Origin of the sequence: Nocardia sp. NPDC019323 (genome assembly GCF_044389845.1) — a bacterium.
Lineage (GTDB): Bacteria > Actinomycetota > Actinomycetes > Mycobacteriales > Mycobacteriaceae > Nocardia > Nocardia implantans.
On sequence record NZ_JBIRYN010000001.1, the window covers coordinates 827,465 to 883,874 of the forward strand.

A 56,410-nucleotide genomic window follows, 5' to 3' on the forward strand; every position below is an offset into this window, starting at 1 on the left:
CCTGCGACGGGGGCCTCTTTCGCGTTCCCGATGTGGTCCCGGCGACAGCTCGCGACCGCGACACCCGAGTAGGCTCGGCGACCATGAGCACACAGGTTGATGTCGTGCGAGTGTTCACCGACGCCGCCGGGCGGTTCGGCAACGAGCTGGGTATCGCGCGAGCCGCCGACGTGGCCGCGGCCGACCGGCAGGCGCTGGCCGCCAAAGCCGGATACAGCGAGACCGTGGTCGTCGAGGAGCCGGTGGACGGCGCGGCCGCGGTGCGGATCTACACCCCCACGGTGGAACTCCCCTTCGCGGGACACCCCTCGGTGGGCACCGCGTGGTGGTTCGCGTCGCAAGGGGTCCCGGTGCGCACGCTGGATGTGCCCGCGGGCCCGGTGGCCGTGGAGCTCACCGAGGGATTGACCTGGATCACCGCTCGCGGCGAGTGGGCGCCGACGTTCACCTTCCATCAGCTCGAGGACGCCGACGAGCTGGCCGCCCTGCGTCCGGACGAGTTCCCCGGCGGCCCGCACTACCTGTGGGCGTGGACCGACGAGCATCGCGCCGCCCTGCGATCGCGCATGTTCGCGCCGACCATGGGCATCACCGAGGACGAGGCCACCGGAGCGGCGGCCGTGGCGTTGACGGCGTTGCTGCGCAAAGGGCTGGTCATCACCCAGGGCAAAGGCTCGCAATTGTTCACCCGATGGGACTCCGACGGGTGGGTGCATCTGGGCGGCCGGGTCGTCGCCGACCAGCCGGTGGACATCTGACGCTCAGGGCAGGGTGACGCCCACGATCGGATCGCCGCTCGGCGCGTCCGAACCGCCGTCCGGCTCGACGCTCACCGCGAGCACTTCGCCCGATCGGAAACCGGTGACGAACGGTCGCTCGATCGACGGCACGTCGCTGAGCAATCCCGCCGAGCGTGGTTGTCCGTCCGGACCGACCAGCCACACCTGATACACCTGGCCGACCGGCGGCGGAGCGACCTGATCGAAAACGACGACCGCGCGTCCCGATTCGGGCGAGGCGTCCACGACGAGCAGACCGCCCCCGGCGAACGATCCGTTCACCGTCCGCCCGTGCACCTGGTCGGCGGCGGCCGGCTCCGACGGGGTATCGATGAGCTCCGCCGTCACCACGATGCCGCCGATCGCCAGGCACGCCGCGGCCGCGATCGGCACCGCCCAGCGCAACCGCCGCCGCCACGGCGACATCCGCGTGGCCGACCGCTCGGCGTGCTCGTCGGGCAGCGCGTCCAGGATGCGGCGTTCCAGCTCGGGCGGCGGCGCGAGTTCGTCGAGCACGGCCAGCCGCCCCATCACGTCGCGGACCTGCCAGACGGTGTCGGAGAACGCCTGCCGCACCTGCGGGTCGGCAGCCGCCAAGCGGGCATCGATGTGCCTGCGCTCGATGTCGGCGACCGCGTCCAACGCGCAGGGGTAGGCGAGGTCGATGAGATCCGCCTGCGAGCGCGGCGAGGTGTCAACCATCGGTGCCTTCCCCGGACAAACACTTCTCCAATCTTTTCAGCCCGTCGCGGATGCGGGTCTTGATCGTGGGCAGCGGCACCGAGAGATGATCGGCGACCTCTCGGTAGGTCCACCCGCCGTAATAGGCCAGCGTGATCGCTTCGCGCTGGGTAGGCGTCAGCATCTCCAGGCAACCGGCCACCTGTTGCTCCTCGATGCGCTGGGTAACCGATTCGGCGACGACGTCGTGGGCGCGCCCGAGCTGCTCGTGCGCGTAGACCAGGTCCCGGCTGCTGGCCGAACTCTCCGCGCGCACCCGGTCCACCGCCCGGCGGTGGGCGAGCATCATCAGCCAGCCGACCGGACTGGCCAGCGTGGGATCGTAGCGATCGGCCATCGACCACACCTGGAGGTAGACCTCCTGGGTCACCTCCTCGGCGGCGGCGTGACTGCGCAGGACCCGCACCGTGAGCCCGAACACCCGAGGACTGGTCAACTGATAGAACTCGGTGAACGCGCCGCGATCGCCCGCACCGGTGGCGGCGAGCAGCGCCGCGAGTTCACGGCTCGCGCGGGTGGCCTGCGCTCGGTCGTAACCGGTCGGCAGCGGGCGCGCGAGCACCGGGTCATCGGTTCCCTCTCGCGCACGCGCCGGACCGCCGGAGCGATGGGGTGAAGCAGAACCGTGTTCGTTGCTCATGGCCGAATCCCGTGCCTGCATGCACAGGGGTTCGGTATGCGGGGGAAACCGGATTGGTCACGGTCACCGAATGATCACGGCCACGAGCATGTAGGCCGTACCCGCGTCCATCACCACATGCGGCACCGCCGCCCACGGTTTGGCGGGACCGGTGAGGGCGGCGACGCAGCCGCCGGAACGCACCAGCAGCCGCACCGGCCCCGGCGCCCGCGCGGGCGTCCCGCCGGTGCAGGCGGCGAAGGTCACCACCAGCGCGTCGAGCAGGAACAGTACGGCGAGGCCCAGAGCGGGTCCGGTGGCCGGACCGCCCGCATGGCCGGAGGCCGTGTGGCCGGACATCGCGTAGAGCATCGCCGCGGTGGTGACGATGTGGTAGCCCAGCGGCACAAGCCGGTCGATCGGCAGTGGCCGCCCCTGGGCGGCGTGCTCGGCGGCACGGATGGTCAGCAGTCCGGCGAAGACCACGGCCATCGCGGTGAGCACGCCGCGCACCGCGTGCGGGCTCGCGCCCGAGGGAAACACCAGCATGCCGAGCATGACCAGGCACATCACCAAGTGCGCCGCGTCGGATTCGGCGTGCCCGCCCGAAGTGTCCTCCGGTGGACGCGTTTGCGCGACACACCCGGCCGACGGTGTCGCGGCCGCCGCCACCCGCGACAGCACGATCCCGGCGGCGATCACGAACGCCGCCACCACCATCCATCGCAATACGGCATACTCCTGCACGAACTGCGCCACACCCCACCACCTCTCAGCACGGCGACCACGGTCGTCGCCCTTCCATGCTCGCATCCCGGAGCGGTGAGGGTGCCCTTTTCAGACCTCTGGGCGGCAACTCCGACGAGCCGAACGTCGTAAATGCGCCTACTACGACGATGATTTCGAGCGAACCGGGCGGCGAGCCGGACAGCCGCCTGTCCGAATCCGACGAATTCCGGTGCCGGACAGTGGCCTTCCTGCGAGCGCCGTCGGATTCGGCGATCCCCCGGCGTCCTCGGCCGTATGGCCGGAAGTCGGCTCCCCGCGCCGTTCGGTCGGTTCGAGGCCGCCGGAGGAGCAGTCAGGTCGGCCCCGGCGAGTCCGACCGGCGGAAGTGCGAGCGTCGCCGAGCGGGCCGCCATGATGGAGTGATGTCCGACCACGCCGGGCACCGCGCCACCGAGATCGAGCGCGGCGGTCTGCGCATCGTCGTCGATGACCTGACCGGACCCGAGATCGCGGCACTGCTCACCGAGCATCTCGCCGAGATGGCCGCGCACTCGCCCGCGCAGAGCATGCACGCGTTGGACCTGGCGGCGCTGCGCCGTCCCGGGATCACGTTCTGGACCGCGTGGGAGGGTGCGGGCCTCGCGGGATGCGCCGCGGTGTCGCCTCCGCCCTGCTGCGCCATGTGCTCGCCGAGGCCACCGAACGCGGCTACCGCCGCCTCAGCCTGGAAACGGGCGCCGGTGATTTCTTCCGGCCCGCACGCCGGCTCTATGCCGCCCACGGCTTCGTCTGCTGCGCGCCGTTCGGCGCCTACCGCCATGACCCGCACAGCGTCTTCCTGACCCGCGCCTTGTGACGTCGGGTCGGTGCACACCGTTCGCTCACCCGCCCGGTGACCTCAGGCCTCGTCCAACGCGCGGGTGAATCCGTCGACGAGTTCCGCGACCTGCTCGTCGCTCATGACGAAGGCCGGGGAGATCTGCATGGCGCCCTGGCCGGCGGCGCGACCGGAGATGCCGTGCGCGCGCAACGTCTCGACCAGGCGCGGTCCTTCCGCGGGATCGGCGAGCTGGACGGCCGCGACGGCGCCGAATCCGCTGCGCACCTCGGCCACCCTGGGGTGGTCGGCGAGCACCGACAGCTGGTCGCGCAGGCTGGATTCCAGGCGCAGAGCGGCCGCGAGCAGGTCTTCCCGCTCGATGATGTCGAGATTCGCCAATGCGGCGGCCGCAGCGCCCGCGTGGCCGCCGTAGGTGTAGCCGTGCCGCCACCAGACGCCGCCGGCGAAGAACGGCTCCGCGACGCGCGGGGCGGCGAAGACCGCCCCCATCGGGAGGTATCCCGAGGTCAGTCCCTTCGCGGTGGTCATCAGGTCGGGTTCGAGCCCGAGACGGGATGAGGCGAACCACGCTCCGCCGATGCGGCCGAAACCGGTGACCACTTCGTCGGCGACGAACAGGATGTCGTGGTCGCGGCAGATCCGGCGCACCTCGGCGAGGTAGCCCGCCGGCGGCGGATACACGCCGCCCGCGCCGATGACCGGTTCGCAGAAGAACGCGGCGATCCGCTCGGCGCCGACCTCCTCGATCAGGACGAGCAGTGCTTTCGCGTCGTCCCATTCGATGGTTCGCGCCGCGGGCATCAGCTCGCCGTAGCCCTCCGAGTTCCCGGGCAGGCCACCGAGCGCGGTGCCGCCCACGTGCATGCCGTGATAGGCCATCCGCCGCCCGACCACGATGGTCTTGCCCGGCTGCCCGACTTCGTGCCAGTAGCGGCGGGCGAGCTTGGTCGCGGTGTCGACGGAGTCCGAGCCGCCCGAGGTGAAGAAGATCTTGCTCCCTGGCACCGGCGCGAGCCCGGCGAGCCGCTCGGCGAGTTCCTGGGTGGCCGGCTCGGTGATGTCGCCGAAATTGGAGTAGTGCGCGATCGTGCGCAGCTGGGCGGCCACCGCGTCGGCGATCTCGCCGCGCCCGTGGCCCACGTTGGCGAACCACAGGCCCGCGGTCGCGTCCAGGTAGCGGTTGCCCGCCCGATCGAAGACGTACACGCCGTCTCCGCGGGCGACGACGAACGCTCCGTCCCGCTCGACGGCGCCCATGTCGGCGAAGCCATGCCATAGCGCGCTCATGTCTCCACCTTTGCCGGTTCCCCGGCCGGGGTCCATACCTCCAGCGCGAACCGGGCGAAGGCCTGGCGCGCACCCGCGTCGACCAGCGCATTCCCCGATGTGGCACCGGGACGGCGGCGAACCTCCGAGTTCCGTCCGGATACCGGCCGCGCCGCCTGGTGGAAAAATCCGCTGGCGGATTTCGCTAGGCTGGTCGATGCAATGACCAGGACAGCCGCCACCGATCTCCGCGACCTTCGCACCCGCCTGGCGAATCTCTCCCTTCGCGACGAACACCGGTTGCGGCGCAGGCTCGACAAAGCACGCGGCGGCGATCTGAGTGAGGTCGAGGCGGAGATCGCGGCGGCCGAACTGCGCGTCGAAGCGCGCCGCGCCGCGGTGCCGGAGATTCGCTACCCGGAGCAGCTTCCGGTCACCGCCCGCCGCGAGGACATCGCCGCGGCCATCGCCGAGCACCAGGTGGTCATCGTCGCGGGCGAGACCGGCTCCGGCAAGACCACCCAGATCCCGAAGATCTGCCTCGAACTCGGCCGCGGCATCCGCGGCACCATCGGGCACACCCAGCCGCGCAGGCTGGCCGCGCGCACCGTGGCCGAGCGCATCGCCGAGGAATTGGGCACCGAACTCGGCGACGTCGTCGGCTACACCGTGCGGTTCACCGACCACGCCTCCGAGCACACCCTGGTCAAGCTGATGACCGACGGCATCCTGCTCGCCGAGATCCAGCGTGACCGGCTGCTGCGCCGCTACGACACGATCATCATCGACGAGGCGCACGAACGCAGTCTCAACATCGACTTCCTGCTCGGCTACCTGAAGCAGCTGTTGCCGCGCAGGCCCGACCTCAAGGTGATCATCACCTCGGCGACCATTGATCCCGAACTGTTCGCCCGGCACTTCGCCGACGAACACGGCACGCCCGCACCGATCGTGGAAGTGTCGGGGCGCTCGTACCCGGTGGAGATCCGCTACCGGCCGCTCGCGCTGGAGCTGCCGAACACCGCCGAAGACGAGGACGACGAGGACACCCGCGTCGTCGACCGGGACCCGGTGGACGCCATCGGCGACGCGGTGACCGAGTTGTTCGCCGCGGGCGACGGCGACGTGCTGGTGTTCCTGTCCGGCGAACGGGAGATCCGCGACACCGCCGACGCGCTGCGCGATCTGAAGCTGCCCCGCACCGAGATCCTCCCGCTGTACGCCCGGCTGTCCACCGCCGAGCAGCACCGCGTGTTCGCCCCGCACACCGGACGCAGGGTGGTGCTCGCGACGAACGTCGCGGAGACCTCGCTCACCGTGCCCGGCATCCGGTACGTCGTCGATCCCGGCACCGCGCGGATCTCCCGCTATTCCATGCGGACCAAGGTGCAGCGGTTGCCGATCGAACCGGTGTCCCAAGCCTCCGCGCGGCAGCGCTCCGGGCGTTGCGGTCGCGTCGCCGACGGCATCTGCATCCGGCTGTACTCGGAAGAGGACTTCGAATCCAGGCCCGCGTTCACCGATCCGGAGATCCTGCGCACCAACCTGGCCGCGGTCATCCTGCAGATGACCGCGCTCGGCCTCGGTGACATCGAGAACTTCCCGTTCGTCGAGGCGCCCGACCGCCGCGCCATCCGTGACGGCATCGCCCTGCTGGAGGAACTCGGCGCCCTCGCGCGCCGGGACGGCGCGACCAAGGCCGACGGCACGCTGTCGCTGACGCCGATCGGCCGCGATATGGCCCAGCTGCCGGTCGATCCCCGCATGGCCCGGATGCTGGTGGAAGCGCAGCGCACCGGCTGCCTGGCCGACGTGCTGGTGATCGTCGCGGCGCTGTCGATCCAGGACGTCCGGGAGCGCCCCGCCGAGCAGCAGCAGGCAGCCGACGCCAAACACGCGCGCTTCACCGTCGAAGGCTCCGATTTCCTGGCCTACCTGCGCCTGTGGGACTATCTCGGCGGACAACGCAAATCGTTGTCGTCCAACCAGTTCCGGCGCCTGTGCCGGGAGGAGTTCCTGCACTACCTGCGGATCAGGGAGTGGCAGGACCTGCACGGACAACTGCGCACCATCACCAGGGGCCTGGGCTGGTCCACGCGGCCGGAGGGCTCGGAGGACGGTGAGCGGCCCCCAGCCGAAGCGGCCACACCGGCTCGCAAGTCCGGCAACAGAGCCGGCCGGGGGACGCGCGACGGTCGCCCCGGTCCAGGACGCGACCGGTCCACCGCCGCCACGGCTGCCGGTGACAGCGACGGACTGCCCTGGGACGCCACGGCCATCCATCAGGCACTGCTGGCGGGCATGCTGTCGCACATCGGCGTCCGCGAGGCGGAGACCAGGGAATTCCTCGGCGCCCGCAATGCCAAGTTCATGATCTTCCCCGGTTCGTCGCTGGCCAAGAAGCCACCCCGCTGGGTGATGGCCGCCGAACTGGTCGAGACCTCACGGCTGTGGGGACGGATGGCCGCGAAGATCGAGCCGGAGTGGGCCGAGCGGCTGGCGGGCGACCTCGTCAAGCGCACCTACTCCGAACCGCACTGGTCGGCCAAGCGTGGCTCGGCGCGCGCCTACGAACGGGTGACGCTGTACGGGATCCCGCTGGTCACCGGCAGGCCGGTCGACTACGGACGCATCGACCCCGAGCTGTCGCGCGAGTTGTTCATCCGCCATGCCCTGGTGCAGGGCGAGTGGCAGACCCGGCACGAGTTCTTCCATCGCAATCGCGCGCTGCTCGACGACGTCGCCGACCTGGAGCACCGCGCCCGCCGCCGCGACATCCTGGTCGACGACGAGGTGCTGTTCGAGTTCTACGACAAGCGCCTGCCCGCCGACATCGTCTCGGTGCGGCACTTCGACAGCTGGTGGCGCACCGCACGCCGGGAAGACCCGGCGCGGCTCGACTTCTCCACCTCCACCGTGGTCAACGAGGGCGCGGCCACGCTGGACCCGGCGGCCTTCCCCGACTCCTGGCGTCAGGGCGAACTCAGTTTCCCGCTCTCCTACCAGTTCGAGCCGGGCAACGAGGACGACGGCGTGACCGTCCGGATCCCGGTGGAACAGCTCGCCCACGTCCGCGCCGTCGGTTTCGATTGGCTGGTGCCGGGCATGCGCGACGAACTGGCCGCCGCGTTGATCAAGACCTTGCCGAAGACGCTGCGGCGCAGCGTTGTTCCCGCTCCGGATTTCGCGGCCGCCGCCCTCGCGGCGCTCACCCCGCGCGCGGAGCCGCTGCGCGCCGGGCTGGCGCGCGAGTTGTCCCGGCTCGGCTCGGTTTCCATCGCCCCCACCGACTTCGACGTCTCGGCACTGCCCGATCATCTGCGGATGACCTTCGCCGCCATCGGCGACGACGGCGCGACGCTCGCGCGCGGCAAGAGCCTCACCGCGCTGAAAGCACAACTGGCCGAGCAGGTTTCCGCTTCGGTCGCCCGCGCCACCGCGGGTGCGGAACGTCCGCCTGCCACGGTGTGGACTTCCGAATCGCTCGGCACCATCACGCCGACGGTGCGCCGCGAGGTCGCGGGCCAGACCGTCACCGGATACCCGGCGCTCGTCGCCGAAGGGGACGGCGTGGCGGTTCGGGTGCTCAGCTCCCCCGCGGAGCAGGCCGCCGCCATGCGCCTGGGCACCAGATCGCTGTTGCTGCACGCGCTGCCCACCTCGGTCCGCTCCGCCACCGCTGGGCTTTCGCCCGCGGACCGCTTGGCCCTGAGCCAGAATCCGTACGGCTCACTGGAAGCGCTGCTCGAGGACTGCCGCGCCGCCGCCGCCGACGAACTGCTCGCGGCCGCGGGCGGCCCGGTACACAGCCCTGCGGAGTTCGACGCGCTCGTCGCCCGGATCCGGCCCGAGTTCGCCGCCACCGTAGGGCGTTTCGTGCGCCTGGTGGTACCGATTCTCGCCGGGGCGCACCAAGTCTCCGCGGCGCTGGAACGAACGAGCGAGCGCGATATCGCCGATGACGTCCGTCATCAGCTCGACAATCTGGTGTTCCGCGGCTTCGTCTCCGAGACGGGCGCGGCCCGACTGCGTGAGCTGCCCCGCTACCTCCAAGCCGCGGTGGCACGTTTGGAGGCGCTGCCCGGCTCCGCCGTGCGCGATCGGCAGGGCATGGCCGAACTCGATCGGGCGCTGGCCGCCTACGACCGCCTGGTCGCGTCGCTACCGGAGACCCGAAGGCATGCGCCCGCGGTCACCGAGATCTGGTGGATGATCGAGGAATTCCGCGTCAGCCTGTTCGCGCAGAAACTCGGCACGCCGTTCCCGGTGTCGGCCAAGCGGATCGAGAAGGCGATCGCCGCCGTCCGGCGCTGAGTCAGTCGGCGGCCGACAACGCTTCGGCGCGGGCCCTGCGCATCTCCCTGATCTCGCGTTCGAAGTCCTCGGCGGAGGTGAACGACCGGTAGACCGAAGCGAAGCGCAGGTAGGCCACTTCGTCCAGATCACGCAGCGGACCGAGGATCGCGAGACCCACCTCGTGACTGGGCACCTCGGGCGAGCCTTTCGCCCGCACCGCGTCCTCCACCTGCTGGGCGAGCAGGTTCAGCGCGTCGTCGTCGACCTCACGGCCTTGGCAGGCCCGGCGCACACCCCGGATGACCTTCTCGCGGCTGAACGGCTCGGTGACGCCGCTGCGCTTGACCACCGACAGGATGGCCGTCTCCACCGTGGTGAACCGCCGCCCACATTGCGGGCAGGCGCGACGGCGGCGGATGGCCGCGCCTTCGTCGGCCTCGCGCGAGTCCACCACCCGGGAGTCGGGGTGTCGGCAGTACGGGCAATGCATCCGAGAAATCCTTCGTCGATGCGCGTGCTCGCGTCCGGACCGGGCGCCGATCGCGGCGATCGGCCCGGCGAGCCCGTGTACAGAGGTCTATACCCCGGCACCAGGCATCCCTCGTGCGACACGCGGAACACCTGCATAACACTTCGAGGATACCCGTCCGAGTTTCCGGTTTGTCGCACTCACCCGGCTACGGGCGGGGCTCGGTCACCCGGAGATCTGCCAGTGCGCGGTGAGGTCGGCGAGCAGGTCGGGCAACCTGGCGGCCAGGCGACCGCGGGCGAGCTTGCCCCAGAACGCTTCGCCGAGGACGGCGCCCGCCGAGACGGGATCGGACTCCATATCGATGTGGCGGGGCACGAGGTCGCCGGTGATGTAGTTCCATCGGGCGTCGCGGTCGGCCCAGTTGAAGCCGGGCAACGGGACACGCAGCGCGACGCTGCGGCCGCCGATGTCCGCGCCGACCACCGTCGGGGCGAACACGCCTGGCGCGCGAACGCCGGGGACAGCGGGTTTGCCCGCGACGGTGCTGACGTAGGTGAGCACGCGGCCGATCGGGGCACGGCCCGCCGACGTCTCGTCCCACTGGTCGGCCACCACGCGGTTCTGCTCCCGGTCGGTCATCCGGACCAGCGCGTCGACATAGCCGTCCCGAGTGCCGGAGGCGACCGACCGCCATGCGGTGTGGATGTCCTCGTCGAGCACACCGGCCGCGTACATCTCCTCGATGCCGCGCATGCCGTATGCGACGTAGGACTCGTGCATCGGCACCAGATCCGTGAAGATGTGCTTCTGCATGATCATCAGGCGCGTCTGGTACCAGGCGACGTCCGCCGCGGTCAGGCGGGAACCTTCGGTGGCGAGCAGCCGGATGTCCTCCGGCAGCGCACGCGCCAATTCCGGTGGGGTGGCGCGCAGAAGGTCGGCGACCGCGTCACCGAGCTGGTGGACGCCGGGCACGTCGAGGACGACGCCCGCATCGCTCATGTCGAAGAAGCCGGAGGCGAACGATCCGCCCGCGATCCCGGCGAGGCCCGCCCAGTAGAACTCCGGGTGCTGCGTGGCCAGCCGCAGGTAGTTGACGTACACCTGATTGAAGGTGCGTTCGTTCGCGCGCGGGCCACGACCCGGATCCCATGCGGCCAAGTCGATGTCGGCGTTGCGGGTGGCGATCACCAGCCAGTACTGGTGCAGCAGAGTCGCGTACCGGCGCGGCGGCACTGCGTCGGCCCGTGCCTGCCGCAATGCCTCCGCCAGGGCGGATTCGTCCAGCGGCAGCACCGGATTCAGTCCGCCCGGCCCCGCGCCGTCGTCGTTGACGGAGGGGAGGTCCAAATATGCCGCATAGGCGGGCTCGGCCCTGGCGACCGCTGCCGCGGCGAGCCCGACGACCAGGCAAAGGGACAATGCGGCCATGCGGGAGAAGACGCGGCCCGCGGTGAGGAGTGTCATGTGCTGAAAGGTCCCGACCTCGTTCGGGCGGTGTTGCCCGGATCACGTTTTCAGCACGGTAGCAACACGTTCTAGTTTGCCGATCCACAAATCCGGCCGCCCACGATGGCCGGATTCCTTTGCGCTCACCGCGAATCGCCGCTGCCCGGCACACTCGGACCATCCACCACCGCAGGCGCCGACCGGCCGGACCCGCCGCCCCACTCACCCGCCCGCACATGCGCCAACGCGATCAGCCCGACCACCATCGCCGCGGTGAGCAGCGCGGCGACGGCGAGGGCGGCGAACCCGATCTGCGCCTGCTCGACCCGACGCATCGGATGATCGCCACGGAGACGCCGCCGCGCGAAAGTGCCCGGGCCCCGGCCGTAATCGACCATGCCCGCGCCGGGGCGCGCGCCGGGCGGACGCCGATCGACCGCGGATCGGTGGGCGGGCGTCAGCGTTCGCGGACGCGCGCCGCCGCACAGCAGCCGCCGAGCGGTCTCGTACCCGAGATCGTCCTGCGCCGGGGCGGGATCGGCGACGCGGTGCTCGCCATCGGCTTCCGCCGCGCCGGCGGAAGGGGTGACATGGCTGATCACAGTGCTCATCGGACAAACCTCCGTAGTGGGTGCTCCGTGGCCGTTCGAGCCGTTCGAACACAGGTTCCACAGCGAATTCGCTCATGTGTTCGAAGAACTGGTGTTCGATTTCTACCACGCGCCGGCGACAAAGTCAGCCCCGACACCCGACATACCTCGAACAGATGTTTGATCCAGCGGCGCGACCGGACTAGATTCGAAGAACCGAAGACACGACAGGCCATGAAGACACACGCCGGGCGCGGACCGGCCTGGCACAGCAGGAAAGGGCGGTTGCGGTGAGGCAGACGGACGACACGGGCGACGAGACCGACAGCGGCGCCGACGCGGCGGGTAGCGGGGCGGATCTCACCGTGCGTCAGCGCAAAGTGCTCGAGGTGATCCGCACCTCGGTGAGCGAGCGCGGCTACCCGCCGAGCATCCGGGAGATCGGTGACGCCGTCGGCCTCACGTCCACCTCCTCGGTCGCCCACCAGCTGCGCGCCCTGGAGCGCAAGGGCTATCTGCGCCGCGACCCGAATCGGCCGCGCGCGGTCGATGTACGCGGCCTGGACGAGGTGGTGCGGTCGGTGACCAGCCTGCCGGTCGCCGCGGTCGACGACGGTGAGATCACCGTCGACGTCGAACGCCCGGTTCCCACCTTCGTGCCGGTGCTCGGGCGCATCGCCGCCGGTGGCCCGATCCTGGCCGAGCAGGCCGTTGAGGACGTCTTCCCACTGCCGCGCGAGCTGGTCGGCGACGGTTCGCTGTTCCTGCTGAAGGTCGTCGGCCAGTCCATGATCGACGCGGCGATCTGCGACGGCGACTGGGTGGTCGTGCGGCAGCAGAACGTCGCCGAGAACGGCGACATCGTCGCGGCGATGATCGAGGGCGAGGCCACGGTGAAGACCTTCAAGCGCACCGGCAAGGACGTCTGGCTGATGCCGCACAACCCGGTCTTCGAGCCCATCCCCGGCAACGACGCCCAGATCCTGGGCAAGGTCGTCACGGTCATCCGCAAGATCTGACGGCCCGGCGGAACGGTCCACCGCCGGCGGCGCGCCCGTCGGCTGGTGGACGTCCGGAACTTTGCTGCACGGAATGACCGGATGGCCCCGCAGCAGCGGACCACCGCCACCGGGTGACGGTGGTCCGCGCCGAAGGGGTCAGTCGCCGACGCCGAGGGCGGTCAGAAACACCAGCACGACGGTTGTCACAGCGAATACACCGTGAGCGGCGACGACGGCCACGGGAAAGTGCCTTTCGGGAGGCTCGGCCGTTCCCGTGGAACGCCCCTGGTAAATGGGGATCCAGCGCAGCAGCATCGTGAATCCGAGCAGCGCGACCGGGATCAGCAGCACGAACGCGATCCAAGCCAGCGCCGTGCTGTCGACGACGAGGTACACGATCCAGACGATCAGTCCGGCGACCGCGAGCAAGAAGTGACCGAACAGCACCGGGGCAGGCAGCTGGGTCGAATTCGGCTGGCGGGTGCCGCCCTTGGCGATCCAGGTGCCGAGCAGGAAGAACCCGCCACCCGCGGTGAGCAACCAGAAGATCAGTGCGGCGATGCCCATGGTGTACCTCCTGATATTGGGAAGGGATTCAGCGTGTGAAGCCGTCTGCCTGGGCGGCCTCGTCGGCGACACGGACGCCGTACCGATAAGCGAGCTTGCCCCCGAGATACCCGGAAACCGCCAAACTCACCAAAGCCACCACCGACAGCGCCAGCGGCCCGGCCGGGACCGGGCGCGCGGTGTCGGCGCCCTGCCGCCATACGAAGCCGATCGCGTAGGCGACGGTCACCAGCAGGTTGAGCGTCATGTGCAGCAAGCCGGTGCGGAAGGCGGGCGTACCGGTCGGGATCGCAAGCAGATCGAGGAATCCGATCGTTGCGGCGGCCAAGGCGCCGAGCACACCGATCGCGATCAGCCACGACGACCCCTTGACCAGGAACTCCGGATCGCCGACCAGCCGGGACGCGACATCGAACACCAGACTGGCGACCCAGGCGCCGATCGGGACGGTGACCAGGATCGGATGGAAAGGATGCCCGTAGGGACCGGCCAGCGCGGCGGTCACCGGCCGCTTCGCCTGCCGCGGGTCGCCGGTCATGGCGCACCTCCACCGAGGTCGCTCGTCTTCGCATCGGCCGGCCGGCCACGGAGCCGCGGCTCGGCGACGGTCGGCCGAGTCGTTACACGCCGCCGATGGCCGACGGATATCGCTCTTGTGTGTGCGGGAATTGTGCATCGATTACGGTAGTCCACGAAGTGGACGTACCACCGTACGAAAATTGCACACCCCCGTGCGGGAAAGACGCACCGAGCGCCGTCGAGCCGAATTACCGGCCGGTTGCGGCTGATCTTTTCCTGTTTCTGGAGCGGGCTACGACATCATCGGAAGCATCGGCATCGGCATGTTGGGGAACATGTTGTTCCACATGTCGCGAATCATCCCCATCATCTGACCCATCACGGTAGTTCACCTCCCTTCCGGTGATTTCCGAAAAGCGGATCAGCCCGTCGGGCGCGATGGCGTGCGACACGGCGAAACACCGGCGAAAGCATCCGGGGAACGGTTTCTGGACTTTTGCCCGGATGACTACCGGCGTACACGTGTCGCTCCTCGGCTCGACAGCTATATACAGGATACGCCGCGCAAAGGTGACCGAAACACGCCAACGGAATGGGCGGATTTTCCGAACCGCCGAGTTCGCCGCTATTCACGCGGTTCGAAACCGGCGCTCCTGGTGTCCGTATACCGGCGGCGGCGCCGGTACGTCCGCTGCCGCTGTGGGCACGACTTCGCGGCACCGCACAGAGCCGATCATCTGATCTCCGGGCTGCCTCGTGCGGCCGGGCGCCGGTTCGTGATTTCCAATTGACGCACCGTGGCCGCCTCCAGAGTGCTCGCCTGGACCTCGTCCAAGCGCCCGCACAGACGTCCCCAGTGCACCGCTACCCGCTCCCCCACCCCGACGTCCGGCAGCGCCGCGTACCCGTCCACCCGGATCGGCACCGACCGCGCCGATTCCGCCGACAGCGCGAGACGTTCCCCGTCCCAGCTCAGCCCACGACAGCGCAGCACGACCTCGCCGCCGGCGCGGTCGAGCACCGTTCCCCAGGTGATCCGGCAGTTGTCGAGCACGCGCAAGGGATGCTCGCTGCCGTGCCGCAGCAGCCGCGACCACGGGTACACGCCGAAGACGTGGAAGCAGTGATTGGCGGCCGCCTCCTCGGCCAGCCCCGGTGTCAGATGCGTCCAGTAACCGCCCGCGACCGGGCCGAGCAGATCCAGCAGTTCGGCGGTGAACTCGCGGGCGTCCAGGTCGGCGCCGACACCGCCGCCCAGCCAGTAGGACTCGACGAGCCTGCGGTCCAGCGGGTCGGCGATGCCGGTCATCCGCGCCATCACGCGCAGATACGGCCATGCTCCGGTGAACCGGCGCGCCACCGCGCGCACCTGCTCGTCGGAGCCGTCGCGCAGGGCCGCCGCGTCGGGCGGCCCGCAGTAGCCGAGCCGATTGGGGGCGTAGGCGTACCGGGCGAACATCTCCGCTCCGCTGGCCGCCATCAGCACTGCCCTCCGCCGGCGCGGCCGGTGGACCATCGCTGCTCGATGCGGCCGAATCGCCACACCCCGACGGCGACCGCCCAGGTGAGCAGGAACAGCCCGGCGATCACGAAACCCATGGCCCCCAGATCCAGCCCGCCGACCCAGGCCAGCGGTCCGTCGGCGATGCCGAATTCCTCGGCAAGCAAGGAGATCATCTCCTGCGCGCCGATCAGCAGCGCCACCGCCACCGACAAACCGGTGACGACGATGTTGTAGTAGACCGTGCGCAGCGGCCCGGCGAACGCCCATCCGTAGGCGTAGTTCATGAACGCGCCGTCCAGCGCGTCCAACAGTGTCATGCCCGCCGAGAACAGCACGGGCAGCACGAGTATCGCGTACCACGGCAGGTCGGTCGCCGCCGCGCCGCCCGCGATCACCAGCAGGCTCACCTCGGTGACGGTGTCGAAGCCGAGGCCGAACAGCAGCCCGACGGGGTACATCTGCCACGGCGCGCGCACCGCCTTGGTCAGCGGCCCGATCACCCGCTGCAAGGCGCCGCGGTCGTGCAACCGCTGCCGTAACGCGGCCTCGTCGCAGCTGCCGCGGCGCATCCCACGGAACACCCGCCAGATGCCGATCAGCGACACCAGGTTCAGCGCCCCGATGACGAGCAGGAAAGTGCCGGAGACGCCGGTGCCGAACAGGCCGGTCCACCGTTGCAACCCGGAGTTCTCGTCGCGCAGGTCGCCGGCCAGCGCTTTGACGCCGAACGCCAGCAACGCCACGAGCACGAAGACGATGGTGGAGTGCCCGAGGGAGAACCAGAATCCGGTCGACAGCGGACTGCGCCCGTCCGCGATCAGCTTGCGGGTGGTGTTGTCGATCGCGGCGATGTGGTCGGCGTCGAACGCGTGCCGCATCCCCAGCGTGTAGGCGGTGACGCCGAGGCCGACGCCGAACACCGCGCCGTCCACCGTGTATCCGCCGGGGACCACGAGCAGCAGCAGCGCCGACCACCCGAGGACGTGCAAGGCGACGACGACCGCCGCCATCCCCGCGACGTCGCGCCGCTGCCGCCCGTCCAGCGGGGCACGCGACGTCGCAGGCGCGTCGGCGATCCGAACGATGATCCACACCTCGCCTTCTGCGTCCCCGCGTCAGCAGATCCGCGGCAACTGCTCGCCCGCGGGCAGATCCACCACCCGCGTACCGCCGAGTGCGGTGCGGGCGACCACCATGCCGGGATGTTCGGCGACGCATCGGCCGATCACGGCGGCCTGTGCGCCCAGCGGATGTTCCCGCATCGCCGCGAGCACGCGATCGGCGTCCTCGGGCGCGACGAACGCCAGCAACTTGCCCTCGTTGGCCACGTACATCGGGTCGAGTCCGAGCAGCCCGCACGCGTCGCGCACGCCGGCGGGCACCGGGAGCTGCCGTTCGTCCAAGGCCACACCGACTTCGGCGGCGCGGGCGATCTCGTTGAGCGAGGCCGCGACGCCGCCGCGGGTGGGGTCGCGCAGCACGTGCACGTCGGCGCCGGTGGCCAGCATCGCCGCGACCAGACCGTGCAGCGGCGCGGTGTCGCTGAGCACGGTGGTGCCGAACTCCAGTCCCTCCCGGCAACTGAGCACTGCGACACCGTGCACGCCGATCTCGCCGCTGACCAGCACGACGTCGCCCGGGGTAGCGCGCTGCGGCCGGATGTCCACCTCCGGGGCGACCACGCCGATCCCGGCCGTGTTGATGTAGATCCCGTCGCCGTGCCCGGCGTCGACCACCTTGGTGTCCCCGGTGACCAGCTGGACCTCCGCGGCCAGCGCGGCGGTGCCGACCGCCTGGGCGACGCGCGCGATGTCGGCCAGCGCGGTGCCCTCTTCCAGGATGAACGCGGTGGACAGCACCATCGGGCGCGCGCCGGACATGGCCAGATCGTTCACCGTGCCGTTGACCGCGAGTTCGCCGATCGTGCCGCCCGGGAACACCAGCGGTTTCACCACGAACGAATCGGTGGAGAAGGCCAGCCGCGCGCCGTCGAGCGTGACCACCGCGGAATCGGTCAGATCCGCGTTCGCGGCCGGACCGAACGCGGGCAGGAACAGGTGCTCGATCAGCTCGCCGGACATCGCGCCGCCGCCGCCGTGTCCCATCACGATGTTCGGCGAATCCCGCAGCGGCATCGGGCAGACCCAGCCCTCCATGTCGATCGTCACGGGGGCGGTGCCTTCCTCAGGCATGAGCCACCTCCGCGGGCAGATCCAGGCGCCGGTACAGGTAGTAGGCGGCGCACGCGCCTTCGGAGGACACCATGGTGGCGCCCAACGGATTACGCGGCGTGCACTCCTTGCCGAAAGCGGCGCACTCGTGCGGCTTGATCAGCCCTTGCAGCACCTCGCCGGAGCGGCAGATGGTCGATTCGGCGGTGTGCAGGTCGCCCACGGCGAAGCGGTGTTCGGCGTCGAACTCGCGATAGCGCTCCGACAGGCGCCAGCCGCTGTTCGGGATCACGCCGATGCCGCGCCAGCCCCGGTCGGTGACCTCGAAGACGTCTTGCAGCATGGCTTTCGCCGCGGGATTGCCCGCCGCGGACACCGCGCGAGGGTAAGCGTTCTCCAGCTCGTGCCTGCCCGACTCCAATTGCAGCACGGTGCGGCGGATGCCCTCGAGGATGTCCAGCGGCTCGAATCCGGTGACCACCATCGGCACCTTGTACTGCTCGGCCAGCGGCGGGTACTCGTCGGTGCCCATCACCGTGCAGACGTGCCCGGCGGCGAGGAACCCCTGCACCCGGCAGGTCGGCGACTCCATGATCGCGGCGATGGCGGGCGGGACCAGCACATGCGACACCAGCAGCGAGAAATTCCCGATGCCGAGCCGCTCGGCCTGGTAGACCGTCATCGCGTTGGCCGGAGCCGTGGTCTCGAAGCCGATGCCGAAGAACACGACCTCGCGGTCGGGATTCTCCCTGGCCAGGTTCAGCGCGTCCAGCGGCGAGTACACCACCCGGACGTCGCCGCCCTCGCTCTTCACCCGGAACAGGTCCTTGGAGCTGCCCGGCACCCGCAGCATGTCGCCGAACGAACAGAAGATCACGCCCGGTCGCGCGGCGATCTCCAGTGCCTTGTCGATCACCTCCAGCGGGGTGACGCAGACCGGGCAGCCGGGGCCGTGGATCATCTCGATCTGGTCGGGCAACAACTGGTCGATGCCGTGGCGGATGATCGAGTGCGTCTGTCCGCCGCAGACCTCCATGATCGCCCAGCGGCGGCTGGTCGTGGCGCGGATGCGATCGAGCAGGCGCTGGGCCAGCTCGGGGTTGCTGAATTCGTCCAGATACTTCATGACCGGTCCTCCGGTTCCTCCCGTGACGGCTCGGCGGCGGGATTGTCCAGGCCCGCCTGCTTCGCGGCGATGGCGAAACCGTCGCCGAATTCATCGTTCAGTACGCCGAGGTGCTCGAACTCGGCCAGGGTCCGCAGCGCGGACTCCTCGTCCAGACGCTGGATGGCGAAACCGACGTGGACCACGACGTAGTCCCCGACCGCCGCGTCCGGGATGTATTGCAGGCACACGTCCTTGTGCACGCCGCCGAAGTCGACGACCGACATCAGCGTGCCGTCCCGCTCGTGCAGGCTGAGCACTTTGCCTGGTACCGCAAGACACATCGTTGTTCTCCTTCGCTCATCCCTCGCTGCACGCGAGGAGTTGCCCGAACGCGAGGCCGCCGTCGTTGGGCGGCAGGCGGTGGTGGGTGATCACGGTGAACCCGTTGTCGCGCAGCAGCGCACACGATCGCGGGAGCAGCAGGGCGTTCTGGAAGACGCCGCCGGACAGGGCGACGACCGTCCCCGAAGTGGCGTAGCGAGCCGCGAGGTCGAGCACCAGCCGAGCGACGGCGGCGTGGAAGCGCGCGCCCACCACCTGCGGGGGCGCGCCCGCACGAACATCGGCGACCACATCCGCGATCACCGGTGCGGGATCGATAGCGGCGGGATCGCCGTCCACGAGCGAGAATCGGTAGGCGGTGTCGCCGTCCGGCCCGGCGCGCGAGAGCCCTTCCAGCTCGATCGCCGCCTGGGCTTCGTAGTCGACGACGTGCCGCACGCCGCACAGCGAGGACACCGCGTCGAACAACCGGCCCATGCTCGAGGTGGGCGCGCAGCCGAGGCCGGTGCGGAACTGGTGGGCCAGCACGGAACGCTCCGCGGGCGGGCACGCCGCGACCGCGGGAATGTCCTCGCGCCAGTCGATCCCGGCCGCGCGCAGATGAGCCAGCGCCATGCGGTAGGGCCTGCGCACGGCGAGATCGCCACCCGCGAGCGGCACGTACTTCAGGTGCGCCAGACGACGGTAGCCCTTGTATCCGGCCAGCAGGACCTCACCGCCCCACACGGCCGCATCCGGCCCGTACCCGGTGCCGTCGAAGGCGATGCCGACGACTTGGTCGGTGGCGCCGAGTCCGTGCTCGCCCATGACGGCGGCGATGTGCGCGTGATGGTGCTGGACGGTGTACAAGGGGCGCTCGCCCGCGTGCCTGCGCGCCCAGGCGGTGGAACGGTAGGCGGGGTGCGCGTCGGCGACCAGCTGCGCGGGGCGGACCCCGGTGAGTTCGCCGAGGTGGCGCTGGGCGGCGTCGAAGGAGCGCAGCGTCGCCAGGTCGTCCATGTCGCCGATGTGCTGGCTCAGCCAGGCGTAGCGGCCGTCGGCCATCGCGCAGGTGTTCTTCAGGTCGGCGCCGACGGCCAGCGTCGGCGGCAGCGGCACCGGGAGCAGCAGCGGCAGCGGCGCGTAGCCGCGCGAGCGCCGGACGGGCAGTTCCCGGCCGTCCAGGCAGCGCACCACCGAGTCGTCGCAGGGCACGAGGATGCGCCGGTTGTGCGACAGCCAGCCGTCGGCCAGACCGGCGAGGCGGGTGCGGGCGTCGTCGTCCTGGTAGCAGATCGGCTCGCCGCCGAGATTGCCGGAGGTCATCACGAGCACCTGCGGGCCGGGCGGGTCGCCGGGCAGCCCGAACAACAGCAGGTGCAGCGGGGTGTAGGCGAGCATGACGCCCAGGTCCGGGTTGCCGGGCGCCACCGAGGGCGCGGGCACCGGGTCGCGGCGCACGGACGCCGAGTCGTACCCGCTCGAAGGGCGTGCGTCGCGCGGCGAGCGTCGAGCCAGCAGCACGATGGGGCGTGCCGGGCTGGTCAGCAGCTTCGCGGCGGCATCGTCGACAGTGACGACGGCCCGTGCCGTGGCCAGATCCGGCACCATGACGGCAAAGGGCTTGTCACCGCGGCGTTTACGACGCCTGAGCTCCGCGACGGCCGGCTCGTTCGTGGCGTCGCAGGCGAGGTGGTATCCGCCGATGCCTTTGACCGCGAGGATGCCGCCCTCGCGCAGCAGTCGCCGCGCGGCCGTCAGCGGCGCGCCGGCTCCCGGGCCGGTATAGGCGAGCGTGGGTCCGCAGTCCGGGCAGGCGATCGGCTGCGCGTGGAAGCGGCGGTCGGCGGGATCGGCGTATTCGCCGGCGCACCGGTCGCACATGGCGAAGTCGGCCATCGACGTGCGCTCGCGGTCGTAGGGCAAGCTCGCGATGATGGTGAAGCGCGGGCCGCAGTTGGTGCAGTTGACGAACGGGTGGCGATAACGGCGATCGCGCGGATCGCGCAGTTCGCGTTCGCAATCGGCGCAGATCGCGACATCGGGCGAGGCGAGCGTGCGACCGCCGCCCTCGCGCGTGCTGCCCGCGATGTGGAATCCGGTGCCGCCGCGCGCCGGGATGTCGGCCTGCTCCACCGACTCGACCACCGCCAGCGGCGGCGGCCGCAGGCGCAGCCGCCGGGTGAACTCGTCCAGCTCCCTCGGCGCTCCTTCGATCTCGATGACCACGCCGTCGCTGTCGTTGCTCACGCTGCCGGACAAAGCGAGTTCGGCGGCGGTGGTGTAGACGAACGGCCGGAACCCGACGCCTTGGACCACACCGCGCACCAGCAGACGCCGCCGCAGCCGCGCCGTGCTCATGGCAGGTCTCCGCGTTGCAGGAGACGCAGCCCGCTCAGCGCCGCCTCGGCCCCGGCCTCGTCGGTCTTCTCCACCGCGAAGCCCATGTGGATGATCACCCAGTCACCCGGCCGGGCCGGATCCCCGTCCAGCAGGCCGATATTCACCTTCCGCTGCTCGCCGGACACCTCGACCAGCGCGATCTGGTCGTGATAGCCGTCGGGGATCGCCAGCACTCGTCCCGGGATGCCCAGACACATCGTCAGTCCTCCTGTCGCGCTGTGGCCCGCGGACGCGGGGAGCCGTCGGATACCGCGGTGGGCAGGAACGCTGCGAGCACCTCACCGACGGCGGCGACCGCCTCCGGCACCGCCGCGGCGACCGGCGCGGACAGGCCGATGCCCTCTTCCACGCAGGCGACCTGGCAGCCGATCACCACCGTGGGCGGTAGCACGCCGCCCAGCGCGCGCACCCCCGCGAAGACGGCGTCCGGGCTCATCGCGTGGGCGTCGAGCTGTGCGCCGGTGTCCTCCGGTTCGGCGCCGAACACCTCGATCCGGCCGGGCGCGCCGCGGTCGGGCAGCGCGTCGATCAACAGCAGCGCCGCCCAGGGGTCTAGCAGGTCGTAGGCCAGATGCATGCCGCGGATGCCGTAGTCCACCGCGCGCACGCCGGGGTCGGGGTGGCGCGGCAGCCTGCGCACCACCTCGGGTCCGAATCCGTCGTCGCCGAGGAAGATGTTGCCGATCCCGGCGATCAGCACCGCGGCCGTCGGGTCACCCCTCTTCCTCGGTGGGCGTGGTCGCGCCGCCGACCCGCGCGTCGTCGACCTTTCCGGTCGCCGTCTCGCCGGGGGCGTTGGCGGTGTCCTTGCGCTCGTCGTAGGGCGGTGCCGCCGCTTCGGTGCCGGGCGGGGCTTGCGAGGTGAACTCGGTGCCCTTCTTGACGTCGTCCGAATGCGCGGAGCGCATCTCCTCGTGATCGATGTGCCCCGGTTCCCGTTCCGCCGGGCCTGCGGCCGCGACGCTCGCACCCGCGTCGCGCGAACCAGGCGCGCCACGTGCCGATTGCGGCTCTTCGCGATGTTCACCCATGATGCTTCCTCTCCGATCCCCCGCTACATGTGCCGGATCTTCAGGTATCGCCGCAGGTCCGGGATCGACCGCACGCCGAGATACACCCCCGCCGCCACCAGCACGGCGACGACGGTCGTCGAGACCACTCCCACGGTTTCCATTGCGGACTTCCTTTCATTCCTCGGTGCCGCCGAGCGGCTCCAGTTCGTCGGGCGCGAAATACAGGTAGCGCCCGTACCATTCGTGCAGCTCGGCCGCCGGATCGGCATCCAGAACCACCCCGACGTGCGCCTGCCCGTCGACGTCCTGGTGCACGGAGACGACCCGCGCGCACTGCCCGTCGAAGAACAGATCCTGGGCGTCGGCCCGCCGCGCGGGATGCAGCCGGACGCGGCTGCCCTTGCGGACCAGCGCGCCCGCGACCGGCACGGCGTCGAGGTCAGGGCGAACGGCGCCGTCGGCCAGCGGGTCCCACCAATCGACGCCTTCGGGGACCTCCGGGATCAACCCGGGACCTTCGGCGTGCGGGTCGCGCAGCACGCCGTGCAGCTGCCGCATCGCGTCGGGCGACATGGCCTCGCACCGGTCGATGATCTCCGCCGCGCGCGGGTCGGTGGCCCGGGCCCGCGCCTTCTCCGCGTCGGTCATGGTGAGGATGCGCAGCGTGAGGATCTCGTCGATCTCGGTGGAGTCGAACAGCGCGCCTTCGCTCTGCTCCGCGATCTCCGGATGGTCGTAGAGGATGATCGGCGAGATGAGCACCACGCTGTGATCGCCGGGCGGCCCCGCGAGCACCGGGAAGCAGCGGTATCGGTCGCAGCGGGCGGCCGCCGCGGTGGCGTCGGGCGGCGGTTCCAGCAGGGAGACGAACTGGCCGCCGATGATCTCCGCGATGACGTGCGCGCCGATCAGCGAGCGGGCGATGGCGTCGCGCTTGTCGGTCGCGGGCGCGCCGACGTTGCGCAGGACGACCGTCAGCCGCAGGAAGCCGTCGTCGCGGTCGGCGGCGAGTTCGAGCTCGCCCGCCAGCGGCAGCCGGGTCCGCACGAACGTGCCGGGCGCGGGGACGGCGGCCATGGCGATCCGCTCGGCGTCGCAGCCGCCCGGGATGTCGAGCGGGTGGACCAGACGCCCGGGCGCGACGGGGCCGACGGTGATCTCCTGCTCGACCGCCTCGTCCCAGGACAGCCACGACCGCGCGCCGTCGGTCAGCTCCGCCACGGGCGTGCCGTCCTCGTCCACCACTTGCCGGCGCTGCAGTTGCAGGAACCGCACGGTCACGGTGAGTTCGGGATACTCGCCCGGATCGATCAGGCACTGGGCCGACAGCGTCGACTCCTCGCCGATGCCGGCCGCGGCGGCCCCGGGCGGCCCGAGCACGCCGAACTGCCAGCGCGACTGGTTCTTGCGCGCGTCGGCACGGTAGGGATAGAGCAGATAGCCCTCGTAGAGCACCGCGTCGGCCACGGCGCGGGCGCGGGCGCGTGCTTGCGTGGTCGTCACGGCGTCTCCTCGGCGCTGGTCAGCAGGCGGGTCACCGCGTCGTCGAAGCCGGGAAGGCCATGGCTGGATTTGTAGCCGGCCAGCGCGCGGAGCGTGTCGTTGTGCAGCCGCACCCACCCGGTATTGGGGAAGTACGCGTCCATCAGGCCCTGCCATACCGACACCGGCATCGCGAACTTGTCCTCGCGGTCCCACGGGATCTGCTGGATGGCGAATCCGGTCGTGCCACGGATGAAGACCGTCCCGCTGAACAGGAACAGCAGCGGAACCACGCCCTCGCGCAACGCGTGCAGGTACTTCGATCCGGTCACCTCGAAGTCGTAGGTGCACGGCATCGGCAGGTCCACCTGGGCGCCGCCGGTGAAGCTCGGCACCATGGTGGCGCAGTGCATCCACAGGAACGAACGCTGGGTCTCGTGCCACCGTTCGCGCGGACCGAACAGATCGACCAGCCCCGCGGCCTCCTCGTCGGAGTAGCCGCGGCGGAACGGCTCGATGCGCACCTGCGCGCGCAGGGCGATGGCGTGCACCGGTTCCTCGGCGAGCGCGGCGATGCCGACGCGCGCGGACAGGATCGGCGCGACGGCGTACGGCTCGGGTTTGATCTCGAGCACCGCGAACGTCGTCGAGTACACCGGGCTCATGCAGCACCACCGGCTCTCGCGCGCGCCGACGCGTCGGCGAAGAACTGCTCCAGATACCGGTGCACGTCCTGGCCGCCGTCGAATCCGTGCCACAGCAGCCGCATCCGGCCGACGAACTCATAGCAGGCGTCGATCGGCAGCAGCAGGCACGCCGCCCGCTCGGTGCGGCGGTCGGGCACCCGGATGAGCAGCGCTTCCACATCGGGAGCGAGCACGTCCAGCTCGGGATGCCGGTTGAGAATCGAATTCCATTGTTCCAGTGGCAATTCCGACTCCGTCGCGCCTGCGGGCCCTGGATAGAACGCCACCGTCCGGTCCAGCGCGGAATTGCGGAAGAAGAACGCCAGACTCACCGGGATGTCCAGCGCGTCCCATTCCGCCCGGCTGATCGTGAAATCGGGGAACGCGAGATACCGGTCCGGCACCGCCCGATAGCGCAGCTCCGCCTTCTGGTCGACGAACAACAGGTAGCAGCCACGGCACACGCACATCAGCTGTCTGCCTTCGACGTTCACCACATGCTGGTGCCGCTCGGCGATGGGCTCCGCGCACATCTCGCACCGCTCGCCGGGCCTTGGGGCGGGCCCGCGATCGGCGGCGATCCGCCGCAGCGCGCGAAACGGTGTGCTCACCCGCCGACCTCCGCCGGCACCGCCACCGACAGTTCGCCGGAGCGCACGAGCACGGGCAGCGGTTCGAGATGCCCGTCGCCGTCGACCCTGGCGCCGGCGTGCACCACGTCGTAGTGTGCCCGGCAAGTCGGGCACCGCAGCACCGCGTCACCGGCCGGGAAACCCACGCGCCGCTCCAGCGCCGCACCCGCGAGCGAGCGCTCGCACGCCGGGCAGTGGTCGCGGTAGGCGTACAGCTGCTCGCCAACCCGGCAGGCGAGCACGGTCAGCCCGGCGAGGGCGAAGCCACCCACCTCCCCCGCGCCGAGTTCGGCCAGTTCGGGGACCGCGACCCAGCTGCCGGACCGCGCACCGTCCGCCCGCACGCGTGAGAACAGCGAGTCGGCGGAGATCACCCCCGCCGACTCGGTCCGCGCGGCGACGACTTCGATGGACTCGATCTCCGGCGCGGCCGCCCGCACCGCGTCCTCCACGGCCAGTTCGAGCGTCACCGACGAGGACGGACAGCTCTTGCAGCTACCCGCCAGCTCCAACCGGACCACGCCGTCGGCGACGTCGACCAGATGGACGTCGCCGCCGTGGGATCCGAGATACGGACGCACGCTGTCCAGCGCGTTCGCCACGCGGGTGGTCACATCGTGCGGATGCAACCCGTGGACGAGCAGCAGACTCGCGACCAGATCGTCGCGGGCCAGCCGATCGACCGCCGCGTCGTCGAGCAGCTCGAGCACGCGGGTCAGTCCCGCGCCGTAGAGTCCGACCAGTTCGCGCACCAGTTGCTCCGCGCGTTCGCGGGCGAGCGCGCCGCCCGCCGAACTCGCTTCCAGCAAGGTCTCGATGCGATCACCGGCTTCGCGCCACCGGGAGTCGTCGAGCGTCGCGTCGTCCCGGCCGTCCGGGCGATCCTCCACCGTCACCTCCGGGTCGTTTCGCCCGACGCGGACTCACTCGGGTGTGAGCGTCTGCGTCGGTGAGTGCAGCTTCTCCAGCGTCTTGCCCTTGCCGAGGTACATGTGCACGCCGCACGGCAGGCAGGGATCGAAACTGCGCACGGTGCGCATGACGTCGATGCCCTTGAAGTGCTCGCGGTCGTTCTCCTCGAAGATCGGCTGGCCCTGCACCGCGTCTTCGTAGGGTCCCGGTGTGCCGAAGCTGTCGCGTGGGCTCGCGTTCCACGGCGTCGGCGGATACGGGTGGTAGTTCGCGATCTTGCCGTCCCGGATCACCATGTGATGCGACAGCACGCCGCGCACCGCCTCGGTGAAGCCGCAGCCGATGCCCTCTTCCGGTACCTCGAACTTCTCCCAGGTCTTGGTGTGGCCCGCCCGGATCTCCGCCATCGCCTTCTCCGCGAAGTGCAGCGCGCAGGCCGCCGCGTACGCCTGGAAATAGGTGCGCGCGCGGTTGCGCTCGAGGGTGTTGCTGCCGTGCACCGGAATCTTCCACTCCAGCGTCACCGGACCTTTGAGCGCGGTCTTGGGCAGGTTGATCTGCACGCTGTGCCCGGTGGCCTTGACGTAGCCGATGTCGATCAGGTTCGCCAGCGCCGTCGACCACAGCCGAGCCAGCGGACCGCCGCCGGTGTCCAGGGAGAGGTAGTCGGTGCCGTCGAACCAGCGCGGCGACATGACCCAGCTGTACTTCTCGTCCAGGTCGCGTTTCTGCGGCCGGGGATTGGTGTGCTGGTTCCAGGGATGGCGCCGGTCCACCGGGTTGCCCAGCGGATCGGTCTTGACGAACATCTCCTGATCGGTCCAGTCCTCGTAGTACGAACTGCCCAGCAGGATCCGCAGACCCAAGTTGATGTCGACCAGGGAGGTGGTCAGCAGCTTGCCGTCGACCACGACGCCGGGGGTCACGTACATCTTGCGGCCCCAGTCGGCCATGTCCTTGTACTCGAAGTTGCAGACCTCCGGGTCCTGGAAGGAGCCCCAGCAGCCGAGCAGCGTGCGGCGCAGACCGACCTTCTCGTACCCCGGCATCGCTTCGTAGAAGAAGTCGAACAGGTCGTCGTGCATCGGCACGACCTTCTTCATGAACTCCACGTAGCGCATCAGCCGGGACAGGTAGTCGGTCATCAACTGGATGGTCGCGACCGTGCCCGGCCCACCGGGATACAGCGTGGACGGATGGACGTGCCTGCCCTCCATCAAGCAGAACATCTCCCGGGTGATCCGGCTGACCTGCAACGCCTCCCGATAGAACTCACCGGTGAACGGGTTGAGCGCACGCATGATGTCCGCGACGGTGCGATACCCGTGGTCGCCCGCGTGCGGGGCCTCGGTGTTCTCCGCCCTGGCCAGCACGCCGGGGTTGGTCTCGGAGACCATCTTCTCGCAGTAGTCCACGCCGACCAGGTTCTCCTGGAAGATGTTGTGGTCGAACATGTACTCGGCGGCCTCGCCCAGGTTGACCACCCACTCGCCGAGGTGCGGCGGACGCACGCCGTAGGCCATGTTCTGGCAGTAGCACGAACAGGTGGCGTGGTTGTCGCCGCAGATACCGCAGATGCGGCTGGTGATGAAGTGCGCGTCGCGCGGGTCCTTGCCCTTCATGAAGATCGAGTAGCCGCGGAAGATCGAGGAGGTGCTGTGGCACTCGACCACTTCCCGATTCTCGAAGTCGATTTTCGTGTAGATGCCGAGGCTGCCGACGATGCGGGTGATCGGGTCCCACGCCATCTCGACGAGGCGGTCCGGCTCGATCGTCTTGTGCGACGGCTCCGGGATGATCCGGGTCATCAGAGAACCTCCTACCAGGTGCGGGTCGCGCCGGTCTCCAGCTTCCGGCCCCGGTGCCGCCAGTGCGGCTCCTTGTCGACCGTGCGCCCGGTGATGTGACGGAGGCTGCGGATCACCGATCCGTAGAGCCCCGATGCGGTGGACGAGAACTTCCCGCCGGGTGGTTCGTCCATGAACGGCATGAACTTGTCCGGGAAGCCCGGCATGGTGCAGCCGATGCAGATGCCGCCCACGTTCGGGCAGCCGCCCAAGCCGTTGATCCAGCCACGCTTGGGCACGTTGCACTTGACCACGGGCCCCCAGCAGCCGAGTTTCACAATGCATTTCGGCGAGCCGTACTCGGTGGCGAACTCACCTTGCTCGTAGTAGCCCGCGCGGTCGCAGCCCTCGTGCACGGTGGCCCCGAACAGCCACTTGGGCCGCAGCGCGTCGTCGAGGGGGATCATCGGCGCCTGGCCGGTCGCCATGTAGAGCAGATAGGTGAGCGTCTCGGACATGTTGTCCGGTTGGATGGGGCAGCCGGGCACGCAGACGATCGGGATACCGGCCTTGCTCTTCCAGTCCCAGCCGAGATAGTCCGGCACGCCCATCGCGCCGGTCGGGTTGCCCGCCATCGCGTGGATGCCGCCGTAGGTCGCGCAGGTGCCCGCCGCGACGATGGCCGTGGCCTTCGGCGCGAGCCGGTCGAGCCATTCGCTGGTCGTCATGGGCTGGCCGGTGGCGGGATTGTTGCCGAACCCGCACCAGTAGCCCTCCTTCTTGATCTGTTCGTTCGGGATCGAGCCCTCGACCACCAGCACGAACGGTTCCAGTTCCCCGCGGTCGGCCTTGAAGAACCACTCCAGGAAGTCGTCCGCACCGCCGTTGGGACCGCACTCGAAATCGATCAGCGGCCAGTGCACGGCGATCTTGGGCAGACCGGGGAGCGCGCCGAGGGCGATCTCTTCGATGCTCGGCTGCGTGGCCGCCGTCAAGGCGACCGAGTCACCGTCACAACTGAGGCCCGCGTTGATCCACAGCACATGGATCAGGGTCTCTTCGGCTCGTACTGCTTCCTGAGTGGGCATCTCGCCACCTCCCGCAGCGGACCACGGGGGGCCGGATCTCACCTTTCTCGAAGAAGGGGTCACCCGCAGCTGTGATCCTGATCACCTCACTCTAAGCGCGCCCGGCAGCATCCTCAAGAGCCGCCGTACCCGCCGCGCGACGCTCATCGGCAAGCCAGTCGTACCAGGTAGACAGCCCTTCTCCGGTGCTGACCGACAGCGGCAGGACCTCGACGCCGGGGTGTATCGAACGGATGTATTCCCGGCATCGATCCAGGTCGAAATCGACATACGGCAGCAGGTCGGTCTTGTTCACCAGCACCAGTCCCGCGGCCTGGAACATGTGCGGATACTTCAGCGGTTTGTCGGTCCCCTCGGTCACCGAGATGACCACTACCTTCGCCCGCTCCCCCAGATCGAACAGCGCGGGGCAGACCAGGTTGCCGACGTTCTCCACGAACAGCAGCGTGCCCGGCGCGGGGTCGAGCGTCTCCAGGGCGCGATACATCATCTCGGCGTCCAGGTGGCATCCCGCGCCGGTGTTGACCTGCACCACCCGGCACCCCGTCGCCTCGATCCGTTCGGCGTCCAGCAATGTCGCCTGGTCCCCCTCGATCACCGCGATCGGAGCCTGGCCCGACTCGCGGATGGTGCGTTCCAGCAAAGTCGTCTTGCCCGCGCCGGGGGAACTGGTCATGTTGAGCGCGACGATGCCGCGCTCGGCCAGCCAGGCGCGATTGCGCTGCGCCAGCTCGTCGTTCTTGGCGAGGACCTTCAGCTCGAGGGTGACCGTCTCGGTGGCGGGCACGTGGGCGTGGTCGGCGCCGGAGCCGTGCTCATGCGGGTGCTCGTGGTCCGCATGGGTGTGGTCGTGGCCGTCGGCGTGCTGGTGATCGTGTGGGACGCGGATCAGCGCGGCGGCGTCGTCGCCGCACCCGCAGGTTGCGCACATGCCTCACTCACCTCCATGGATCGGATGCGCAGCTCGCGCCCGGCGCGGATCTCGACATCGGCGCTGCCGCACGGACACAGCGGGATCGGGTCCGGCAGCCGGAACTCGGCGCCGCAGGTGCGGCAGGCCGCCACACCCGGGATCTCCACCAGAACCAGTTCCGCGCCCTCGGCGACCGTCGCCTCGGCCGCGACTTCGAAACAGAACCGCATGGCATCGGGCACGACGGCGCACAGCGCGCCGACCTCGACGGTGACGGAGTGGACCCGCCGGCCCGCCGCGTGCTCACAGACGGCGTCGATGACGCACCGTGTGATGGCCATTTCGTGCATCCCGACCTCGATTCCTCGAGTGGACAACTCGAGGCTACTCCGGGGCAAACCTTCAGCGGGCGAAATCTTCCAGGCTCCCGTTTCCCGCGCCACGCACGGGGCCGGCCAGGATCCCCGCACTGCGGCTGGGATCTCCCTCCAGATCCCTGCCGCCCGGCAGCGAAACCTGGCGCTTACCCATGCCCGAGTCCGTCACACCGGTGTCCTGCGACTAAGGGCGTGGCGGTCAGTCGTGGTCGACCACGGCGCGGACCTGGCCGCTGTTCGCATCGATCGTCACGTCGTGCTCCACGCCGTCGGCAGTGGTGAGCTCCACGTCCCACACCGCGACCCCGCGATCGGTGTCGAATTCGACGGACCCGACCCGACCGCCCGGCACGGTCGCCAGCGCCTTGTCGATGGCCTGCTGCCTGCTGATCGCGGGGTCGGCCACCAGTGACCGGTTCGCCGCGACCGAGCGGAACGCGACGGTGTGATCGTCCGGACCGCCGGTGGCGACCGCGGCCAGGACCGCACTCAGACCGACGACGGCGGCCGCGACGGCCGTGCCGACGAGCAGCCAGCGAAGACCTGCGTAGGCGCGGCGGATTACGGTTGTCATGGGAAACCTCCTGCGGGAGTGTTGATTCCGAATGCGTCCACTGTGGCGATCGGAGCTGAAGGCGAGCTGAAGTGACCTGAAGACGGTTTCAGGATTCGTCTGCCACTCTTGGGGGATGCGTCTGCTGATCGTCGAAGACGAGAAACGTCTGGCCCTCACGCTGGCAAAAGGGTTGTCGGCGGAGGGATTCGCCGTGGATGTGGTGCACGACGGCGCCGAGGGCCTGCACTTGGCGACGACCACCGACTACGACTTGATCATCTTGGACATCATGCTGCCCGGCATGAACGGCTACCGCGTCTGCGCCGCGCTGCGGGCCGGTGGTCACGAGACGCCCGTGCTCATGCTGACCGCGAAAGACGGCGAATACGACGAGGCCGAGGGGCTGGACACCGGCGCCGACGACTATCTCAGCAAGCCGTTCTCCTACCTGGTGCTGCTGGCCCGCATTCGTGCGCTGTTGCGCCGCCGGACCCGTGGCGGCGCGCGCGTGCTGCGCGTCGGTGACCTGATCGTCGACCCCGGGACCAGGACCTGCCGCCGCGGTGCGCAGGACGTGACACTGACCGCCAAGGAGTTCGCCGTGCTCGAGCACCTGGCCGTCCGCGCCGGCGAAGTGGTGTCGAAAGCCGATATCCTGCACCATGTCTGGGATTTCGCCTACGACGGCGATCCGAACATCGTCGAGGTCTACATCAGCACGTTGCGCCGCAAGATCGACGCGCCGTTCGGGCGGCGATCGATCACCACCGTGCGCGGCGCGGGCTACCGGCTGGCGGCCGATCGTGCCTGAGCGCGGCCGGGCCTGGTGGCGCTCGGTCCGCGCGCGCACCACGGTCGCGGCGACCGTCGTGGTCGCGGTGGCGCTCACCGCGGCCGGGTTCGCGGTGCTGGCCGTGCTGCGGCACAACCTGGTGCACAGCGCCGAAGTGCAGGCGGAGACCACAGCGCGCGACGTGGCCGCTCAGCTGGCAACGGGCACGGACCCGGCCCGATTGCGGCTCCCCGACGCGGAAAGCGGACCGGTGCAGGTCGTTTCGCTCGATCGCCGCGTGCTCGCGGCCGATGACGACCTCGCGGGCAAACCGCCGATGGCCGGCTTCGGCCCGTATGCCAAGGCGTCCGAGGACGAGGACGAGGACGAGGACGACGAGCGAGAAGACGACGAAGACGACGAAGACGACGGGGACGACGAAACTCGTTCGCAGGCAACGGATCCCGCGACGGTCGACGCCGAGTTCGGTGACGTGCGTCTGACGGTGGACGACGAGGACGGACCGCATCCGTTCCGGGTCGCCGCCCTCCCGGCGACCGTCCGGGGCGGACAGCCGGTCACCGTCTACGCGGGCTCCTCGCTGGAGACCGCCGACAGCGCGGTGGCGGACGCACGGCAGGCGATGCTCATCGGCCTTCCCCCGCTGCTCGTCGTGGTCGCCATGGTGATCTGGCTGGTCACCCGGCGCGCCCTGCGCCCGGTGGAGGCGATCCGCAGACAGCTCGCCGAGATCGTGGACGGCGATCTGTCCCGCCGCGTGCCGGAACCGGGTTCCCGCGACGAGATCGGCAGGCTGGCGAGCACCACCAACGCCACCCTCGCCGCGCTGGAAGAATCCACGGAGCGCCAGCGCCGGTTCATCGCCGACGCCGCACACGAGTTGCGCAGCCCCATCGCTAGCCTGCGCACCCAGCTCGAGGTGGCCCAGGCCCACCCGGAACTACTGGAACTGGACGGACTGATCGGCGACACCATCCGGCTGGAACATCTCGCGGCCGACCTCTTGCTCCTGGCCCGGCTCGACGCGGGTGAACAACCGCGCGCGGATCGGGTGGACCTGACCGCCCTGGTCCGCGAGGAACTGGAGCACCGCGTCCGCGACCGGGTGGCCGTGCGGATCGAGACACCGAAACAGCCCGTGGCGGTCACCGGAAGCCGTACCCAGCTCGCCCGCGTCCTGGGCAACCTGGTCGACAACGCCCAGCGGCACGCCTCGGCCACCGTCGGCGTCGCCGTGGACCGCGACACCGACGGACGAGTGGTGCTGTCGGTCACCGACGACGGACCAGGTGTGCCACCCGCCGACCGCGAGCGGATCTTCCAGCGATTCGTCCGCTTGGACGACGCCCGCAGCCGCGACGAAGGCGGCGCGGGCCTCGGCCTGGCCATCGTCCGCGACGTCGTGGAACGCCACGGCGGCAGCATTCACGTCACCGACGGCGCACCCGGCGCCCGCTTCGTCGTAACCCTGCCCGCAACCGGTACGTGACCCGGGGGTGCGCTACATGTTTCGACGCGGTGCAGCTCGGGGTCGGAATCAACGAGCGCGGGGGCGATTCCGTTCGGATTCCGGCGGTGAGCCACAGCCCACCGAGCGTCGCGAGCCGCTACTCGCCGCCGTGACCGCCTTCTCCGGTGCGGGCCCGCTGATCGAGCGACAGGTCATGGGCCTATGAGACGCGGGCGATCCGCCACTCGCACCGTGGAGGCTCGTCGGCTGCGAGGCCCTGCCCTCGGTAGGCGTCGTCGGGGTTTGCCGATCCGGATTGAGGGAGACCGACCGACGGCAGGCATGGTCTGCCGGTATGGCGGCGGAGCGACCGGTCGTGCTCGGAGCGGCGCTGCCCGGCCCGGACCGGATGCAGCAACGCAGATCTTCCGGCACGGAACGTCGTTCACCCGGCGAGCGCGCCACGCAGACTCTCTATGACGATCCGACGCGCGGCGCGCCCTTCCGGGGTCGGAGTCAGCGGATAAACGTGTGGCAGACCGGGGGCTTCGTGGTAGTCCACCACGACTCCGGCGGCGCGCGCGGCCTCGACCAGCAGGAGGGTGTCCGGCCACAGGATGTCGTCGGTGCCGCAGAAGACCGTCAGCGGGCCGAGTCCGAGCGGGTCGGCGGCCAGTGGGCTGACGCGCGGGTCGGCGAGCTCGAGATCGCCGCGCCAGTGGTCGATGAACACCCGCGATCCCGCGACGCCCAGCCACGGGTCGCGCGGCTGCACGACCTCGATCTCCGGATTGGTCAGCGAGAGGTCGAGCGCGGGTGCGATGAGCACGGTGCCGGGCAGCCGCACGTCGTGCTCGTCCCGCAGGACCACCGCGGCCGACAGCGCGATCTGCCCACCGGCGGAATCCCCTGCCAGGCAGACGTTCCCGTAGGTTTCCCGGTTGGCGAGCACCAGGTCGACGAAGCCCGCGACGACCTGTCCGGCCGTGCCGAACGGAATCAGCGGATAGATCGGAACCGTCACGGCCGCACCGGTTTGCGCGGCGACCGCCGCGCACAGGGCCCAGTGCTGCGGCGCGAACTCGTGCACCCAGCCGCCGCCGTGCGCGTACACGACGCTTCCTCGGGGCGGGCGCCCGCGCGGCGTGAGGGTGTAGACCGGCCAGCCATCCCGGCGTTCCACCGTGATGTCCACATCCGCGCGCAGCCGGCGCGGCGGACCGTAGTCGCGGGGCCGCACGCTTCGCTCGAGGACCCGTCGGCGCGCGGCGTCGGCATCGACGAACACGCGATTGGCCCGCGTCGCCTTCAGGTACCCGCGCACGACCTGGTTGGCCAGACTCGGCATCGCAACTCCTCCACTCCGGCGACCGGCGAACGGCGAGTTCGCCCGCGCCTCGAGAGGCGATTGTGCCGCAACCCGGGCCGACGACAACCGACGGCCCGAGCCGGCTCTCCTGCGATCAGGCCAGTTTCAGGCTGCGCCCGATGATCTCCTTCATGATCTCGGTGGTGCCGCCGTAGATGGTCTGGATGCGGGCGTCCATGTAGGCCTTGGCGATGGGGTATTCCTTCATGTAGCCGTATCCGCCGTGCAGTTGCAGGCAGCGGTTGATCAGGTCGAGCTGCTCCTCGGTGCTCCACCACTTGGCCATCGCCGCGTCCTCCGCGGCCAGCTTGCCCTCGTTGAGCAGTTCGATGAACTTGTCGACCATCAGGCGCACCGCGGTGGTCTTGGTGGCCAGTTCGGCGAGCACGAAGCGGGTGTTCTGCAGCGCGCCGATCGGCTTGCCGAACGCCTTGCGGTCGCGGACGTACTGCACGGTCATGTCCAGGCAGGACTCCATCGCCGCCGCCGCCATGACCGCGATCGACAGGCGTTCCTGCGGCAGGTTCTGCATGAGATGGATGAAGCCCATCCCCTCGGTGCCGAGCAGGTTCTTGCCGGGCACGCGCACGTCGGTGAAGCTCAGCTCGGCGGTGTCCTGGGCCTTGAGGCCCAGCTTGTCCAGGTTGCGGCCGCGCTCGAAGCCGGGCATGCCGCGCTCGACCACGAGCAGGCTGAAGCCCATCGCCCCCTTCTCCGGGTCGGTCTGCGCCACCACGATCACGATGTCGGAGTTGATGCCGTTGGTGATGAAGGTCTTGGCGCCGTTGAGGATCCAGTCGTCCCCGTCGCGCACCGCGCGGGTCTTGATGCCCTGCAGGTCCGAACCGGTGCCCGGTTCCGTCATCGCGATCGCGGTGATGATCTCGCCCGCGCAGAAGCCGGGCAACCAGCGCTGCTTCTGCTCGTCGTTGGCCAGCTCGAGCAGATAAGGCGCGATCACATCGTTGTGCAGCGAGAAGCCCAGGCCGGAGTACTGGCCGCGCACGCACTCCTCCGAGACGATGGCGTTGTAGCGGAAGTCCTTCACCCCGCCGCCGCCGTACTGCTCCGGCATGGCCATGCCGAGGAAGCCCTGCTTGCCCGCCTCGAGCCAGACCTCCCGGTCGACGATGCCCTGCTCCTCCCACTTCGCGTGATTCGGCGCGACGTGCTGATCGAGAAACTTGCGGAACGACTCCCGGAACAGTTCGTGCTCGGGTTCGAACAGTGTGCGTTCCACGCCAACCTCCTAGTGACCACACCGGCCGGTCCACACCGACCAGTCGTTGCCCCATACCGTACCCGGAGCGAGAATCCCTGTTCACTTCTGGGGCTGAAACCATGGTCTCACCAGGAGCGGCGGACCGGGTAGAGATCAGCGGACGAGATTCCCGGCAAACGGTCGAGACCTTCGCGGCAGCACGACACCGCTCGACGTTGTTCCGCAGAGCCGACGATTCGCAACGAGGTTCGTCGGAGCGAGTGGTCCGTCGGCGCACCGGACACCGCGGGTGGTTCGCAAATTGCGTTGAACCCCCGTGCGTGCTCGGGTACCAAGAGCGGATGGGTCCTTCAGCCGTCGACGAGCGCATCGTGGAACTGCGCAGGATCACCGCGGAGACCGTGTACGAAGTGTGCGAGCGCTCTACACCAGTTACGGCCGCGGGCCGGGCAGCCCTGATGGCTTCTAACGCTCGCTGGGCTTCGCACCGACCGGAGAATTGGTCGACGGCGAAACAGAGGCTTGTCCTGCGCTGGTGAGCGCGAGCCCGGCGCCGGGTCGGATCGCGACCGACCGAGCCGAGGTCAGCGTTTCAACCAACCGCGCAAACGGCCCACCAGAGTGCGTCCTTCGTCGCGTGCCCGCTCGGCGAAGAGGAAGTTCATCTCCTCCTCCAGCGCTTTGCGCACCACGTCGCGGAATTCCACGGCGGCGGCGTGCATGTCGCCCGCGTTGCGCCACGGCGCCGGGTCGATGGGCGCGCCCGCGGAGAAATAGAAGCGCTCCGGGCGCGGAATGACGGTGGGGCCGACGCCGCGGATGAGCGGCGGGGTGAGGTCGCGGCTGAGTCCCAGCGCTTCCACGGTCCAGCGCAGCGGGCGCAGGAGCGGATGGTCGCCGTCGACCACGATGTCGTACGCGTCGTCGACGCCGATCATCGCGACCGGAACGATGGGCGCGCCCGCCTCGATGGCCATGCGCGCGAAACCGCTGCGCCCTTCCCACTTCAGCAGGTACTTCTCGTTCTTGCGGCGCACCGCCTCCCGGCCGCCGCCGGGGAACACCAGCACGGCCTCGCCGCGCCGCAGCAAGGACAGGCAGTTCGACCGCGTTCCGCGCACCGCGCCGTAGTGGTGCAGCAGGTGACGGACACCTGGCACGTTGATCAGCACGTTCTCCGCGAGACCGCGGATGAGGCGGCCGCGACGGCGCAGCACCTCGGGCAGCAACAGCGGTGCGTCGATGCCGCCCAGCAGATTGTGGTTACCGACCAGCAGCACCGGGCCATCGGCCGGGATGTTCTCCAAGCCGTAGAAGCGCGGGCTGGTCCAGGCGCGCAGCGGCGCCAGCAGGGTGTCGATCACCCGCAGATCGGTGTCGGTCAGCGAAACCGACAGCGGCGCGCCGTCGGTGAGCGCCGGGTCGGCGCTGTTCGCGGCGCCGGAGCGCCGAGCGCGGGAATCGGAGCTGGCGTCCGACATGAACCCTCCTGATGTCGATTCGATGACGATAGCGCAACGAAATCGACTGCGTCGCACCGGATGTGCGCGTCGCGCCGCGACACGCCCGATCCGGGTGATGACCAGCTTGTTCGCTGTCCCGGCAAGCCCGTCGCGAACCCGCACTTCGGTGACGGCCACGTCCCGACCGGACCGGTGTGGTTCGTGCGCCCGGCGGGGACCTGTGCGTTGGTGGCGTCGGACGGAGTCCACCCGGTCGGCGCCAGCGGGTTCGGCGGCGAGACCGCCTCCCACCTCCTCGCCCACCGATCGCGCTGGGGTGAGATCCGGGATACTCGCCTACTCCCGCGTACCGTCGGTCCCCGCGTGCGCGTACTCCGACAGGGCGGCGGCGAGAGCGTGCGGGACGCGCGCGCGAACGCGGGTTCCGCCCTCCTCGTGATCCGAGCCCAGGATGCGGCCGTCCGCGTGGATGCGGGCGAGCAGGTCACCGCGCGTGTACGGCAACAGCACGCTGATCTCCACGTCCAAGCCGCCGAGCATCTCGGCCAGCCGCTCGCGCAGCGCGTCGATGCCGTCGCCGCTGTGCGCGGAGACGAACGAGGCGTCGGGCAGCAGCGCACGCAGGTTCGTGAGCTCGGTCGGCCCCATGGCGTCGGTCTTGTTCACCACCAGCAGCTCGGGCGGGGCAGGCGTGCCGGACTCCTTGATCACATCGGTGATCACCTCGCGGACCGCCTTGATCTGCTCGGCGGGTAGCGCGTCGGAGCCGTCCACCACGTGCAGCAGCAGGTCGGCGCCGGTCACCTCCTCCAAGGTGGAGCGGAACGCCTCGACCAGCTGAGTCGGCAGGTGCCGCACGAAGCCGACGGTGTCGGTGAAGACGACCTCGCGCCCGTCGTCCAGCTCGGCCCTGCGGGTGGTCGGATCGAGGGTGGCGAACAGCGCGTCCTGGACCAGCACGCCCGAGCCGGTGAGCTTGTTCATCAAGCTCGACTTCCCGGCGTTGGTGTAGCCGACGATCGCCACGGACGGGATGCCGCTCGAGGTGCGGCGCGCTCGCATGGTGTCGCGCGCGGTCTTCATCTCGCGGATCTCCCGCCGCAACTTGGCCATGCGCTCGCGGATGCGACGGCGATCGGTCTCGATCTTGGTCTCACCGGGACCGCGCAGGCCCACGCCGCCGTTGCTACCGGCGCGGCCACCGGCCTGCCGGGACATCGACTCACCCCAGCCGCGCAGCCGGGGCAGCATGTACTCCATCTGGGCCAGCGAGACCTGCGCCTTGCCCTCCCTGGAGGTGGCGTGCTGGGCGAAGATGTCCAGGATCAACGCGGTGCGGTCGACCACCTTGACCTTGACCACCTTCTCCAAGGCGGTCAGCTGGGCCGGGGTCAGCTCACCGTCACAGATGACGGTGTCCGCGCCGGTCTCCAGCACCACGGAACGCAGCTCGTCGGCCTTGCCGGAGCCGATGTAGGTGGCCGGATCCGGCCGGTCGCGGCGCTGGATCAGCGCTTCCAGCACCTCGGAGCCCGCGGTCTCGGCGAGCGCGGCCAGCTCGGCCATGCTGGCCTCGGCCTGCGTGGCGGTCCCCGTGGTCCATACCCCGACCAGCACGACGCGCTCCAGGCGCAGCTGCCGGTACTCGACCTCGGTGATGTCGGTGAGCTCGGTGGACAGGCCCGCGACGCGGCGCAGCGAGCTGCGGTCCTCCAACTGGAGTTCACCCGTGGTGGGATCGGCCGACCAGCCCGAACGCTGCATCCGTGCCCGGTGCTCGGCGACGACGTCGCCGGTCACCGCGTCTTCGCCCGTCACCGCGTCGTCGGCCGCATCGGCGGCGCGGTCGTCCGCGTCCGCCGGAGTGAATTCATACGTCTCTGATTTCCTCATACACCATCCATGCTGCCACGACATCACCGCAGCACGCACGCGGTTATCCGGGCGCGACGCCGCTACCGGCTCTCCCACCAGGATCCGGCGAGGCGGCCGGTGGCCACCAGCACCGACGGACCGCGCAGCCACGCCGAGCCGCGCTCGAGCCCGACGGTCAGTTCACCACCCGGCACCCGGACCGTCACCCGGCCGGAATCCTCGGCGATCCGGAAGCCGTCGGCGGCCAGCGCCGCGGCGGCCGCGGCGACGGTTCCCGTTCCGCAGGAACGCGTTTCGCCCACACCGCGCTCGTAGACCCGCATGTCCACCGACGCCTCGGCGTCCAGCGCCGTGACGATCTCCACGTTCACTCCGTGCGGGAACAGATCCGGATCGAAGCCGGGCGGCACGGTCAGGTCGAGCTTTCCGAGCGCGTCGGCGGACATGCCCGCATCGACGCAGGCCAGATGCGGATTGCCGACATCGATGCCGATCCCGGCAAGTGCCCAGCCCGCGATGGTCGCGGTGGACGGGCCGAGTTCGCGCACCCGGCCCATGCCGACGGTGACATCCCCGGTGACCGAGTTCCCGGCATGCACGGTGACCGGACGCGCGCCGGCGCGGCTGCCGACGACGAAGCTGTCGCGGGTCTCCAGTCCCGACGCGTGCAGGTAGTGCGCGAACACGCGCACCCCGTTGCCGCACATCTCGGCGATCGAGCCGTCGGCGTTGCGGTAGTCCATGAACCAGTCGTCTGCTGCCACGCCGTCGGGAAGCGTCGAGAGCACACCGGCGTCCCGCAGGGCACCGGCCCGCGCGACCCGCAGCACGCCGTCCGCGCCGAGCCCGCGCCTGCGATCACACAGCGCGCCGACCTGCTCGGCGGTCAGCGCGAGGCGGGCCCGCGGGTCCGGCAGCACCACGAAATCGTTCTCGGTGCCGTGGCCCTTGGTGAACTCGATGTCCGGCACGTGCGATGTCTCCCTGTCTCGTCGTCACTTGGCAAACGTCCGGCGCTGCCGGGAAATTTCGTAGAGCGCCACCGCGGCCGCCGATGGCGCGCCCAGCGAGCTGGCCGTGCCGCCCATCGGGATGTGCACCAGGTCGTCGCAGGCCGTCTGCCAGGCGGCGCTCATGCCGCTGGTCTCGTTGCCGACGACCAGGATGGTGGCGTCGGTGAAGTCGTAGTCGTAGGCGGCGTGGCTGCCGTGCTCGTCGGTGCCGACGATGCGCGTCGGTATGCCACGGCGGATCTGCCGGTTGCGGAACTCCATCACCTGCGCGGGCCCGGCGGCGCGGATCACCGGAACGGCGAACAGCGAACCGGTCGAGGCGCGCACCGCTTGGGGGTCGTACTGGTCGGCGCCGTGGCCGGTGACGATGACGCCGCTGGCGCCGAACGCGTCGGCCGAGCGGATCAGCGTGCCCAGGTTGCCCGGCGAGTTGGGCCGGTCGAACACCACGACCACCGGCGCGTCCTCCCCCGGCTCACCCGGTTCGAAGGTCTCCAGCTCGGGCTGTCGCGACTCCGCGACCGCCACCAGTTCCGGTATTCCGCCGGACTTCTCCCCGAGCTCGGCCATCAGCTCGGGCACCAAGCCGACCTGCGGAACGCCGCTGGTGTCCAGCACTTCGCGCGCCCAGCCGGACAGCTCGGGGCCGCCGAGGCGGTACAGCAGCGTTTCCAGCGGCCAGTCGTTGGCCAGGGCCTGCGTGATCGGACGGACCCCCTGCACCAGGAAACGGCCGTCGCGATGACGCTTGGTGCGATTGTTGAGGTAGGCCTCCCACACCTGGACGGAGGCGTTGCGCGTGCTCACACGTCGGGTCACTGCGAAGTCCGTTCTTTCTCGTCGAGCAGGGCCAGCGCCGTCGCGGCCGGGTCCGGGGCGGCGCCGTCCACCCACCGCACCCGGGGATCGCGCCGGAACCAGGAGCGTTGCCTGCGCACGTAGCGCCGGGTGCCGATGAGGGTGCGTTCCTGAGCGTGGTTCAGGTCGTATTCGTTGTCCAAATAGGCCAGGACTTGTGCGTAGCCGATGGCCCGGCGGGCCGTCACGCCCTCCCGCAAGCCGCGTTCGATCAGGCCGCGTACCTCCTCCACCAGCCCGCCTTCGAACATGGCCGCGGTGCGCCGCTCGATGCGCGCGTCCAGCGCCGCGGTCTCCCGGTCGACGCCGATGACGACGGTGCCCCAGCGCGGCCGCCCGATGGTCGGCGCGGAGGCGGCGAACGGCCGTCCGGTGAGTTCCACGACCTCCAGCGCACGCACCATGCGGCGCCCGTCGGTGGGCAGGATGGTGGCCGCGGCCACCGGATCGGCCGCGCGCAACGCCGCGTGCACCGCCGCGACGCCCTGCTCGGCGAGCACCGCCTCCCAGCGCGCCCGCACGGCCGGATCGGTGGCCGGGAACTCCCATTGGTCCAGCAGCGCCTGGACGTACATCATCGAGCCGCCCACGATGACCGGCACCCGGCCGCGCCCCATGATCGCGACGACGTCCGCGCTCGCCGCCGCCTGATAGGCGGCCACGGACGCGGTGTCGGTCACGTCGAGCACGTCGAGCTGGTGGTGCGGGATGCCGCGGCGCTGCGCGACGGGCAGCTTCGCGGTGCCGATGTCCATGCCCCGGTACAGCTGCATGGCGTCGATGTTCACGATTTCGCCGCCGAGTCGTTCGGCCAGGTCGAGAGCGAGGTCGGATTTGCCGGTGGCGGTGGGACCGACGACCGCGATCGGCGTGATGGCTGGGTCCGTCACGGCGCGTCGTCTCCCGCGGGCCGCCAGAGGCTCACGTGGTAGCCGACGCCGAACGGAGCGTCGCGGTACCGCGTCTCCACCAGCGGGTCGGTGCGGAACAGTCCGGCCAGCACCTGATAGGCCGGGCGGCCCGCAACGCCCAGTTCTGCGCACAACTCGGGGTCTAGTGCCCGTAGCGCGGCGCGATCACCGGTGCTCAGCGCGTGGTCCAGCCGGTCCTGCACCGGACGCGCCCGTTCGTCGAGATAGCCGGGGGCCTTGACGGACAGCGTCGCCGCCCCGTCGGCGACGACCAGCACACCGCGCGGCTCGTCGTCGCCGTCCAGCTCCGCCCGCAGCTTCGCCCCGTACTCCTGGCAATGCTGCGCGGGCGCGCCCGCGGCGACGATGCTCGCCTCGGCGACCGCGCCGGGGGCCACCTGCCCGCGCAACCACGCGCCGATCAGCACGGCCAGCGGCAACCCGGCATCGGCCGGGCTCCCCCCGGCGACCGCGGCATCGGAGAGGCCGACCCGCACGTCCACGCCGAAGCCGCGGAACGTGCCGACGGTCTCCGCACCGAACGTGCGGTCATCCGCGTCGACGCCGACCACCGTCCAACGGCTCGTCACGGCCGCGACGGCGCGCACGGTGTCGAGCACCGCCGACCGCAGCACCGCGCGCGGGTCCGAATCCCCTGCTCCGGCCGCGTCCGTCAGGCCGCCGCACAGCTCGGGAACCAGCACGGGCGGCGAAGGGACGAGAGCGGCGACGGAGAACACGTCGTAACCGTAGTCGTTGCCCGGAGCACCGGCGCCGCTCGGCTTCGAGTGTCTCTGCCGGAAACACCGCCAGGATTGATAGTGTTCGAGGAGCTACAACCCAGGTCATCAGGGGTTGGAATCCCCGGGATTCCTCCGTGGGAAGGCGTGGATCGATGGTCACAAGGGCTCGGACCGGGTTGAATGGGATGAGCTAGGGCGTAACCAGGCAGCCGTGACGCGCGGCAGGGACGAGGAAAAATGACCGACAGCAACGGAACCGCGAAAGCCGGCCCCGGCAAGATGCCCCGTTCTTCCGGTGCCCCGAAACCGGGCCGCTCGATTCAACCGCCCAAACCGCACGCGGTCAAACCCGCCCCGGGCCCGGCCCAGCAGCATCCCCATCCCGTCGTCGTGCCCACCGTCTCCGATCCGAGCCTGTGGGGCCGGGTCGACGAAGACGGCACCGCCTGGGTGAAGACCGCCGAGGGCGAGCGCCAGGTCGGCTCGTGGCAGGCCGGTGACGCCGCGGAGGGCCTGGCCCACTTCGGCCGCCGGTTCGACGATCTGGCCACCGAGGTCGCCCTGCTGGAGGCCAGGCTGGCGGCGGGCGCGGACGCGCGCAAGACCAAGGCCGCCGCCGTCGCGCTGGCCGAGTCGCTGCCGACCGCCGCCGTCATCGGCGACATCGAGGGCCTGGCCCGGCGCCTGCAGGCCATCGCCGAACACTCCGAGGAAGCCGCCGCGCACGCGAAGGAAGAGAAGGAGCGCGCCAGGCACGAGCACACCGAACGCAAGGAGGCGCTGGCCGCCGAGGCGGAGAAGATCGCCGCCGAGTCCACCCAGTGGAAGGCCGCGGGCGATCGGTTGCGGGAGATCCTCGACGAGTGGAAGTCCATCCGCGGCGTGGACCGCAAGGTCGACGACGCGCTGTGGAAGCGCTACTCCAAGGCGCGCGAGGCGTTCAACCGGCGCCGCGGCGCGCACTTCGCCGAACTGGATCGCGAACGCGCCGCCGCGAAGGCGCGCAAGGAAGAACTGTGCGTGCAGGCCGAGGAGCTGTCCGGCTCCACCGACTGGGTGGGCACCGCCAGCGTCTTCCGCGACCTGCTCACCGAGTGGAAGGCCGCCGGTCGCGCACCGCGCGAGGCCGACGAGGCGCTGTGGCGGCGCTTCAAGAGCGCCCAGGACGTCTTCTTCGCCGCGCGCAACGCCGCGGTCTCCGAGCGCGACGCCGAGTTCGAGCAGAACGCCGCCGCCAAGGAGGAACTGCTGAACGCCTACGCCTTCATCGATCCGTCCGCCGACCTGGAAGCCGCGCGCGGCGCGCTGCGCGAACTCCAGGACAAGTGGGACGCCATCGGCAAGGTCCCGCGCGAGCGCATGCAGGAACTGGAAGGCAAGCTGCGGGCGATCGAGAAGCGCGTGCGCGACGCCGTCGACGCGCAGTGGCGGCGCACCGATCCGGAGGCGATGGCCCGCGCCGCCCAGTTCCGTGAGCGTGTGGCGCAGTTCGAGGAGCAGGCCGCGAAAGCGCAGGCCGCGGGCAAGGCCCGCGACGCGGAGAAGGCGCTGGAACAGGCCAAGCAGTGGCGGGAGTGGGCCGAGGCCGCCGAGGGCGCCGTCAGCAACCGCTGACACCGGACACCGACAGCGGCCCCTCCCGACCGGGAGGGGCCGCTGTCGTTCGCGGAACAGGCTCCGGTCAGGAATCGCCCATGAGGCGACGGCGGTCGCGTTCCTCCGCCGCCGCGGCGGCGTTGCGGCGCTGCTCCTCGGCGGCCAGGTGCAGCGCGGTCCGGCTCCACACCACCCGGATCCAGTGGAAGGTGAGCACGACGGTCACGATTGCGCCGAGGATCAGGCCGATGCCGGGGCCTGCGCCGATGTAGTTGCCGAGTCCCGGCGTCTGGCGGTGCCAGATGGACAGCACGCCGAACACGGCCGCCACGGCGCTGCCCGCGACCGCGATCCACGCGAGCACCCAGCGGCGGGTCATCAGCGCCAGCATCGAGAACCCGATGCCGAACACCACCACGAACCACACGAAGATCCGCGAGGGCAGCCCGATGTGCTCGGCCCGCGCGACGTCGGTGTTCAGCAGCACGTCGAAGCCGCGCGCCGCGCCCGCGTGCGGCAGCACCAGCGAGGCCAGCAGCACGAACACCGCGCCTGCCACGACCATCGCGCGGACCCCGGGATCGATCTCACCGGCGATCTTGCGCTCGACGGCGTCCAGATCGTCGCGGAATTGTTCGAAGTCGCTGGTGCTCTCGACCGAGCTCACTGAGTCCTCGTTTCGTTCGTCTCCAGCGGGGCGCGCCTGCTCGCGCCCCGGAGCCGCGGACGCGCCGGGCTGGTCGTCGCCGGACGCGGCAGACCCTTCGACGCCACGAGTGACGTCGTCATCGTCGTCCGCGTTCGTGGTCATGCGCCGCAGCCGGTCGAGCAGCCCGCGGCCGCCGGTTCGGGTGCGGGCGCGCCGATGCGGGGCAATCCGAGCCCCACGCCGATCGGCGCGGTCTTCGGCGTGACGCCACGCTCGTGCGCGTCACCGGCGCGGGTGCGGCGGTGGCTCTTGATCGCGGCATCGGCGACCAAGTGGTGCGGCGCCGCTGCGGTGATGTCCACCGTGACCAGGTCTCCGGGGCGGATCGGCTCGGCCGTGCCGCCCGGGCGGAAGTGCACGAGCCTGCCGTCGCGGGCGCGGCCGCTCATCCGCGCGGTGGCGGCGTTCTTCTTGCCGGCGCCATCGGCTACCAGCAATTCCACCTCGGTGCCGACCAGCTCGCGGTTGGCGGCAAGGGAGATCTCCTCCTGCAGCGCGATGAGCCGGTCGTAGCGCTCCTGGACCACGGCCTTGGGCAGCTGGTCGGGCATCTCGGCGGCGGGCGTGCCGGGCCGCTTGGAGTACTGGAAGGTGAACGCGCTGGTGAAACGCGCCTGCCGGACCACGTCCAGGGTCTCCTGGAAGTCTTCCTCGGTCTCACCGGGGAAGCCGACGATGATGTCGGTGGTGATCGCGGCGTGCGGCATGGCGGCGCGCACCTTGTCGATGATGCCCAGGTAGCGGGCCTTGCGATAGGAGCGGCGCATCGCCTTGAGCACCCGGTCCGAACCCGACTGCAGCGGCATGTGCAGCTGCGGGCAGATGTTCGGGGTCTCGGCCATGGCCTCGATCACGTCGTCGGTGAACTCGGCGGGGTGCGGCGAGGTGAAGCGGACCCGCTCCAAGCCGTCGATGTGCCCGCACGCGCGCAGGAGTTTGGCGAACGCGCCGCGGTCGCGGGGTTCGTCCGGGTCGGCGAACGAGGCGCCGTAGGAGTTCACGTTCTGGCCGAGCAGCGTCACCTCGAGCACGCCTTGGTCCACCAGCGCCTGCACCTCGGCGAGCACGTCACCGGGGCGGCGGTCGACCTCCTTGCCGCGCAGCGAAGGCACGATGCAGAAGGTGCAGGTGTTGTTGCAGCCGACCGAGATGGAAACCCATCCCGCGTAGGCGGACTCGCGCTTGGCGGGCAGGGTGGACGGGAACGCCTCCAGCGACTCCAGGATCTCCACCTGGGCTTCCCTGTTGTGCCGCGCCCGCTCCAGCAGCACCGGCAGCGAACCGATGTTGTGGGTGCCGAACACCACGTCCACCCACGGCGCCTTGCGCACCACGACGTCGCGGTCCTTCTGCGCCAGGCAGCCGCCGACGGCGATCTGCATGCCGGGACGGCTCGCCTTGATCGGCGCCAGGTGCCCGAGCGTGCCGTAGAGCTTGTTGTCGGCGTTCTCGCGCACCGCGCAGGTGTTGAAGACGACGAGGTCGGCCTGCGCGCCGGGCGCGGCCTTCACGTAGCCCGCGTCCTCCAGCAAACCCGACAAGCGTTCGGAATCGTGCACGTTCATCTGGCAACCGAAGGTGCGGACCTCGTAACTGCGTGCTGTGCCCTCGGCGGGCGCGGGAGCCAACACTGCCTGTCCGATCGAATCCACCCGTCCAGGGTACGGGGCGGCCTCCGACGGTTTTCGCGGGCATCTGCCCAGGCTCGGGGGGCGTCCGCGGCCCGAGGACGGAGGGACCGTGAAGTTACGCGCACATGTCGAATCGGCGTGGCGGGAGGGTGTGTCGCGGAAAGTCGGGCAAATTTCCGATTTTTGCCTAAGGTCATGACCATGACCGACGACGCAGCCGCTCCCGGCACGACCGGGGACGCCTCTGCCGGGGACGTCAGCGCCGCCACCAGCGCGCCGCCGATGATCTCGATGCGCAATGTGGACAAACACTTCGGCGACCTGCACGTGCTGAAGGACATCAATCTCGAGGTCCCCAAGGGCCAGGTCGTCATCGTCCTGGGGCCATCGGGGTCCGGCAAGTCGACGCTGTGTCGCACCATCAACCGGCTGGAGCCGATCGATTCCGGCGACATCGCCATCGACGGGACCCCACTGCCCGCCGAGGGCCGCGCGCTGGCCGCGCTGCGCGCCGACGTCGGCATGGTCTTCCAGTCCTTCAATCTCTTCGCGCACAAGACGATCCTCGAGAACGTCATGCTCGCGCCGGTCAAGGTCCGCAAGGTCAAGAAGGACGACGCTCGGACGCGCGCCATGGAGCTGCTCGACCGGGTCGGCATCGCCGATCAGGCCGACAAGTACCCGGCGCAGCTGTCGGGCGGCCAGCAGCAGCGCGTCGCCATCGCCAGGGCGCTGGCGATGAGCCCGAAGGTGATGCTGTTCGACGAGCCGACCTCCGCCCTGGACCCGGAGATGGTCAACGAGGTGCTGGAGGTCATGGTGTCGCTGGCCAAGGAGGGGATGACGATGCTGGTCGTCACCCACGAGATGGGCTTCGCGCGCCGCGCGGGGAATCGGGTGCTGTTCATGGCCGACGGCCAGGTGGTGGAGGACGCGGCGCCGGACGCCTTCTTCACCGCCCCGAAGTCCGAGCGTGCGAAGGACTTCCTGGGCAAGATCTTGAGCCACTGACCTGCCGGAACAGCGGCCAGCACACCCACTGGATAGGGAGAAGGAACTCGATGAGGATCAATCGCGCTCTGCGCATCGGCGTCGGGGCGATCGCCCTGACACTCGCCGCCGCGACCGCCACCGCGTGTGGCGGCGGCAGCGACAAGTCCGCCCTGGATCACGCCAAGGACGGCAAGCTCACCATCGGCATCAAGTTCGACCAGCCGGGCCTGGGCCTGCGGAACAAGGACGGGTCCTACAGCGGCTTCGACGTCGAGGTGGCCAAGTACGTAGCCGGGAAACTGGGCGTGCAGCCGAACGACATCACGTTCAAGGAGGCGCCGTCGCCGCAGCGCGAGACCCTGATCGAGAACGGGCAGGTCGACTACATCGTCGCCACCTACTCGATCAACGACAAGCGCAAGGAGAAGGTCGACTTCGCCGGACCGTACTACGTCGCGGGACAGTCGCTGCTGGTGCGCGCCGACAACACCGACATCAACGGCCCGGACAACCTGAAGGGCAAGAAGGTCTGCTCGGTGAAGGGCTCCACCCCGGCCCAGAACATCGAGAAGAACTTCCCCGATACGCAGCTGCAGACCAACGACACCTACTCGCTGTGCCTCGAGGGCCTGCGCGCGGGCTCCTGGGACGCGGTGACCACCGACGACATCATCCTGGCCGGTTACGCGGCGCAGAGCAGCGGCGCGTTCAAGGTGGTCGGCAAGCCGTTCACCACGGAGAACTACGGCATCGGGTTGAAGAAGGGCGACAAGGAACTGCGCGACAAGATCAACGACGCGATCGAGGCGATGATCGCCGACGGTTCCTGGAAGAAGGCGTTCGACTCGACCGTCGGCGCGTCGGGCTACCAGGCCCCGCAGTCGCCGACGGTGAACCGGTACTGAGCGTCCGCACTGCCCGCCCGGCACGGGTGGCCCGTCCCCGACCGGGCCGGGCCACCCGCCGCACCGCCCCTGCCCATCGAGACCCGATCGGAGGAACGCGTCCGCCGTGTTCGACCTGATCTCGAGGTACGACAGCCAAATCCTCGAAGCCTTCTGGGTGACCATCCAGCTGACCGTGCTGTCCGCGGTCGGCGCGCTGATCCTCGGCACCGTCGTCGCGGCGCTGCGCGTGTCTCCCGTGCCGGTCGCCCGCTGGGTCGGCACCGCCTACGTCACCGTCTTCCGCAACACCCCGCTCACGCTGATCATCGTGTTCATGTCGCTGGGCCTCTACACGACGATGGGCTGGCGCCTGGCCGGTGAGGGGCCGGACTCGTTGGCGCAGAACAACTTCCGCTTCGCGGTCGTCGGCCTGAGCATTTACACCGCCTCCTTCGTCTGCGAGTCGCTGCGCGCGGGCATCAACACCGTGCCGATGGGCCAGTCCGAGGCGGGCCGCTCGCTCGGGTTCGGATTCCTGCAGAACCTGCGGCTGGTCGTATTGCCGCAGGCTTTCCGCTCGGTGATCGCCCCGCTGGGCAGCGTGTTGATCGCGCTGACCAAGAACTCCACCATCGCCTCGGCGATCGGCGTCGCCGAAGCGGCGACCCTGATGGCGGAGATGACCGAGACCGAGGCCGCCGTCCTGGCGATCGGCGCGATCTTCGCGCTCGGCTTCGTGATCCTGACCCTGCCGACCGGCCTGTTCTTCGGCTGGCTGGCCAAGAGATACGAGGTCGCCCGATGAGCACGGGAGCTTCGGTCCTGTTCGACGCGCCGGGCCCGAAGGCGCGGCTGCGCAACAACGTCTACTCGCTGCTGGTCGTGGTCGCCGTGGCCGCGACGGGCTGGGTGCTCTATCGCGGTTTCGCCGACAAGGGGCAGTTCACCGCGGAGAAGTGGAAGCCGTTCCTGGAGGCGGAGGTCTGGTCGACCTACCTGCTGCCCGGTCTGCGCGGCACGGTCGTCGCCGCGCTGCTGTCCATCGTGCTGGCGCTGATCGTCGGCATGATCTTCGGCATCCTGCGGCTGTCGGACCATCGCGTGGTGCGCTGGATCGCGGGAACCGTCGTCGAGGTGGCGCGCGCCATTCCCGTGCTGATCCTGATGATCTTCCTGTTCGCGGTGTACTCCGAGTACGACCTGTTCGCGTCGGAGGACCTCGCGCTCGCCGCGGTGGTCACCGCGCTGACCGTCTACAACGGCTCGGTCATCGCGGAGATCGTGCGCGCGGGCATCCGCTCGCTGCCGAAGGGGCAGACCGAGGCGGCCGTCGCGCTGGGCCTGCGCAAGAACCAGCTGATGCGGTTGATCCTGCTGCCGCAGGCGATCACGGCCATGCTGCCCGCGCTGATCTCGCAGATGGTGGTCGCGCTCAAGGACTCGGCGCTTGGCTACCAGATCACCTACGTCGAGATCGTGCGCTCCGGCCAGCAGCTCGGCGCGGCCGAGCAGAACACGATCCCGGCGCTGATCGTCATCGCCATCGTCATGATCGCGCTCAACAGCGCGCTGACGCTGGTGGCGACCAAACTGGAGCAGCGGCTACGGGCACGCAGACGCGGCAAGGGCGGCGGCGCGGTTGTCGCCGCCGACTCGGTCATCACCGACGCCGCGCCCGGCGTCGACCTCGGCCACAAACCCTGAGTCCGGCGTCGGAACCGTTGCAGCGCAAGCGAACTGGCTACCGCGCGGCAATATCACACGGCGCGGATCGCGGCGCCGGAGTGTTGCGCTCGAGCTGAGCGCAACACTCGTGCCCGCGCAGGCGTCCGTTCAATCTCGTAGGCATACGCCGATCCCCGGTACGACCGGTGGGACGGTCATCAGTGCTTCAAACCTGCGGGAGTTGATCGATGACCAGCCGTACCTCCGCCCTTTTGTTCGACGAGTCCTTCCCCGACTGGGACGAGCAGGTCGGGATCGGCGGTGGCGCGTTCGCCTACCTGGCACCGGGTCAGCACGCGCGCTACCTCGCCGAAATCGGCGCCCCGCGTCCGTACCCGGCGCCGCGGGTGTTCTTCGCCGGCGAACATCTGTCGGTCGCGCACGCCTGGATCCAAGGCGCGCTGCAATCGGCGCTGGAGTCGGTGCGCCATGTGCTGGATCAGGTGAGCGTGCGGCTTGATCGCGCCACCTGGGTGCTCGCGTCGGTGAGCGCCGTGTGGGGCGCAATCCGCAAGTCCCCGACACAGGAGTAGGAAATGACGGTTACCACGACCTCGATCACGCTGGAACGCGCGACGCTCATCGTCAGCGAGGCGCTCGCCCACGGCACCGCGCACGGCTTCGACCCGCTCACGGCGGCGGTTCTCGGCCAGGGCGGCCATCTCGTCGCGTTACAACGCCAGGACGGCTCCGGCATATTGCGACCACAGATCGCGATAGCCAAGGCCTGGGGCGTGCTCGGCCTCCCCAATCGCGAGATCGCCCGCCGCGCGGCGGCCGCGCCTGCCTTCTTCACCTCGGTGGCGGCACTCGCCGAAGGGCGCATCCTCGACGTGCCCGGCGGCGTGTTCACCCGGGACTCGGCGGGCGGAATTCTCGGCGCGGTGGGGTCGACTGGGGCCGCGACCTCCTTGGAGGACGAACGCGCCGCCATGGCGGGCATCGAGGCCGCCGGTCCATCCTCCGACACAGGAGAGGTGTAGACCGACTATGCCGCACCCGAAACCCGCGCAGCGTTGCACCTCCGCCGCGGCGGTACGAAGGGTACAGACCTCGACCGCCGCGGGCCGGGCCCCGATCGGCTGTCCGAGCAGCGACAATCAGCAAACCGATCGAAAACGTCGTAGCCGTCCGAGATTCCGCTAGACCCGGGATCTCCCCAGTGCGGTGGCCGCACCCGGCACAGGTGAAGCCGCGCACCGGCCCTCCGTATCCCGCACAGCCGACCGGCGTGGAGCGCAGTTGTGAGCGGGATACGGCTCGGCCCGACCGGGCCGGATCGATTCGGCGATCGCCGACGACGACCGCGCATGGCTTCAGCCGCCGTCGCGAGGCGCCGACCCCGGTGCCGGCGACGAACACGCACGAGTTCGTGCGGTTGGACGGCAGCCGGTATACGACATCGCCGGACCGACCGGCCCCGGCTCTGCATCACCGGAAGCCACGTGCGCCATCGAGTTCAATCGATGGACTCGTCGAGGTCGCCCTCGACTCCCCGAGCTGCCAATTCGGTTTTGACCACCCGGTAGGCCGTGGACTGGCCGTAACCCCGCCGGGCGAGCATGCCGACGAGGCGGCGGATCGTCTTGTCCTGGTCCAGGTCTCGCGGCAGCGAGCGCAATTTGCGGCGGACCAGCTCGGCGGCGCGGGCCTCCTCGTCGTCGCCGGTGATGGCTTCGAGAGCGGCCGCGGCATCCGACTGCGCGACGCCCTTGCGCCGGAGTTCCTGCGCGAGCGCCTGTTTGCCTTTACCGGAGAAGGTGTGGCGAGAATGCACCCATTGCTCGGCGAAGGCGGCGTCGTCGACGAGCCCCACTTCGCCGAGGCGATCGAGCGCCCGCTCGCTCACTTCGGCCGAGTACCCCTTGGCGGCCAGACGCTGCGCCAGCTCGGCACGGCTGCGAGCGCGAACGGCCAGCAGACGCAGACACGCCTCCTTCGCCTGCTCGACCGTTCCGCCTTCGGCTCCGGCCGCTCCCGGAGCCGCCGATCCTCCTTCGGAGCCGGCCGATGCCGAGCCGGTCCGCGCTCCCCGGTGACTACGACGGGACCCAGCCGAGCGCACCCGCTGCGGATCGGATGCGCCCGGCCGGGTTCCCATGGTGTCCGGCGCGGCCGAATCACCTTCGGCCCTCCGGACGAGTTCGTGATCCTGCCCGCGCGACCGGGCGCCGTCCGGCGAACCGGAGGCGGACAGGAGTTCTTCCAGCCGGCGCCGCATCTCCTGCACCGCGTCGGCTCGTGCCCGCCCGGAGCCGGACGGAGCCGTTCCGGGCGAGCGACGGCTGTGCGTCGGCTCAGAAATCGGCGGGCACCTCCGCGGCCGCATCGGCCGTCACGTCGGCGCCGATGCCGAGCTTCTCCTTGATCTTCTTCTCGATCTCGTCGCGGACGTCGACGTTCTCCAGCAGGAACTTGCGGGCGTTCTCCTTGCCCTGACCGAGCTGATCGCCCTCGTAGGTGTACCAGGAGCCGGACTTGCGGATGAAGCCCTGCTCGACGCCCATGTCGATGAGCGAGCCTTCCTTGGAGATGCCGTGACCGTAGAGGATGTCGAACTCGGCCTGCTTGAACGGCGGGGAGACCTTGTTCTTCACGACCTTCACGCGGGTGCGGTTGCCCACCGCGTCGCTGCCGTCCTTGAGCGTCTCGATACGACGCACGTCCAAGCGCACCGAGGCGTAGAACTTCAGCGCCTTGCCGCCGGTGGTGGTCTCCGGCGAGCCGAACATCACGCCGATCTTCTCGCGCAACTGGTTGATGAAGATGGCGGTGGTGCCGGAATTGTTCAACGCGCTGGTCATCTTGCGCAGCGCCTGGCTCATCAGGCGGGCCTGCAGGCCGACGTGGCTGTCGCCCATCTCGCCCTCGATCTCGGCGCGCGGCACCAGCGCGGCCACCGAGTCGATGACGATGATGTCGATGGCGCCGGAGCGCACCAGCATGTCGGCGATCTCCAGCGCCTGCTCACCCGTATCGGGCTGGGAGACGAGCAGCGCGTCGGTGTCGACGCCCAGCTTGCGGGCGTAGTCCGGATCGAGCGCGTGCTCGGCGTCGATGAACGCCGCCACCCCGCCCGCGGCTTGCGCGTTGGCCACCGCGTGCAGCGCCACGGTGGTCTTACCCGAGGATTCCGGGCCGTAGATCTCGACGACGCGGCCGCGCGGCAGGCCGCCGATGCCGAGCGCGACGTCGAGCGCGATCGAGCCGGTGGGGATCACCGAGATGGGCTGGCGCGCCTCCTCGCCGAGGCGCATGACGGCGCCCTTGCCGAAGCTCTTCTCCACCTGGGCCAGCGCGAGCTCGAGCGCCTTGTCCCGGTCGTACGCCTGTGGTGCCATGTCCTGATCCCCTTTTCGACGGGTAAGTCTTTCTGTGGTTGGCGCCTACAGTAGAGCGCGGCACCGACAAGTTCCGGCGACCAGCCTAGACGAACAGGTGTTCGAGTCAAGCGACGCGCCCCGCACGCGCCGCGCCGCTCCCGGCGAACTCCGGGCGATCAGCGCACGAGCGCGATCCGGTCGGTGTCCAGCAGCGTCTGCGCCTGTTTGAGCACACGCAGGGAAGGCGTCACCTCCACGTCGGTGATCCCCGCCAGCGCGCCGAGCCGCTCGGTCACATACCGGTAGAGGTCCGCGGTGTCGCGGCAGATGATCGAAGCGAACAGGTTGGACGACCCGGTGGTGGCGGCGGCGAAGACGATCTCCGGGTGCGTGGCCATCGCGCGCCCCACCGCGTCCAGGTCGGCGGGCCGCACGCGCAGCCACAGCGCGCCGCGCACGCCGTAACCCATCCGCTCGATCGCGAAATCGACGTCGAAATACAGCACGCCCGCCGCGGTCAGTTCGGCCATGCGCCGCGCGACCCGCGGCGCCGTCCACCCGGTCGCGGCCGCGAGCTGGGCGTATGGAGCGCGCCCGTCCCGGCCGAGCAGCGTGAGCATCGCCTCGTCGGCCGCCGAGAGGTCCACCGACGCGTTCGGTCCCACACCTGAGCACCTCGGCCGGGCCGGGCCGAGTTCGTCCAACTGAGCGGCGGTGAGCAGGTGCCGATAGCGCGGCCACTCCTCGTCCAGCGGGAAACGATGGATGACCTCGTGCGCGGCCAGTTCCAGCACTTGCGGGGCGCGGGGCAGGATCTGCAACAGCAGCGCGTCGCGCCGCTGGATCGAGCGCGGCCTGCCGACGCAGGTGACCTCGGACCCGGTGGACAGCAGGGTCACCCAGCTCAGATCCGGGAAACGGGCCAGCGATTCGGCCAGCCGCAGCGCTTTGTCCGGTGTGGATTTCAGGCGCAGCACCCAGCGCGCGTGGCCCAGCGGCACCGCGTTCACCTGCCCGGCCACGTGCAGGATGCCGCGCTGTCGCAGGGCGCGGTACCGCCGCGCCACCGTCTGCTCGGAGACCCCGAGAACGCCGCCGAGCCGGGCGAACGGAATCCGGGCGTCGTGCACCAGCGCGTGCACGATCTGTTTGTCCAGCACATCGAGTTCGGAGGATTCGCTCGAGCTGTCGTCATCCACTAGAGGAATCTAACGCTGATGTGGCTGCGGATAGGGGGTTCCGGTCGATTGCCGCACGCTTGGCGTCGAAATCGTTCGAATCCGCCGTGGAGGCTCCCGTGAGGAAATGGCTCCCCTTGTTCGCCGCGTGCCTGGGCACGCTGATGCTGCTCATCGACGTCACCATCGTGAACGTCGCCCTGCCGGACATCGCCGCCGATCTGGACACCGGTTTGTCCGGCTTGCAGTGGGTGGTGGACGGCTACGCCCTGGCGCTGGCCGCATTGCTGCTGGTGCTCGGCTCGCTCGCCGACCGGGTCGGCGCGAAGCGCGCCTACCTGGCCGGACTGGTCGTCTTCGCGGTCGCCTCGCTCGGCTGCGGCGTCGCCCAGAGCGCGGCCGGCCTCGTCGCGGCGCGCGCGCTGCAAGGCGTCGGCGGCGCGGCCATGTTCGCCACCACGCTGTCGCTGCTGCACGCCACCTACACCGGCCGCGACCGCGGCGTCGCCTTCGGCGTCTGGGGCGCGGTGTCCGGCGCGGCGGCTGGCATCGGCGTGGTCCTCGGCGGCGTGCTCACCGAGGCGCTGTCGTGGCGCTGGATCTTCTTCGTCAACCTGCCCATCGCCGTGCTGGCGATCGTTCTCACCGCCGTCGTGTTCCCGCCCGCTCGGCGGCGGGCGGGCCGAGCGGTGGACGTGCCCGGCATGCTGGCCTTCGCGACCGCGGCGACGGCGGTCACCTACGGCGTCATCCGCGGCGGCGAGCACGGCTGGACGGACGCGGCCGCGCTGACCGCGTTCGCGCTGGGCGCCGCCGCGGCGGCGATCTTCGGTCGGGTCGAGGCACGCGGTGCCGCGCCGATGTTCCCCTTGGCACTGCTGCGCAATCGCGATTTCGGCGCGACCCTGTTCGGCGCGTCCGGTCAGACGTTCGCCGCGTTCGCGAGCAGTCCTCTGATCTCGCTGTGGCTGCAGCAGCAACTGCGCATGTCGCCGCTGCACGCGGGTCTGGCGATGCTGCCGATGGCCGCGACCGCGTTCGTGGTGGCGGGCGCGTTCGGACGGCTGCTGCACGACGTCGCGCCGAAGTGGACCATCGGCGCGGGGTTGGTGGTGGTCGGCGTGGGCAGCTGGCTGCTGATGCTCGTCGGGGCGGGGTCGTCCTGGGTCGCCCTGGTGCCGGGATTCGTGGTGATCGGCATCGGCATCGGCGTCAACGCGCCCGCCCTGGTCTCGGTCGGCATGGCCGCGGTCGCCCCGCAGCAGGCGGGCACCGCCGCGGGTGCGGTGAACACCGCGCGGCAACTGGGCCTCGCGCTCGGCGTCGCGGTGCTCGGCACCGTCTTCCGCGGGGTGGCCGACGCCGCGCAGCCGATGACGGCGCCGCACTTCGTCTCCGGGCTCGACGCGGCGTTCGGCGTCGCGGCCGCGGTGGGCATCGGATTCGGACTGATCGCGTTCGCGTTGTTCCACCGCCAGCGCGCGAACACCGGGGCCGACGCCGAGCGCCAGACCGTCGCCGCCTGACCCCACTCCCCCGCGAACGGCGGCGCCCCGGCCGGGCGTCGCCGTTTCGCACCGAGCCGGCAGTTCTAACGCTGCGGCAGCACGGACTCGTCACCCGGATCCCTCGGCCCGAAGATGCGCCGCTCGGATTCCTCGATCCGGACATCGTTGATGCTGGCCTCGCGCCGGGACATCAACCCGTCCGGCGCGAACTCCCACTGCTCGTTGCCGTAACTGCGGAACCACTGTCCGGATTCGTCGTGCCATTCGTACTGGAACCGCACCGCGATGCGGTTGCCGTCGAAGGCCCACAGATCCTTGCGCAACGCGTAGCCGTTCTCGAT

Annotated in this window: 56 protein-coding genes (1 of these 56 only partly in view); 14 read left to right on the forward strand and 42 right to left on the reverse strand. The window is 70.0% G+C overall.

All coding sequences use genetic code 11. The features are described from left to right. Positions 1–83 precede the first annotated feature (83 nt). Complete coding sequence (locus ACH49X_RS03865; RefSeq protein WP_195082191.1) at positions 84–758, forward strand: PhzF family phenazine biosynthesis protein; 675 nt, start codon at positions 84–86, stop codon at positions 756–758. Between the two features lie 3 nt (positions 759–761). On the opposite strand, the gene ACH49X_RS03870 is transcribed toward ACH49X_RS03865, so the two are convergent. The 3 genes from ACH49X_RS03870 to ACH49X_RS03880 all read right to left on the reverse strand — a co-directional run bounded on the left by ACH49X_RS03870 (position 762) and on the right by ACH49X_RS03880 (position 2,898). Continuing rightward, positions 762–1,481, reverse strand: a complete 720-nt coding sequence (locus tag ACH49X_RS03870; protein WP_357206779.1) for an anti-sigma factor — start codon at positions 1,479–1,481, stop codon at positions 762–764. Next, positions 1,474–2,160 (reverse strand): ECF RNA polymerase sigma factor SigK, encoded by a 687-nt coding sequence (gene sigK / locus ACH49X_RS03875; RefSeq protein ID WP_357108028.1) that lies wholly within the window; start codon positions 2,158–2,160, stop codon positions 1,474–1,476. Before sigK ends, ACH49X_RS03870 begins: the two co-directional genes overlap by 8 nt. A gap of 63 nt (positions 2,161–2,223) precedes the next feature. Further along, entirely contained in the window at positions 2,224–2,898 is a 675-nt protein-coding gene (locus ACH49X_RS03880) for a DUF5134 domain-containing protein (protein ID WP_195082188.1), read from the reverse strand. Between the two features lie 616 nt (positions 2,899–3,514). Between ACH49X_RS03880 and ACH49X_RS03885 the strand changes: the two genes are divergently transcribed. Then, complete coding sequence (locus ACH49X_RS03885; RefSeq protein ID WP_323124437.1) at positions 3,515–3,724, forward strand: GNAT family N-acetyltransferase; 210 nt, start codon at positions 3,515–3,517, stop codon at positions 3,722–3,724. A 42-nt stretch (positions 3,725–3,766) separates the two neighbouring features. On the opposite strand, the gene ACH49X_RS03890 is transcribed toward ACH49X_RS03885, so the two are convergent. Continuing rightward, on the reverse strand, positions 3,767–4,996 hold the full coding sequence (locus ACH49X_RS03890; protein ID WP_357206781.1) for an aminotransferase class III-fold pyridoxal phosphate-dependent enzyme: 1,230 nt from the start codon (positions 4,994–4,996) through the stop codon (positions 3,767–3,769). Positions 4,997–5,197: 201 nt separating this feature from the next. Between ACH49X_RS03890 and hrpA the strand changes: the two genes are divergently transcribed. Next, positions 5,198–9,289, forward strand: a complete 4,092-nt coding sequence (gene hrpA, locus ACH49X_RS03895; protein WP_357206783.1) for an ATP-dependent RNA helicase HrpA — start codon at positions 5,198–5,200, stop codon at positions 9,287–9,289. A 1-nt stretch (position 9,290) separates the two neighbouring features. Here the strand turns inward: hrpA and nrdR are convergent, their stop codons facing one another. The 3 genes from nrdR to ACH49X_RS03910 all read right to left on the reverse strand — a co-directional run bounded on the left by nrdR (position 9,291) and on the right by ACH49X_RS03910 (position 11,803). Next, a complete protein-coding gene (nrdR, locus tag ACH49X_RS03900) occupies positions 9,291–9,761 on the reverse strand; it encodes a transcriptional regulator NrdR (RefSeq protein ID WP_067808939.1) in 471 nt (156 codons plus the stop codon). Between the two features lie 204 nt (positions 9,762–9,965). Next, on the reverse strand, positions 9,966–11,210 hold the full coding sequence (locus ACH49X_RS03905; RefSeq protein ID WP_195082185.1) for a hypothetical protein: 1,245 nt from the start codon (positions 11,208–11,210) through the stop codon (positions 9,966–9,968). Positions 11,211–11,335: 125 nt separating this feature from the next. Next, a complete protein-coding gene (locus ACH49X_RS03910) occupies positions 11,336–11,803 on the reverse strand; it encodes a hypothetical protein (RefSeq protein WP_195082184.1) in 468 nt (155 codons plus the stop codon). Between the two features lie 269 nt (positions 11,804–12,072). Here ACH49X_RS03910 and lexA point away from each other — a divergent pair, with 269 nt between their 5' ends. Beyond that, positions 12,073–12,801: a transcriptional repressor LexA gene (gene lexA, locus ACH49X_RS03915; RefSeq protein WP_195082183.1), complete on the forward strand. Its 729-nt coding sequence runs from the start codon at positions 12,073–12,075 to the stop codon at positions 12,799–12,801. Between the two features lie 138 nt (positions 12,802–12,939). Here lexA and ACH49X_RS03920 read toward each other — a convergent pair whose 3' ends face one another. The 21 genes from ACH49X_RS03920 to ACH49X_RS04020 form a co-directional block, all read right to left on the reverse strand. Then, positions 12,940–13,350: a hypothetical protein gene (locus ACH49X_RS03920; RefSeq protein WP_195082182.1), complete on the reverse strand. Its 411-nt coding sequence runs from the start codon at positions 13,348–13,350 to the stop codon at positions 12,940–12,942. A gap of 28 nt (positions 13,351–13,378) precedes the next feature. Then, positions 13,379–13,888, reverse strand: coding sequence for a DUF2231 domain-containing protein (locus tag ACH49X_RS03925; protein WP_357108038.1), 510 nt, complete (start codon positions 13,886–13,888; stop codon positions 13,379–13,381). A gap of 714 nt (positions 13,889–14,602) precedes the next feature. Continuing rightward, positions 14,603–15,349: a DUF6390 family protein gene (locus ACH49X_RS03930; RefSeq protein ID WP_323124438.1), complete on the reverse strand. Its 747-nt coding sequence runs from the start codon at positions 15,347–15,349 to the stop codon at positions 14,603–14,605. After that, on the reverse strand, positions 15,349–16,416 hold the full coding sequence (locus ACH49X_RS03935; protein WP_357206827.1) for a HoxN/HupN/NixA family nickel/cobalt transporter: 1,068 nt from the start codon (positions 16,414–16,416) through the stop codon (positions 15,349–15,351). Before ACH49X_RS03935 ends, ACH49X_RS03930 begins: the two co-directional genes overlap by 1 nt. 72 nt (positions 16,417–16,488) lie before the next feature. Then, positions 16,489–17,565, reverse strand: coding sequence for a hydrogenase expression/formation protein HypE (gene hypE / locus ACH49X_RS03940; protein ID WP_195082180.1), 1,077 nt, complete (start codon positions 17,563–17,565; stop codon positions 16,489–16,491). After that, entirely contained in the window at positions 17,558–18,670 is a 1,113-nt protein-coding gene (gene hypD / locus ACH49X_RS03945; protein ID WP_357108042.1) for a hydrogenase formation protein HypD, read from the reverse strand. The genes hypE and hypD overlap by 8 nt, the downstream gene beginning before the upstream one ends. Then, positions 18,667–18,993, reverse strand: coding sequence for a HypC/HybG/HupF family hydrogenase formation chaperone (locus tag ACH49X_RS03950; protein ID WP_357108045.1), 327 nt, complete (start codon positions 18,991–18,993; stop codon positions 18,667–18,669). Before ACH49X_RS03950 ends, hypD begins: the two co-directional genes overlap by 4 nt. Positions 18,994–19,009: 16 nt before the next feature. Then, on the reverse strand, positions 19,010–21,334 hold the full coding sequence (gene hypF, locus ACH49X_RS03955) for a carbamoyltransferase HypF (protein ID WP_357206785.1): 2,325 nt from the start codon (positions 21,332–21,334) through the stop codon (positions 19,010–19,012). Continuing rightward, entirely contained in the window at positions 21,331–21,573 is a 243-nt protein-coding gene (locus ACH49X_RS03960; RefSeq protein ID WP_195082176.1) for a HypC/HybG/HupF family hydrogenase formation chaperone, read from the reverse strand. Before ACH49X_RS03960 ends, hypF begins: the two co-directional genes overlap by 4 nt. Positions 21,574–21,575: 2 nt before the next feature. Further along, positions 21,576–22,076 carry a hydrogenase maturation protease gene (locus ACH49X_RS03965; RefSeq protein ID WP_195082175.1) on the reverse strand — a complete coding sequence of 167 codons (501 nt, stop codon included), beginning with the start codon at positions 22,074–22,076 and terminating at the stop codon, positions 21,576–21,578. Between the two features lie 13 nt (positions 22,077–22,089). Then, positions 22,090–22,407, reverse strand: a complete 318-nt coding sequence (locus ACH49X_RS03970) for a hypothetical protein (protein ID WP_195082174.1) — start codon at positions 22,405–22,407, stop codon at positions 22,090–22,092. A 23-nt stretch (positions 22,408–22,430) separates the two neighbouring features. Further along, on the reverse strand, positions 22,431–22,550 hold the full coding sequence (locus tag ACH49X_RS03975) for a DUF6893 family small protein (protein ID WP_085994907.1): 120 nt from the start codon (positions 22,548–22,550) through the stop codon (positions 22,431–22,433). Between the two features lie 13 nt (positions 22,551–22,563). Beyond that, positions 22,564–23,892: a hypothetical protein gene (locus tag ACH49X_RS03980; RefSeq protein WP_195082173.1), complete on the reverse strand. Its 1,329-nt coding sequence runs from the start codon at positions 23,890–23,892 to the stop codon at positions 22,564–22,566. Beyond that, positions 23,889–24,536 carry a DUF6084 family protein gene (locus tag ACH49X_RS03985; RefSeq protein ID WP_195082172.1) on the reverse strand — a complete coding sequence of 216 codons (648 nt, stop codon included), beginning with the start codon at positions 24,534–24,536 and terminating at the stop codon, positions 23,889–23,891. Before ACH49X_RS03985 ends, ACH49X_RS03980 begins: the two co-directional genes overlap by 4 nt. Next, positions 24,533–25,168: a DUF5947 family protein gene (locus ACH49X_RS03990; protein WP_357206787.1), complete on the reverse strand. Its 636-nt coding sequence runs from the start codon at positions 25,166–25,168 to the stop codon at positions 24,533–24,535. The genes ACH49X_RS03985 and ACH49X_RS03990 overlap by 4 nt, the downstream gene beginning before the upstream one ends. Next, a complete protein-coding gene (locus ACH49X_RS03995; RefSeq protein WP_397069156.1) occupies positions 25,165–26,079 on the reverse strand; it encodes a NifU family protein in 915 nt (304 codons plus the stop codon). The genes ACH49X_RS03990 and ACH49X_RS03995 overlap by 4 nt, the downstream gene beginning before the upstream one ends. Positions 26,080–26,112: 33 nt before the next feature. Then, entirely contained in the window at positions 26,113–27,909 is a 1,797-nt protein-coding gene (locus ACH49X_RS04000) for a nickel-dependent hydrogenase large subunit (protein WP_195082170.1), read from the reverse strand. An 11-nt stretch (positions 27,910–27,920) separates the two neighbouring features. Continuing rightward, positions 27,921–28,976, reverse strand: coding sequence for a hydrogenase expression protein HypE (locus ACH49X_RS04005; protein WP_067808970.1), 1,056 nt, complete (start codon positions 28,974–28,976; stop codon positions 27,921–27,923). A gap of 91 nt (positions 28,977–29,067) precedes the next feature. After that, complete coding sequence (gene hypB / locus ACH49X_RS04010) at positions 29,068–29,907, reverse strand: hydrogenase nickel incorporation protein HypB (protein ID WP_195082169.1); 840 nt, start codon at positions 29,905–29,907, stop codon at positions 29,068–29,070. Then, positions 29,865–30,239, reverse strand: coding sequence for a hydrogenase maturation nickel metallochaperone HypA (locus ACH49X_RS04015; RefSeq protein WP_195082168.1), 375 nt, complete (start codon positions 30,237–30,239; stop codon positions 29,865–29,867). Before ACH49X_RS04015 ends, hypB begins: the two co-directional genes overlap by 43 nt. A gap of 226 nt (positions 30,240–30,465) precedes the next feature. After that, positions 30,466–30,840 carry a PepSY domain-containing protein gene (locus ACH49X_RS04020; RefSeq protein WP_195082167.1) on the reverse strand — a complete coding sequence of 125 codons (375 nt, stop codon included), beginning with the start codon at positions 30,838–30,840 and terminating at the stop codon, positions 30,466–30,468. A 115-nt stretch (positions 30,841–30,955) separates the two neighbouring features. Here ACH49X_RS04020 and ACH49X_RS04025 point away from each other — a divergent pair, with 115 nt between their 5' ends. Then, the gene (locus tag ACH49X_RS04025) at positions 30,956–31,633 is read left to right on the forward strand and encodes a response regulator (RefSeq protein ID WP_195082166.1); all 678 of its coding nucleotides are present in this window, start codon (positions 30,956–30,958) and stop codon (positions 31,631–31,633) included. Next, a complete protein-coding gene (locus ACH49X_RS04030) occupies positions 31,626–33,104 on the forward strand; it encodes a HAMP domain-containing sensor histidine kinase (RefSeq protein WP_357206791.1) in 1,479 nt (492 codons plus the stop codon). Before ACH49X_RS04025 ends, ACH49X_RS04030 begins: the two co-directional genes overlap by 8 nt. Before the next feature lie 406 nt (positions 33,105–33,510). Here the strand turns inward: ACH49X_RS04030 and ACH49X_RS04035 are convergent, their stop codons facing one another. The 8 genes from ACH49X_RS04035 to ACH49X_RS04070 all read right to left on the reverse strand — a co-directional run bounded on the left by ACH49X_RS04035 (position 33,511) and on the right by ACH49X_RS04070 (position 42,516). Continuing rightward, positions 33,511–34,413 carry an alpha/beta hydrolase gene (locus ACH49X_RS04035; RefSeq protein WP_357206793.1) on the reverse strand — a complete coding sequence of 301 codons (903 nt, stop codon included), beginning with the start codon at positions 34,411–34,413 and terminating at the stop codon, positions 33,511–33,513. Positions 34,414–34,528: 115 nt separating this feature from the next. Continuing rightward, positions 34,529–35,674: an acyl-CoA dehydrogenase family protein gene (locus ACH49X_RS04040; RefSeq protein ID WP_195082163.1), complete on the reverse strand. Its 1,146-nt coding sequence runs from the start codon at positions 35,672–35,674 to the stop codon at positions 34,529–34,531. Positions 35,675–36,240: 566 nt separating this feature from the next. Next, the gene (locus ACH49X_RS04045) at positions 36,241–37,137 is read right to left on the reverse strand and encodes a lysophospholipid acyltransferase family protein (RefSeq protein WP_195082162.1); all 897 of its coding nucleotides are present in this window, start codon (positions 37,135–37,137) and stop codon (positions 36,241–36,243) included. 318 nt (positions 37,138–37,455) lie between these two features. Beyond that, on the reverse strand, positions 37,456–38,883 hold the full coding sequence (gene hflX / locus ACH49X_RS04050) for a GTPase HflX (protein WP_195082385.1): 1,428 nt from the start codon (positions 38,881–38,883) through the stop codon (positions 37,456–37,458). 191 nt (positions 38,884–39,074) lie between these two features. Next, positions 39,075–39,956 (reverse strand): diaminopimelate epimerase, encoded by an 882-nt coding sequence (dapF, locus tag ACH49X_RS04055; RefSeq protein ID WP_357206829.1) that lies wholly within the window; start codon positions 39,954–39,956, stop codon positions 39,075–39,077. A 33-nt stretch (positions 39,957–39,989) separates the two neighbouring features. Then, positions 39,990–40,826 (reverse strand): RNA methyltransferase, encoded by an 837-nt coding sequence (locus tag ACH49X_RS04060; RefSeq protein WP_195082161.1) that lies wholly within the window; start codon positions 40,824–40,826, stop codon positions 39,990–39,992. Beyond that, positions 40,823–41,755, reverse strand: a complete 933-nt coding sequence (gene miaA, locus ACH49X_RS04065; protein WP_357108083.1) for a tRNA (adenosine(37)-N6)-dimethylallyltransferase MiaA — start codon at positions 41,753–41,755, stop codon at positions 40,823–40,825. Before miaA ends, ACH49X_RS04060 begins: the two co-directional genes overlap by 4 nt. Continuing rightward, entirely contained in the window at positions 41,752–42,516 is a 765-nt protein-coding gene (locus ACH49X_RS04070; protein WP_357206795.1) for a hypothetical protein, read from the reverse strand. The genes miaA and ACH49X_RS04070 overlap by 4 nt, the downstream gene beginning before the upstream one ends. Before the next feature lie 240 nt (positions 42,517–42,756). On the opposite strand from ACH49X_RS04070, the gene ACH49X_RS04075 reads away from it, so the two are divergent. Further along, positions 42,757–44,133 (forward strand): DUF349 domain-containing protein, encoded by a 1,377-nt coding sequence (locus ACH49X_RS04075; RefSeq protein ID WP_195082159.1) that lies wholly within the window; start codon positions 42,757–42,759, stop codon positions 44,131–44,133. 67 nt (positions 44,134–44,200) lie between these two features. On the opposite strand, the gene ACH49X_RS04080 is transcribed toward ACH49X_RS04075, so the two are convergent. Beyond that, positions 44,201–44,926: a hypothetical protein gene (locus ACH49X_RS04080; RefSeq protein ID WP_323124739.1), complete on the reverse strand. Its 726-nt coding sequence runs from the start codon at positions 44,924–44,926 to the stop codon at positions 44,201–44,203. Continuing rightward, entirely contained in the window at positions 44,923–46,476 is a 1,554-nt protein-coding gene (gene miaB / locus ACH49X_RS04085) for a tRNA (N6-isopentenyl adenosine(37)-C2)-methylthiotransferase MiaB (protein ID WP_357206797.1), read from the reverse strand. The genes ACH49X_RS04080 and miaB overlap by 4 nt, the downstream gene beginning before the upstream one ends. 261 nt (positions 46,477–46,737) lie before the next feature. Here miaB and ACH49X_RS04090 point away from each other — a divergent pair, with 261 nt between their 5' ends. The 6 genes from ACH49X_RS04090 to ACH49X_RS04115 all read left to right on the forward strand — a co-directional run bounded on the left by ACH49X_RS04090 (position 46,738) and on the right by ACH49X_RS04115 (position 51,043). After that, on the forward strand, positions 46,738–47,466 hold the full coding sequence (locus ACH49X_RS04090; RefSeq protein ID WP_357206831.1) for an amino acid ABC transporter ATP-binding protein: 729 nt from the start codon (positions 46,738–46,740) through the stop codon (positions 47,464–47,466). Between the two features lie 50 nt (positions 47,467–47,516). Further along, entirely contained in the window at positions 47,517–48,353 is an 837-nt protein-coding gene (locus tag ACH49X_RS04095) for a glutamate ABC transporter substrate-binding protein (protein WP_195078850.1), read from the forward strand. Positions 48,354–48,459: 106 nt separating this feature from the next. Then, positions 48,460–49,140: an amino acid ABC transporter permease gene (locus ACH49X_RS04100; protein WP_357108091.1), complete on the forward strand. Its 681-nt coding sequence runs from the start codon at positions 48,460–48,462 to the stop codon at positions 49,138–49,140. Continuing rightward, entirely contained in the window at positions 49,137–50,039 is a 903-nt protein-coding gene (locus ACH49X_RS04105; RefSeq protein WP_195078848.1) for an amino acid ABC transporter permease, read from the forward strand. Before ACH49X_RS04100 ends, ACH49X_RS04105 begins: the two co-directional genes overlap by 4 nt. Before the next feature lie 209 nt (positions 50,040–50,248). Next, on the forward strand, positions 50,249–50,593 hold the full coding sequence (locus tag ACH49X_RS04110) for an FAD-dependent oxidoreductase (protein WP_323124738.1): 345 nt from the start codon (positions 50,249–50,251) through the stop codon (positions 50,591–50,593). A 3-nt stretch (positions 50,594–50,596) separates the two neighbouring features. After that, entirely contained in the window at positions 50,597–51,043 is a 447-nt protein-coding gene (locus ACH49X_RS04115) for a heme-binding protein (protein ID WP_357108095.1), read from the forward strand. A gap of 476 nt (positions 51,044–51,519) precedes the next feature. Here the strand turns inward: ACH49X_RS04115 and recX are convergent, their stop codons facing one another. From recX to ACH49X_RS04130, 3 genes are all read right to left on the reverse strand, one after another. Next, a complete protein-coding gene (gene recX / locus ACH49X_RS04120; RefSeq protein ID WP_397069160.1) occupies positions 51,520–52,161 on the reverse strand; it encodes a recombination regulator RecX in 642 nt (213 codons plus the stop codon). 196 nt (positions 52,162–52,357) lie between these two features. After that, positions 52,358–53,401, reverse strand: a complete 1,044-nt coding sequence (recA, locus tag ACH49X_RS04125; protein WP_043728224.1) for a recombinase RecA — start codon at positions 53,399–53,401, stop codon at positions 52,358–52,360. 158 nt (positions 53,402–53,559) lie between these two features. Further along, positions 53,560–54,582, reverse strand: coding sequence for an Lrp/AsnC family transcriptional regulator (locus ACH49X_RS04130; protein ID WP_323124737.1), 1,023 nt, complete (start codon positions 54,580–54,582; stop codon positions 53,560–53,562). Positions 54,583–54,680: 98 nt separating this feature from the next. Between ACH49X_RS04130 and ACH49X_RS04135 the strand changes: the two genes are divergently transcribed. After that, positions 54,681–56,087: an MFS transporter gene (locus ACH49X_RS04135; protein ID WP_323124736.1), complete on the forward strand. Its 1,407-nt coding sequence runs from the start codon at positions 54,681–54,683 to the stop codon at positions 56,085–56,087. Positions 56,088–56,152: 65 nt separating this feature from the next. Here the strand turns inward: ACH49X_RS04135 and ACH49X_RS04140 are convergent, their stop codons facing one another. Then, on the reverse strand, positions 56,153–56,410 hold the 3' portion of the coding sequence (locus ACH49X_RS04140; RefSeq protein ID WP_195078845.1) for a nuclear transport factor 2 family protein. Its footprint extends 192 nt past the window's final position; the window shows 258 of its 450 coding nt (coding positions 193–450); the start codon falls outside the window, past its right edge — the gene reads right to left on this strand; the stop codon is at positions 56,153–56,155.

Coding starts and splice junctions, on each gene's coding strand:
- ACH49X_RS03910 (WP_195082184.1), bottom strand. CDS start 11,803: ATGAGCACTGTGATCAGCCATGTCACCCCTTCCGCCGGCGCGGCGGAA.
- ACH49X_RS03950 (WP_357108045.1), bottom strand. CDS start 18,993: ATGTGTCTTGCGGTACCAGGCAAAGTGCTCAGCCTGCACGAGCGGGAC.
- ACH49X_RS04090 (WP_357206831.1), top strand. CDS start 46,738: ATGATCTCGATGCGCAATGTGGACAAACACTTCGGCGACCTGCACGTG.
- nrdR (WP_067808939.1), bottom strand. CDS start 9,761: ATGCATTGCCCGTACTGCCGACACCCCGACTCCCGGGTGGTGGACTCG.
- ACH49X_RS03890 (WP_357206781.1), bottom strand. CDS start 4,996: ATGAGCGCGCTATGGCATGGCTTCGCCGACATGGGCGCCGTCGAGCGG.
- ACH49X_RS04035 (WP_357206793.1), bottom strand. CDS start 34,413: ATGCCGAGTCTGGCCAACCAGGTCGTGCGCGGGTACCTGAAGGCGACG.
- hypF (WP_357206785.1), bottom strand. CDS start 21,334: ATGAGCACGGCGCGGCTGCGGCGGCGTCTGCTGGTGCGCGGTGTGGTC.
- hypD (WP_357108042.1), bottom strand. CDS start 18,670: ATGAAGTATCTGGACGAATTCAGCAACCCCGAGCTGGCCCAGCGCCTG.
- hrpA (WP_357206783.1), top strand. CDS start 5,198: ATGACCAGGACAGCCGCCACCGATCTCCGCGACCTTCGCACCCGCCTG.
- ACH49X_RS03960 (WP_195082176.1), bottom strand. CDS start 21,573: ATGTGTCTGGGCATCCCGGGACGAGTGCTGGCGATCCCCGACGGCTAT.
- ACH49X_RS04115 (WP_357108095.1), top strand. CDS start 50,597: ATGACGGTTACCACGACCTCGATCACGCTGGAACGCGCGACGCTCATC.
- ACH49X_RS04045 (WP_195082162.1), bottom strand. CDS start 37,137: ATGTCGGACGCCAGCTCCGATTCCCGCGCTCGGCGCTCCGGCGCCGCG.
- ACH49X_RS03905 (WP_195082185.1), bottom strand. CDS start 11,210: ATGACACTCCTCACCGCGGGCCGCGTCTTCTCCCGCATGGCCGCATTG.
- ACH49X_RS03930 (WP_323124438.1), bottom strand. CDS start 15,349: ATGGCGGCCAGCGGAGCGGAGATGTTCGCCCGGTACGCCTACGCCCCC.
- ACH49X_RS04025 (WP_195082166.1), top strand. CDS start 30,956: ATGCGTCTGCTGATCGTCGAAGACGAGAAACGTCTGGCCCTCACGCTG.
- ACH49X_RS04000 (WP_195082170.1), bottom strand. CDS start 27,909: ATGACCCGGATCATCCCGGAGCCGTCGCACAAGACGATCGAGCCGGAC.
- hypB (WP_195082169.1), bottom strand. CDS start 29,907: ATGTGCGCAACCTGCGGGTGCGGCGACGACGCCGCCGCGCTGATCCGC.
- ACH49X_RS04080 (WP_323124739.1), bottom strand. CDS start 44,926: ATGACCACGAACGCGGACGACGATGACGACGTCACTCGTGGCGTCGAA.
- ACH49X_RS04015 (WP_195082168.1), bottom strand. CDS start 30,239: ATGCACGAAATGGCCATCACACGGTGCGTCATCGACGCCGTCTGTGAG.
- hypE (WP_195082180.1), bottom strand. CDS start 17,565: ATGCCTGAGGAAGGCACCGCCCCCGTGACGATCGACATGGAGGGCTGG.
- ACH49X_RS03870 (WP_357206779.1), bottom strand. CDS start 1,481: ATGGTTGACACCTCGCCGCGCTCGCAGGCGGATCTCATCGACCTCGCC.
- ACH49X_RS03970 (WP_195082174.1), bottom strand. CDS start 22,407: ATGGGTGAACATCGCGAAGAGCCGCAATCGGCACGTGGCGCGCCTGGT.
- ACH49X_RS03885 (WP_323124437.1), top strand. CDS start 3,515: ATGCGCCGCGGTGTCGCCTCCGCCCTGCTGCGCCATGTGCTCGCCGAG.
- hflX (WP_195082385.1), bottom strand. CDS start 38,883: ATGCAGCGTTCGGGCTGGTCGGCCGATCCCACCACGGGTGAACTCCAG.
- ACH49X_RS03865 (WP_195082191.1), top strand. CDS start 84: ATGAGCACACAGGTTGATGTCGTGCGAGTGTTCACCGACGCCGCCGGG.
- ACH49X_RS04020 (WP_195082167.1), bottom strand. CDS start 30,840: ATGACAACCGTAATCCGCCGCGCCTACGCAGGTCTTCGCTGGCTGCTC.
- ACH49X_RS04110 (WP_323124738.1), top strand. CDS start 50,249: ATGACCAGCCGTACCTCCGCCCTTTTGTTCGACGAGTCCTTCCCCGAC.
- ACH49X_RS04095 (WP_195078850.1), top strand. CDS start 47,517: ATGAGGATCAATCGCGCTCTGCGCATCGGCGTCGGGGCGATCGCCCTG.
- sigK (WP_357108028.1), bottom strand. CDS start 2,160: ATGAGCAACGAACACGGTTCTGCTTCACCCCATCGCTCCGGCGGTCCG.
- ACH49X_RS03975 (WP_085994907.1), bottom strand. CDS start 22,550: ATGGAAACCGTGGGAGTGGTCTCGACGACCGTCGTCGCCGTGCTGGTG.
- ACH49X_RS03920 (WP_195082182.1), bottom strand. CDS start 13,350: ATGGGCATCGCCGCACTGATCTTCTGGTTGCTCACCGCGGGTGGCGGG.
- ACH49X_RS03985 (WP_195082172.1), bottom strand. CDS start 24,536: ATGAGCCCGGTGTACTCGACGACGTTCGCGGTGCTCGAGATCAAACCC.
- ACH49X_RS04075 (WP_195082159.1), top strand. CDS start 42,757: ATGACCGACAGCAACGGAACCGCGAAAGCCGGCCCCGGCAAGATGCCC.
- ACH49X_RS04005 (WP_067808970.1), bottom strand. CDS start 28,976: ATGCCCACTCAGGAAGCAGTACGAGCCGAAGAGACCCTGATCCATGTG.
- recX (WP_397069160.1), bottom strand. CDS start 52,161: ATGGGAACCCGGCCGGGCGCATCCGATCCGCAGCGGGTGCGCTCGGCT.
- ACH49X_RS04105 (WP_195078848.1), top strand. CDS start 49,137: ATGAGCACGGGAGCTTCGGTCCTGTTCGACGCGCCGGGCCCGAAGGCG.
- recA (WP_043728224.1), bottom strand. CDS start 53,401: ATGGCACCACAGGCGTACGACCGGGACAAGGCGCTCGAGCTCGCGCTG.
- ACH49X_RS03925 (WP_357108038.1), bottom strand. CDS start 13,888: ATGACCGGCGACCCGCGGCAGGCGAAGCGGCCGGTGACCGCCGCGCTG.